The organism is Sphingopyxis sp. (assembly GCF_965279755.1).
GTDB lineage: Bacteria > Pseudomonadota > Alphaproteobacteria > Sphingomonadales > Sphingomonadaceae > Sphingopyxis.
Window position 1 is genome coordinate 843,080 of record NZ_OZ257261.1, and the last position, 56,467, is coordinate 899,546.

55 protein-coding genes (2 of these 55 cut by a window edge) are annotated in these 56,467 nt (G+C 65.4%); 12 read left to right on the top strand and 43 right to left on the bottom strand.

Annotated features, from left to right (window positions below):
* The 20 genes from ACQY80_RS04110 to ACQY80_RS04205 form a co-directional block, all read right to left on the bottom strand.
* Window positions 1-611: the 5' portion of a PepSY-associated TM helix domain-containing protein gene (locus ACQY80_RS04110; RefSeq protein WP_428683911.1), read on the bottom strand. 724 nt of this gene lie to the left of the window's left edge; 611 of the gene's 1,335 nt are visible here — the first part of the coding sequence; it begins with the start codon at window positions 609-611; the stop codon falls past the left edge of the window.
* Window positions 612-623: 12 nt separating this feature from the next.
* A complete protein-coding gene (locus tag ACQY80_RS04115) occupies window positions 624-2,639 on the bottom strand; it encodes a TonB-dependent receptor family protein (RefSeq protein WP_428683913.1) in 2,016 nt (671 codons plus the stop codon).
* 71 nt (window positions 2,640-2,710) lie between these two features.
* Window positions 2,711-3,100 (bottom strand): hypothetical protein, encoded by a 390-nt coding sequence (locus tag ACQY80_RS04120; RefSeq protein ID WP_428683915.1) that lies wholly within the window; start codon window positions 3,098-3,100, stop codon window positions 2,711-2,713.
* A gap of 50 nt (window positions 3,101-3,150) precedes the next feature.
* Window positions 3,151-4,320, bottom strand: a complete 1,170-nt coding sequence (locus ACQY80_RS04125; RefSeq protein WP_428683917.1) for a sterol desaturase family protein — start codon at window positions 4,318-4,320, stop codon at window positions 3,151-3,153.
* A gap of 62 nt (window positions 4,321-4,382) precedes the next feature.
* On the bottom strand, window positions 4,383-6,557 hold the full coding sequence (ligA, locus tag ACQY80_RS04130; protein WP_428683919.1) for an NAD-dependent DNA ligase LigA: 2,175 nt from the start codon (window positions 6,555-6,557) through the stop codon (window positions 4,383-4,385).
* Window positions 6,554-6,949 (bottom strand): putative quinol monooxygenase, encoded by a 396-nt coding sequence (locus tag ACQY80_RS04135; RefSeq protein ID WP_428683921.1) that lies wholly within the window; start codon window positions 6,947-6,949, stop codon window positions 6,554-6,556. Before ACQY80_RS04135 ends, ligA begins: the two co-directional genes overlap by 4 nt.
* Window positions 6,946-7,632: a GNAT family N-acetyltransferase gene (locus ACQY80_RS04140; protein WP_428683923.1), complete on the bottom strand. Its 687-nt coding sequence runs from the start codon at window positions 7,630-7,632 to the stop codon at window positions 6,946-6,948. Before ACQY80_RS04140 ends, ACQY80_RS04135 begins: the two co-directional genes overlap by 4 nt.
* 5 nt (window positions 7,633-7,637) lie before the next feature.
* On the bottom strand, window positions 7,638-8,303 hold the full coding sequence (locus ACQY80_RS04145) for a hypothetical protein (RefSeq protein WP_428683925.1): 666 nt from the start codon (window positions 8,301-8,303) through the stop codon (window positions 7,638-7,640).
* Window positions 8,300-8,959, bottom strand: a complete 660-nt coding sequence (locus tag ACQY80_RS04150; protein WP_428683926.1) for a DUF4240 domain-containing protein — start codon at window positions 8,957-8,959, stop codon at window positions 8,300-8,302. The genes ACQY80_RS04145 and ACQY80_RS04150 overlap by 4 nt, the downstream gene beginning before the upstream one ends.
* Before the next feature lie 17 nt (window positions 8,960-8,976).
* Complete coding sequence (gene recN / locus ACQY80_RS04155; RefSeq protein WP_428683928.1) at window positions 8,977-10,644, bottom strand: DNA repair protein RecN; 1,668 nt, start codon at window positions 10,642-10,644, stop codon at window positions 8,977-8,979.
* 47 nt (window positions 10,645-10,691) lie between these two features.
* Window positions 10,692-11,486, bottom strand: coding sequence for an outer membrane protein assembly factor BamD (locus ACQY80_RS04160; RefSeq protein WP_428683930.1), 795 nt, complete (start codon window positions 11,484-11,486; stop codon window positions 10,692-10,694).
* Between the two features lie 81 nt (window positions 11,487-11,567).
* Entirely contained in the window at window positions 11,568-12,269 is a 702-nt protein-coding gene (locus tag ACQY80_RS04165; RefSeq protein ID WP_428683932.1) for a peptidylprolyl isomerase, read from the bottom strand.
* 112 nt (window positions 12,270-12,381) lie between these two features.
* Window positions 12,382-13,683, bottom strand: a complete 1,302-nt coding sequence (locus ACQY80_RS04170; RefSeq protein WP_428683934.1) for an Hsp70 family protein — start codon at window positions 13,681-13,683, stop codon at window positions 12,382-12,384.
* A gap of 128 nt (window positions 13,684-13,811) precedes the next feature.
* Window positions 13,812-14,705, bottom strand: a complete 894-nt coding sequence (locus ACQY80_RS04175; RefSeq protein WP_428683936.1) for an OmpA family protein — start codon at window positions 14,703-14,705, stop codon at window positions 13,812-13,814.
* A gap of 269 nt (window positions 14,706-14,974) precedes the next feature.
* Window positions 14,975-17,287, bottom strand: coding sequence for a polyribonucleotide nucleotidyltransferase (gene pnp / locus ACQY80_RS04180; RefSeq protein WP_428683938.1), 2,313 nt, complete (start codon window positions 17,285-17,287; stop codon window positions 14,975-14,977).
* Window positions 17,288-17,479: 192 nt separating this feature from the next.
* A complete protein-coding gene (gene rpsO / locus ACQY80_RS04185; protein WP_428683940.1) occupies window positions 17,480-17,749 on the bottom strand; it encodes a 30S ribosomal protein S15 in 270 nt (89 codons plus the stop codon).
* A 24-nt stretch (window positions 17,750-17,773) separates the two neighbouring features.
* Window positions 17,774-18,667, bottom strand: a complete 894-nt coding sequence (truB, locus tag ACQY80_RS04190; RefSeq protein WP_428683942.1) for a tRNA pseudouridine(55) synthase TruB — start codon at window positions 18,665-18,667, stop codon at window positions 17,774-17,776.
* A gap of 32 nt (window positions 18,668-18,699) precedes the next feature.
* Window positions 18,700-19,125, bottom strand: coding sequence for a DUF6491 family protein (locus ACQY80_RS04195; RefSeq protein WP_428683944.1), 426 nt, complete (start codon window positions 19,123-19,125; stop codon window positions 18,700-18,702).
* Window positions 19,126-19,209: 84 nt separating this feature from the next.
* The gene (locus tag ACQY80_RS04200) at window positions 19,210-19,746 is read right to left on the bottom strand and encodes a GNAT family N-acetyltransferase (protein WP_428683946.1); all 537 of its coding nucleotides are present in this window, start codon (window positions 19,744-19,746) and stop codon (window positions 19,210-19,212) included.
* Window positions 19,739-20,341 carry a thymidine kinase gene (locus tag ACQY80_RS04205; protein WP_428683947.1) on the bottom strand — a complete coding sequence of 201 codons (603 nt, stop codon included), beginning with the start codon at window positions 20,339-20,341 and terminating at the stop codon, window positions 19,739-19,741. The genes ACQY80_RS04200 and ACQY80_RS04205 overlap by 8 nt, the downstream gene beginning before the upstream one ends.
* A 125-nt stretch (window positions 20,342-20,466) precedes the next feature.
* On the opposite strand from ACQY80_RS04205, the gene ACQY80_RS04210 reads away from it, so the two are divergent.
* On the top strand, window positions 20,467-21,888 hold the full coding sequence (locus tag ACQY80_RS04210) for a WS/DGAT/MGAT family O-acyltransferase (RefSeq protein ID WP_428683949.1): 1,422 nt from the start codon (window positions 20,467-20,469) through the stop codon (window positions 21,886-21,888).
* 8 nt (window positions 21,889-21,896) lie between these two features.
* Here the strand turns inward: ACQY80_RS04210 and ACQY80_RS04215 are convergent, their stop codons facing one another.
* The 8 genes from ACQY80_RS04215 to chrA form a co-directional block, all read right to left on the bottom strand.
* Complete coding sequence (locus ACQY80_RS04215) at window positions 21,897-22,604, bottom strand: hypothetical protein (RefSeq protein ID WP_428683951.1); 708 nt, start codon at window positions 22,602-22,604, stop codon at window positions 21,897-21,899.
* A complete protein-coding gene (rbfA, locus tag ACQY80_RS04220) occupies window positions 22,601-23,011 on the bottom strand; it encodes a 30S ribosome-binding factor RbfA (protein ID WP_428683953.1) in 411 nt (136 codons plus the stop codon). Before rbfA ends, ACQY80_RS04215 begins: the two co-directional genes overlap by 4 nt.
* Before the next feature lie 3 nt (window positions 23,012-23,014).
* Window positions 23,015-23,566, bottom strand: a complete 552-nt coding sequence (locus ACQY80_RS04225; protein ID WP_428683955.1) for a DUF1697 domain-containing protein — start codon at window positions 23,564-23,566, stop codon at window positions 23,015-23,017.
* A gap of 36 nt (window positions 23,567-23,602) precedes the next feature.
* Window positions 23,603-26,155 carry a translation initiation factor IF-2 gene (gene infB / locus ACQY80_RS04230; protein ID WP_428683957.1) on the bottom strand — a complete coding sequence of 851 codons (2,553 nt, stop codon included), beginning with the start codon at window positions 26,153-26,155 and terminating at the stop codon, window positions 23,603-23,605.
* Window positions 26,156-26,172: 17 nt separating this feature from the next.
* Entirely contained in the window at window positions 26,173-26,967 is a 795-nt protein-coding gene (locus tag ACQY80_RS04235; protein ID WP_428683959.1) for a DUF448 domain-containing protein, read from the bottom strand.
* Window positions 26,948-28,597: a transcription termination factor NusA gene (gene nusA / locus ACQY80_RS04240; RefSeq protein ID WP_428683961.1), complete on the bottom strand. Its 1,650-nt coding sequence runs from the start codon at window positions 28,595-28,597 to the stop codon at window positions 26,948-26,950. Before nusA ends, ACQY80_RS04235 begins: the two co-directional genes overlap by 20 nt.
* Window positions 28,597-29,142: a ribosome maturation protein RimP gene (gene rimP / locus ACQY80_RS04245; RefSeq protein WP_428683963.1), complete on the bottom strand. Its 546-nt coding sequence runs from the start codon at window positions 29,140-29,142 to the stop codon at window positions 28,597-28,599. Before rimP ends, nusA begins: the two co-directional genes overlap by 1 nt.
* A 142-nt stretch (window positions 29,143-29,284) precedes the next feature.
* Window positions 29,285-30,466 (bottom strand): chromate efflux transporter, encoded by a 1,182-nt coding sequence (chrA, locus tag ACQY80_RS04250; RefSeq protein ID WP_428683965.1) that lies wholly within the window; start codon window positions 30,464-30,466, stop codon window positions 29,285-29,287.
* Window positions 30,467-30,694: 228 nt separating this feature from the next.
* Here chrA and ACQY80_RS04255 point away from each other — a divergent pair, with 228 nt between their 5' ends.
* The 3 genes from ACQY80_RS04255 to dmeF are packed head-to-tail and all read left to right on the top strand — an operon-like array spanning window position 30,695 to window position 32,739.
* A complete protein-coding gene (locus ACQY80_RS04255) occupies window positions 30,695-31,489 on the top strand; it encodes an ABC transporter ATP-binding protein (protein ID WP_428683967.1) in 795 nt (264 codons plus the stop codon).
* Window positions 31,490-31,531: 42 nt separating this feature from the next.
* Window positions 31,532-31,807: a metal/formaldehyde-sensitive transcriptional repressor gene (locus ACQY80_RS04260; RefSeq protein WP_428683969.1), complete on the top strand. Its 276-nt coding sequence runs from the start codon at window positions 31,532-31,534 to the stop codon at window positions 31,805-31,807.
* Between the two features lie 8 nt (window positions 31,808-31,815).
* On the top strand, window positions 31,816-32,739 hold the full coding sequence (gene dmeF / locus ACQY80_RS04265) for a CDF family Co(II)/Ni(II) efflux transporter DmeF (RefSeq protein ID WP_428683971.1): 924 nt from the start codon (window positions 31,816-31,818) through the stop codon (window positions 32,737-32,739).
* Here dmeF and ACQY80_RS04270 read toward each other — a convergent pair.
* Window positions 32,736-33,242 (bottom strand): hypothetical protein, encoded by a 507-nt coding sequence (locus ACQY80_RS04270; protein WP_428683973.1) that lies wholly within the window; start codon window positions 33,240-33,242, stop codon window positions 32,736-32,738. The two genes, dmeF and ACQY80_RS04270, sit on opposite strands and share 4 nt — an antisense overlap.
* 199 nt (window positions 33,243-33,441) lie before the next feature.
* On the opposite strand from ACQY80_RS04270, the gene ACQY80_RS04275 reads away from it, so the two are divergent.
* Window positions 33,442-34,557: a cell wall hydrolase gene (locus tag ACQY80_RS04275; RefSeq protein WP_428683975.1), complete on the top strand. Its 1,116-nt coding sequence runs from the start codon at window positions 33,442-33,444 to the stop codon at window positions 34,555-34,557.
* Between the two features lie 44 nt (window positions 34,558-34,601).
* On the top strand, window positions 34,602-34,988 hold the full coding sequence (locus ACQY80_RS04280; RefSeq protein WP_428683977.1) for a VOC family protein: 387 nt from the start codon (window positions 34,602-34,604) through the stop codon (window positions 34,986-34,988).
* Between the two features lie 43 nt (window positions 34,989-35,031).
* On the opposite strand, the gene ACQY80_RS04285 is transcribed toward ACQY80_RS04280, so the two are convergent.
* The 5 genes from ACQY80_RS04285 to ACQY80_RS04305 all read right to left on the bottom strand — a co-directional run bounded on the left by ACQY80_RS04285 (window position 35,032) and on the right by ACQY80_RS04305 (window position 41,187).
* Window positions 35,032-36,744: an ATP-binding protein gene (locus tag ACQY80_RS04285; protein WP_428683979.1), complete on the bottom strand. Its 1,713-nt coding sequence runs from the start codon at window positions 36,742-36,744 to the stop codon at window positions 35,032-35,034.
* 81 nt (window positions 36,745-36,825) lie between these two features.
* A complete protein-coding gene (locus tag ACQY80_RS04290) occupies window positions 36,826-37,596 on the bottom strand; it encodes a TIGR02186 family protein (protein ID WP_428683981.1) in 771 nt (256 codons plus the stop codon).
* Window positions 37,593-38,501, bottom strand: a complete 909-nt coding sequence (locus tag ACQY80_RS04295) for a sulfite exporter TauE/SafE family protein (RefSeq protein WP_428683983.1) — start codon at window positions 38,499-38,501, stop codon at window positions 37,593-37,595. Before ACQY80_RS04295 ends, ACQY80_RS04290 begins: the two co-directional genes overlap by 4 nt.
* 119 nt (window positions 38,502-38,620) lie before the next feature.
* Complete coding sequence (locus ACQY80_RS04300) at window positions 38,621-39,766, bottom strand: hypothetical protein (RefSeq protein ID WP_428683985.1); 1,146 nt, start codon at window positions 39,764-39,766, stop codon at window positions 38,621-38,623.
* Complete coding sequence (locus ACQY80_RS04305) at window positions 39,763-41,187, bottom strand: glycosyl transferase family protein (protein ID WP_428683987.1); 1,425 nt, start codon at window positions 41,185-41,187, stop codon at window positions 39,763-39,765. The genes ACQY80_RS04300 and ACQY80_RS04305 overlap by 4 nt, the downstream gene beginning before the upstream one ends.
* Before the next feature lie 142 nt (window positions 41,188-41,329).
* Between ACQY80_RS04305 and nhaA the strand changes: the two genes are divergently transcribed.
* From nhaA to ACQY80_RS04325, 4 genes are all read left to right on the top strand, one after another.
* On the top strand, window positions 41,330-42,607 hold the full coding sequence (gene nhaA, locus ACQY80_RS04310) for a Na+/H+ antiporter NhaA (RefSeq protein ID WP_428683989.1): 1,278 nt from the start codon (window positions 41,330-41,332) through the stop codon (window positions 42,605-42,607).
* A 7-nt stretch (window positions 42,608-42,614) separates the two neighbouring features.
* On the top strand, window positions 42,615-43,961 hold the full coding sequence (locus tag ACQY80_RS04315; protein WP_428683991.1) for a hypothetical protein: 1,347 nt from the start codon (window positions 42,615-42,617) through the stop codon (window positions 43,959-43,961).
* Between the two features lie 142 nt (window positions 43,962-44,103).
* The gene (locus ACQY80_RS04320) at window positions 44,104-44,871 is read left to right on the top strand and encodes a tryptophan 2,3-dioxygenase family protein (protein ID WP_428683993.1); all 768 of its coding nucleotides are present in this window, start codon (window positions 44,104-44,106) and stop codon (window positions 44,869-44,871) included.
* Complete coding sequence (locus tag ACQY80_RS04325; RefSeq protein WP_428683995.1) at window positions 44,868-45,995, top strand: aminotransferase class V-fold PLP-dependent enzyme; 1,128 nt, start codon at window positions 44,868-44,870, stop codon at window positions 45,993-45,995. The genes ACQY80_RS04320 and ACQY80_RS04325 overlap by 4 nt, the downstream gene beginning before the upstream one ends.
* Here ACQY80_RS04325 and ACQY80_RS04330 read toward each other — a convergent pair.
* The 4 genes from ACQY80_RS04330 to ACQY80_RS04345 are packed head-to-tail and all read right to left on the bottom strand — an operon-like array spanning window position 45,992 to window position 50,343.
* Entirely contained in the window at window positions 45,992-47,416 is a 1,425-nt protein-coding gene (locus ACQY80_RS04330; RefSeq protein WP_428683997.1) for an amidase, read from the bottom strand. The genes ACQY80_RS04325 and ACQY80_RS04330 overlap by 4 nt on opposite strands.
* Before the next feature lie 26 nt (window positions 47,417-47,442).
* On the bottom strand, window positions 47,443-48,450 hold the full coding sequence (locus tag ACQY80_RS04335; protein ID WP_428683999.1) for a zinc-dependent alcohol dehydrogenase family protein: 1,008 nt from the start codon (window positions 48,448-48,450) through the stop codon (window positions 47,443-47,445).
* A complete protein-coding gene (locus ACQY80_RS04340; RefSeq protein WP_428684001.1) occupies window positions 48,450-50,189 on the bottom strand; it encodes an N-acyl-D-amino-acid deacylase family protein in 1,740 nt (579 codons plus the stop codon). The genes ACQY80_RS04335 and ACQY80_RS04340 overlap by 1 nt, the downstream gene beginning before the upstream one ends.
* Window positions 50,182-50,343 carry a hypothetical protein gene (locus ACQY80_RS04345; protein WP_428684003.1) on the bottom strand — a complete coding sequence of 54 codons (162 nt, stop codon included), beginning with the start codon at window positions 50,341-50,343 and terminating at the stop codon, window positions 50,182-50,184. The genes ACQY80_RS04340 and ACQY80_RS04345 overlap by 8 nt, the downstream gene beginning before the upstream one ends.
* Here ACQY80_RS04345 and ACQY80_RS04350 point away from each other — a divergent pair.
* A complete protein-coding gene (locus tag ACQY80_RS04350; protein WP_428684005.1) occupies window positions 50,342-51,091 on the top strand; it encodes a class I SAM-dependent methyltransferase in 750 nt (249 codons plus the stop codon). The genes ACQY80_RS04345 and ACQY80_RS04350 overlap by 2 nt on opposite strands.
* A gap of 17 nt (window positions 51,092-51,108) precedes the next feature.
* Window positions 51,109-51,417, top strand: coding sequence for an alkylphosphonate utilization protein (locus ACQY80_RS04355; protein ID WP_428684007.1), 309 nt, complete (start codon window positions 51,109-51,111; stop codon window positions 51,415-51,417).
* A 7-nt stretch (window positions 51,418-51,424) separates the two neighbouring features.
* On the opposite strand, the gene ACQY80_RS04360 is transcribed toward ACQY80_RS04355, so the two are convergent.
* The 5 genes from ACQY80_RS04360 to ACQY80_RS04380 all read right to left on the bottom strand — a co-directional run.
* The gene (locus ACQY80_RS04360) at window positions 51,425-51,946 is read right to left on the bottom strand and encodes a cupin domain-containing protein (RefSeq protein WP_428684009.1); all 522 of its coding nucleotides are present in this window, start codon (window positions 51,944-51,946) and stop codon (window positions 51,425-51,427) included.
* Window positions 51,947-52,010: 64 nt separating this feature from the next.
* Entirely contained in the window at window positions 52,011-53,306 is a 1,296-nt protein-coding gene (locus ACQY80_RS04365) for an acyl-CoA dehydrogenase family protein (protein WP_428684011.1), read from the bottom strand.
* Between the two features lie 21 nt (window positions 53,307-53,327).
* Window positions 53,328-54,659, bottom strand: coding sequence for a phosphotransferase family protein (locus ACQY80_RS04370; protein WP_428684013.1), 1,332 nt, complete (start codon window positions 54,657-54,659; stop codon window positions 53,328-53,330).
* 116 nt (window positions 54,660-54,775) lie between these two features.
* A complete protein-coding gene (locus tag ACQY80_RS04375) occupies window positions 54,776-55,558 on the bottom strand; it encodes an enoyl-CoA hydratase (protein ID WP_428684015.1) in 783 nt (260 codons plus the stop codon).
* Window positions 55,558-56,467 carry the 3' portion of a cupin-like domain-containing protein gene (locus ACQY80_RS04380; protein WP_428684017.1) on the bottom strand. The gene runs 86 nt beyond the window's last position, so 910 of the gene's 996 nt are visible here — the last part of the coding sequence; the start codon falls outside the window, past its right edge; its stop codon occupies window positions 55,558-55,560. Before ACQY80_RS04380 ends, ACQY80_RS04375 begins: the two co-directional genes overlap by 1 nt.

Genomic DNA, 56,467 nt, shown 5'->3' on the forward strand with positions numbered 1-56,467 from the left:
AGCAGGACGAGCGCGAGACCCGAGACCCAGAAGCCGGTGACCGCGTGCAGGTCGCGCAGTGCCGTCCGTCCGCCGAGCGAAAGCCGCGGCCACACTATCCCCGCCGCCCCGCGCCCGCGCGGCCACCAGAGATAAAGACCGGTCAGGATCATCACGATCGCCCAGCTCGCCGCCAGTTCGACGGCAAGCTTGCCCGCGCGTCCGACGAGCAGGCTGCCATGCAGGCGCGCAAGCCATGCCGACCAACGCGCATCGGGATCGGCCGACCCGATCACCCGCCCCTGCGGCGACACCGCGACGTCGCGCATCGCACCGCCGGGCAGACCGAGATGGACGAGTGCCGCGTCACCCGCAGCTTCGGGGATGCGATAATAGTGGAAACTGGCGCCGGGAAAGGCGGCCATTGCCGCGCGAACCTGCGCATCGGCGTCGACCGCGCCTTGTATCGGCAAATCGCGCCACGCGCGCTCTTCCCACCGGTCGAGCTGCGGCTTGAACAGATAGGCTGCGCCCGTCAGCGACAGCAAAAGCACGAAGGGAATGACGAACAGCCCGGCGTAGAAATGCCAGCGCCAGATCGTTCGATAGAGCGGGATGATACGGTCCGCCATTCCCCCTGCCCCCTAGAAGCGCGCGCGAACGCCGGCCGAGATGGCGCGGCGTTCGACCGGATAATAGATCGCCGAAGCGGCATTGGCGGCAAGGACCGCGCTGATGTCGCCGATCGCCTTCTTGCCCGTGATATTGCGGACATCGACGAAGGCGTCGAACCCATCGGCAACCGTCATGCCGCCGGTTACGCCGAGCAGCGCATAGCCGGGGGTGCGGACCCGATTGGCGTAATCGGCGAACGGTCCCTGCGGCACCCATTCGAGGCTGGGCGCGACATGCAGCGCGTCGGTGCCGACGCGCAGTTCGGCGCGGTACATATGCCGCGGCACCACCGGCAAGCGGTTGTCGCCGAACTGGGCATCGTTCCGGAACCGGAAGTCGCTATAGGCATAGGTCTGACGCAGGCGCAGCCACGGGGCGACGTCAAGATCGAGCCCGGCCTCGATTCCCTGATGCAGCGTGCGGTCGGCGTTGAAGGTCGCGGCGGGAATGCTGGCGTTGGTGGTGAACTGCAGCATCTCGCCCTTCAGCGTCGATCGATAGAAGGCGACATCCCAATGCGCGATACCGGCCGTCCCGCGCGTCCCGATTTCGGCCGTCCAGGCGCGCTGGGGACGAATGTCGGAAACGAGCGAACTCACCGGCAGTGTGCCGATCGTCTGGAACACCTCGCCGAACCCTGGAAATTCAGCCGAGCGGCTATAGTTCGCGAAAATCTGGACCCGGTCGGACGGCTCGAAGAGCAGCCCGAATTTGGGGGAGAAGGCATCAAAGCCGATCCGCCCGTCACCCGCCGGTGAGACGGAAAAATTGACGCGGCGCTCTCGCCAGCCATCGGCATAGACGCCGCCCGCGATCAGCGAAAGCCGCTCGACGGGCCGCACGCGCATCTCGCCATAGAGGCTCGCTGTCTGCGCCTTCTGGTCGGCGTCGAAGGTCAGCGCGCCGCGGCGTCCGGCGATATTGACGAACTGCTTCGCCTTCGTCTTGCCGTTGCGGACTTCCCCGCCGAGCGTCAGTTCGACCGGACCCGCCGCATAATCGAGCCGCGCAAAGCCGCCGACGTCGGTCGATTTCTGGTCGATCACTTGAAAGATCGGATGGAAAAGCGACTTGGCGTTGACGAAGCCGCCGACCTCGAGCGTGGCGGCGCCAAGGTCGATCCGCGTCCGGTTCTGAAGCCGCAGCGAATCGATGTCGCGCTGCTGGTCGCCCGCCGCGCTCGCCGCATTCGCCATCTTCGGCGTTGTCAGCGCTTGCGCACGGGTCAGCGCGCCCGGCAACTGCTGGTTGATATTGTTGAAGCTGGCATAGAAGCGCGTCGAAATATTATCGCTCAGATCCAGCCCCACATTACCCTGAAAGCGGAAGCTGCGGCGCTTGGCATGATCGCGGTCGCCGTCCGACGTATCTGCGCTGATGGCTCCCCATGCATCGACGCGGTCGCCTGCGACGCCTGCCGAGACAAGCGCGCGCAGCATGTCGAAGCTGCCCGCCTCGGCGCGGAGATATACGCCCTTGGCGCTGCGCCCGGTCGGGGTCACCCCGTTGATCGCACCGCCAAGCGTTCCTGACCCGAAACGGAGCGCGTTGGCGCCGCGATAGACCTCGAGATGATCGAAGAAGATCGGCTCCAGCTCCTGGAAATCGCCATTGTCGTCGGCAAGGTTGATCGGCACCCCGTCCTGCAGCAGCGTCAGCCCGCGCATATGGAAGCCGCGCGACAGCCCCGACCCGCGGATCGAGATACGCACCTCCTGCCCGTAACGCGGCTGGAGGTAGACGCCGGGCGAGAAAGCGAGCGTGTCGCGCAAGCTGACGACCGATTTGTCGGCATAGTCTTCGTAAGAGACAACATCGGTGCCGCCGGGAGTCTGCGCCGCGCGCGCTTCGGCGGCGTCGGTTTGCAGCGGCGCTGTGACGATGATCGTCGAATCGGCGTCTTCGGCGTGCGCGGACGCGGGCGCGGCGGCAAGACAGGCAGCGAGCGCCAGCAGGGGCGCCGCGCCATGGAGATGGCTTTTCATGAATAATCCTTCGCGTGAATGCAGGCATAGGCCGCGCCGCGTTGATCACGCGGGCGACCGGTCAGTCTGGATCAGGCGAAGGCAGGTGGTCCGGTACTCGGTGGCAGCGGCGAGGCGATGCCGGGCGCAAAACCGAGCGAGGGCACATCAACCGGCGCGGGTTCGACGAGGGCGAATGCTGCGGGCAGGACCGGTGTGTCGGGGGTAAGCGGGGCGACCGCGAGCGCGCCCCACGGGCAATGCTGCTGCGCACCGCCCTCATGGCTCCCCGCCTTTTCGAGCGGGATGGTCATCGTGCCGCCGGGGTTCGACGGATCCGAACAGACGCGCACGGTGATCGTGCCGCCCGCGCTGCTTTCGATCATCCAGCCCGGCGCGACGAGCATGCGCGCGGCGAGCGCGAGCAGCACCGGAAGCAGCAGCAGGATGCCGGGACGGCGAAAGGCGGCGAGCAGGCTCACGGACGCGGCCTTATGGTGCGACGGCGAAGCTTGCAAGCGGACAGATTGCCCTATTCGGCCGCCTGCTCGTCGATCTTCTTCCCCGTCCGCGTCCAGGGGTAGAGCATCTGGCGCCAATAGCTTTTCGGCACATCCTCGGGGATACCGTAATTTTCGGGCCAGCGCCCCTTCGGCAAATGGAAAGTCCCGAACACTTTGTCGAGGAAAGGAAAGTGGATCGCGAAATTGACGTCGAACGCCTCGCGTTCGAGCCCGTGGTGCCAATGGTGGAACCGCGGCGTCGCGACCCAGTGCCCCAACCGGTTGAAATCGCCGCCGACGTTGGAATGAAGCAACCCCGACCAGACATAGACGAAAGCGATATAGGCCTGCATCACCGAGGGCGCGAAACCGAGCGTGAAGAGCGGCAGCGAGGTTACCGAGCGGAGCAGGATGATTTCGACGAAATGCATCCGCGATCCTGCGAGCCAGTCCATCGATTTGGCGCTGTGGTGGACGGCATGGAACCCCCACAGGAACGGAATCTTGTGGAACAGCCGGTGAAACCAATATTGCGCGAGGTCCGACACGACGAGCACGATCAGGAACTGCGCGAGCCACGGCAGCGACGCCACCCCGGCGCGGAAGGCATCCCAGTTGCTCGTGTGCGCGTTAACGAACTCCTGCGGTGCCAGCGCAAGGAAGCTCAGTATCTGCACGAACATCGAGCTCACGAGATAATAGAAGAGATCTTCGCGCCACTCGGGCCGGAAGAGCCGCTGCGCGCGGCGGTGCGGGAAGGCACGCTCGAGTGGTGCATACATGAAGCCCGCAGCGAGCAGGTTCACGACGAAGAAGTCGAGCCCGAAGAACATGCCCCAGTCGCGCGTCTCCTGCGGCTGGACGTTCGCGCCGCCAAGCAGCGCGGCGCCGAGCCCGATCATCAGCGCGGTCGCCCCCAGCACCTTGCGCGGGCGCAGCAGCAGGCTGAGCAGCGCAAGCGCATAGCTGACCAGCAGCGTCAGATGCACCGCGCCGCGGAAGCCGGGCCAGTCCTTTACCGCGGTCAGCTGCGGCGTCGCGAACCAGTCGGGAAAGCGCAGCGCGACGACCATCAGCAAGCCCGCGATCGCGAACAGCAGCGCGAAGAAGCCCGAAAGCCAGCCACTCCCGAACCGCCGCACCTCGGTGTGCGATTCCAGATCGTGCATCAGCGTCTGAAGATAATCACCCTTTGCCATGCGGTCCCCTCACAGCATTTTGCCCCTGCGGTCTGTGATGATACGCACGGCTTACTATCGCCCTAACCCGCCGCCGCGACGATCGCGGCCCATTCGGCCTCGTCGATCACGCGGATGCCGAGCGCAGACGCCTGCTTGAGCTTCGAACCCGCGCCGGGACCGGCGACGACCAGATCGGTCTTCGCACTTACGCTGCCCGCGGCCTTGGCGCCGAGCGCCTCGGCCTGCGCCTTCGCCTCGTCGCGGCTCATCGTTTCGAGCTTGCCGGTAAAGACGACGGTCATCCCCGACACTTCGCTTTCGCGCGTCTCGACGACGTAGGGTGGTGGCGATACTTCGGAGAGCAGATCGTCCCACAGATCGCGATTGTGCGGTTCGTGGAAGAAATCGCCGAGCGCCTCGGCCACCGCGGGGCCGATCCCGTCGGCGCGGACTTCGAGGATCGCCTTGATCGCCTCCATCTTGCGCGTCTGGAATTTTCCGTCGGATTCGCCCTCGGCCTGCGGATTGGCGTCGAGATAGCCCTGAATCCCTGCCGCTTTCTCCGGCAACAACGCGATATCGCCCAATCCCTTGAGCAGGTCGCGCGCGGTTACCGCGCCGACATGGCGGATGCCGAGTCCGAACAGCAATCGCGCCGCGTCGGGCGCGCGCTTCGCCTCGATCGCGGCGAAGAGATTGTCGACCGACTTTTCCTTCCATCCCTCGCGGCCGAGCAATGCGTCGCGATGGCGTTTCAGGCGGAAGATGTCGGCCGGCCCCTTGTCGAGCCAGCCGAGGTCGAGAAATTCCTGGATGCTCTTCTCGCCGAGCCCCTCGATATCGAGCGCGCCGCGGCTGACGAAGTGGCGCAGGCGTTCGAACTTCTGCGCATTGCAGATCAGGCCGCCGGTGCAGCGCACATCGACCTCGCCGTCCTCGGCGACCGCCTCGCTGCCGCACACCGGGCAATGGTCAGGGAAGAGGAAGGGCGCGCGCACCTCGTCGCGGGTGAGATTCTCGACGACTTGCGGAATGACGTCGCCCGCGCGCTGGATCACGACGCGGTCGCCGGGGCGCACGCCGAGGCGGCCGATCTCGTCGCGATTGTGCAGCGTGACGTTCGACACGACGACGCCGCCGACGGTCACCGGGGTCAGCCGCCCGACCGGCGTCAGCTTGCCGGTACGGCCGACCTGGATATCGATCGATTCGAGTGTCGTCTGGGCGCGTTCGGCGGGGAATTTATGCGCGATCGCCCAGCGCGGCGCCTTGGCGACAAAGCCGAGGCGCGCCTGCCAGTCGAGCCGGTCGACCTTGTAGACGACACCGTCGATATCATAAGGCAGCTCGGCGCGTTCGGCCTCGATCATGCGGTAGTGGGCGAGCACGTCGGCGGCGCTCTCGAACCGCTTCAGCAGCGGCGAAACCGGGACGCCCCAGGCCTCGACCCGCTTCATCATATCGAACTGCGTTGCCGCGGGCACCGCACTTACCTCGCCCCAGCCATGCGCGAGGAAACGCAGCGGGCGCGACGCGGTGACGCTTGCGTCCTTCTGGCGGAGCGAACCCGCCGCGGCGTTGCGGGGGTTGGCGAACTGGCGCACCGTGGCCGGATCGAACGCCTGCCCGCGCTGCGCCGCAAGCGCCCGACCCTCTTCCATCAATCGCTCGTTGAGCGCCGCAAAGTCGGCCTTCGCCATATAGACTTCGCCGCGGATCTCGAAGACGTCGGGGACTTCGCCCTTCAATTCCTGCGGGATGTCCTTGATCGTCGCGACGTTAGGCGTGACGTCCTCGCCAATGCTGCCGTCACCGCGGGTCGCAGCCTGGACAAGCCTGCCCTTCTCGTACCGCAACGAACAGGATAGCCCGTCGATCTTGTCCTCTGCGGTCAGCGCGATGCTTTCGTCCGCGCCGAGGTTGAGGAAGCGCCGCACGCGCGTCGCGAACTCCTCGACATCCTCGTCCGAAAAGGCGTTGTCGAGGCTCATCATCCGCTGCGCATGCGTGACCTTGGCGAGCGGCGAGCTTTCGACCGCGGCGCCGACCAGCCTGTTCGGGCTGTCGGCGCGGATCAGGTGCGGGAAGGCATTTTCAATTTCGGTGTTGCGCCGCACGAGCGCGTCATAGTCGGCGTCCGCAATCTCCGGCGCATCCTCGGCGTGATAGCGCTTGCTGTGATAGGCGATTGTTTTTGCAAGCCGCATCAGTTCGTTGGCGGCATCGGCGGGGGAAAGCGATTCAATCTCGGTCATGCAGCAGTCTTTGCCACCGGCTTGAACTCGGCGCGAGTGCCAAATCCCGCGATCAGCGGGCCGCCCTTCGCTATTGCCGCCTGCACGGCGGGCAATTGCAACGACGCGGCGTGCGCTTCTTTCGTTTCCCAGATTTCGACGATCCAGATCGCGTCGGGGTTCGCGCTATCCTCGCCGATCAGATAGCCCATGTTGCCGGGCATCGCGTCTGTCCCTTCGGACAGGATCGCGATCAGCGCCGCGCGCTGACCGGGCTGCGCCATCATCTGGCCGATCAGGCCATATTCGGGAACCAGTTCTTCCATTCGCGCCTCCAGCGCTTTCAGCTTGCCTGTCGGCAGGATCGCCGCCGCCATCGCCAGCAGCGCGCCAAGATGCTCGCGCCGGTTCATGCCTTTGCGATCATCAGCACATGCACTTCGCGCCGGATGCGAAAGCCGAGCGATTCATACAGGCCGATCGCCCCCGCATTGTCGGCATAGCTGTGCAGGAACGGCGTTTCGCCCCGCGCCACCATCGCGCGCATGACATGGCCGATCAGCGCCCGTGCCAGACCGCGCCCACGGCAATCCTCCCACGTCGACACGCCGCTGACCTCGGCCATACCGGGCACGAGCATACGCTGCCCCGCCATCGCAAGCAGGCGGCCGTTTTCGCGAACACCGAAGAAGGGGCCGTAACGATGCGTTGCGGGGCCCCACGGTCCGGGCTTCGCATGACCGGCAAGCGCGCCCATCTCGGCCGCATCGGCCTCGCCAAGCGCCACGATCGCGGGTTCGCTCGCGCGCGCGGCCGGCGGTGCGCCCTCGGCGACCATCTGCGCCAGTACCACGCGGTTCACCTCGCGCGTTCCGGCGGGCAGCGGCCAAGGCCGGTGCTCGACCAGCCATATCTCGCCGCCGTCGGGAACGAGCGCGGCAAGCGCGGCAAGCGCGTCGGCTCCAGTATCAGCGGCCGCGCCGAAAACGCCATATCCGCGGTCGAGCCGCACCGCGCGTGCGTCTCCCTCGGCCAGATGCGCCTGCCGCCCGGTCAACATGGTCCAGACCGGCCGGTCGAGCGGATGCGCCGCCATCGCGGCTAGGCCCGTTCCATCGCAAGTGCCTCGGTCGGCAGTATCTGGACGCCTTCGAACGCGCTGTCGGCATAGGGGCCCGTCGGATCGACCCAGTGCAGGAACAGATGCGCCGACCAGCGGTTCGGATTGGGCGTCATCCGGCCGTGCAGACGATGGACGCCCTGATAGAGAACGGCATCACCCGGCAGCATCGGCACCGAACCATAGGCCTCGTCGCCGAAATCGGCATCGGCGCGCTGGCGCGGGGTTTCGATATGCTGCGAGCCGACATCGAGCGGCCACGGCTTGCCATCGCTGGCAGCGAGCAGCAGCGACAGGCTATGTTCGCAGGCATAGCGGTCCGAATGGACGCGGCAGATGTCGCCCTGCCGGTACATGCGAAAATAGCAGTAGGTCGGTCGGAGGTCGTGCCCGACCAGCGCGCTGATTGCCGGGGTCATGCCCCAGAGGAACGTCGCGAGCGGCATATATTGCATGCCATAAACCTCGACCGCTTCCGCCGCGAGCAGGTCGTGCTTGCGCTTGAGTTGATCGAACGAGACCCCGCCACGGACAAGGTCGGTCTTGAGCGTGCTGAGCAGCGCATGCGTCACCTCGGTCGGCACGAAGCCGGGGAGCGCCAGATAGCCCTCGGTGCGATAGGAATCGCCAGGCATGCCGCCGGTCATTGCAGTGGCTCCTCGCCGAACCGCAGCCAGAGCTTGGGGTAGCGCGCGGCAAGCTGCTTGGGGTCTTCCGAAAAGGGCGCGCCGACGGGTTCGGGCGGGTAGAGCGCATCCTTGTCCTTGGGCAACGCGGTCAGCGGCTTGCCTGTTCGTTCGGTCCAGATATCTGCGAAGAGGTGAGAAAATTCCTCGAACGTCGCATCACCCTCATGGCCCATGGGAAGGGCGTCGGCGAGGCTGTCGGGATCATGCGAAACCCGTTCGAAATCCGTCCGTCCTTGCGAGATCAACCATTTGCGAAAGTCTTCGAACGCGTCGTCGGACGCCCCGCCCTGCACAACATAGGCCGCGCCCCACAAATCCCAGCTATAGGTCCGCGCCATCAGGCGATCATAAACGCGGATGAACTTCTCCAGATCATCGATCGGCAGTTGCATCAGCCGATCCTTCAATTCGGGCAACTGACTTTCCCCGCCGCGGTTTGCCGGCGTAGTCGCGTCGATGATCTTCCAGAACTCCGCTTCCTGCCCCGCTTGGTCGGCCGGCCACGACGCCGCAGCCATCGCTGCCCGGGCCGGCGGCGTCCGGCCGCCCTGACCGACAAAGAAGAGACCGAACGCGGCGATTGCGACGAGCACCACAAAAAACCCCAGACCCAAGCTCCGCCCCCGCTGCATCATATCGTCTCCAGCAATCTCTCGGCCTGCGCGCGCGCCTCTTCGGTGACTTCGGCGCCCGACAGCATGCGTGCGATTTCCTCGCGGCGGCCGGCATCGTCGAGCGCACGGACGCCAGTGCGCGTGACGGTGCCCTCGCTCGACTTGGCGATGACGAAATGACCCGCACCCTTCGCAGCCACTTGCGGGCTGTGCGTTACCGCGAGAAGCTGCTTGCCGGCGCTTGCAAGCCGCGCCAGCCGTTCGCCGATCGCGCTGGCGACCGCGCCGCCGACGCCGCGATCGATCTCGTCGAAGATGATCGTGTCGGCGCCGCCCTCTTCGGCAAGCGCGACTTTCAGCGCGAGGATGAAGCGCGACAATTCGCCGCCCGACGCGATCTTGGCCAGCGGCGCAAAAGGCGCGCCGGGATTGGTCGAGATCAGGAATTCGATGCGGTCGATGCCGTCGGCACCCCAGCGCTCGGCGGGCAGACGTTCGACGGCAGTCTGGAATCGCGCGGCGTCGAGCTTCAACGGCACGAGTTCGCCGGCGACCGCAACGTCGAGCCGCGACGCCGCCTTGACGCGAAGGTCGGACAGCGCCGTCGCGGCGTGCGTATAGGCGGCAGCGGTTTCGGCGACCGCGGCCTCGAGCTTCGCAAGCCCCGCGCTACCGCCCTCGATCGCGTCGAGCCGCGCGGCGAGTTCGCCCGCCAGTTCGGCAAGCTCGTCCGGCTGAACATTGTGCTTCCGCGCCATCGCGCGCAGTTCGAACAGGCGCGTTTCGGTCGCTTCGAGCCGCTCCGGGTCATATTCCATCGCCCGCGCCGCGTCGTTCAGCTTCGTTTCGGCCTCGTCGGCCTCGATGATGGAACGGTCGAGGCAGGCGAGCGCCTCCGCCAGCAAGGGATGATCGCCCGCTAGCCGGTCGAGCCGCCGCGCGGCGCCACGCAGTAGCGCAGGACCGCCGGCACTGCCGTCGAACGCTTCGAGGATCGCGCCGAGGTCGCCGGCAATCTTCTCACCCTTTTGCATCGCCGCGCGCGCCGCGGCGAGTTCGGCTTCCTCGCCCGGCTGCGGGTTCAGCGCCTGCAGTTCGGCGACGCAATGTTCGAGCCATTCGCGATCGCGCTCGGCTTCGGAGATCGCAGTGCGGGCGGCCAACAGCCTTTCTTCGGCGGCGCGCCATGCGGCATGCTCGCGCGCCACCGCGCCGGTGTCGGCGCGCGCATAGGCATCGAGCAGCGCCCGGTGCCCCGCAGGCGCAAGCAGGCCGCGGTCATCGTGCTGGCCGTGGATTTCGACGAGATAGCTGCCGACCTCGCGCAGCAGCGCCGCCGAACAGGGCTGGTCGTTCAGGAAGGCGCGGCTGCCGCCGTCTGCCTTGAGGGTGCGCCGGATCAGCAGCGGCTCGCCGGGTTCGACCGTCACATCATTGTCGGCGAGCAGGGCGGCGAGCGCAGTCCCGGCTGCGGGCGGCGTAAAACTGGCTGTGACCTGCGCCTTGTCGGTCCCCTGCCGGACGAGCGCGCTGTCCGCACGCATGCCGAGCGCGAGCCCCAGCGCGTCGAGCAGGATCGACTTGCCCGCGCCGGTTTCACCCGTGAGCACGCCCAGCCCGGCCTCGAAATCGAGGTCGAGCCGTTCGATCAGAACGATATTGGCGATGGACAGCGCCGTCAGCATGTCCCGCTCTTAACGCAGAACAAAATGCGAATCTATTCCCCGAACGCTCAGACGCTCGGCGCGTGCTTCTGCATCAGTTTGTAAGCGCGATCGTACCATTTGCTGCCCGGATAGTTTGCACCAAGCACGGCCGCCGACTTCTTCGCTTCGTCGGGAATGCCAAGCGCCAGATAGCATTCGGTCAGGCGATAGAGGGCTTCGGGCGTGTGGCTGGTCGTCTGGAACTTGTCGATAACCTCGCGGAAGCGAATCGACGCTGCGAGCCAGTTCGAGCTGCGTTCATAGAAACGCCCGATCTCCATCTCCTTGCCCGCGAGATGGTCTTCGACCAGGTCGAGCTTGAGCCGCGCGTCGGCCGCATAGCGGCTGTCGGGATAGCGGCGGATCACCTCACCCAGCGCATCCTTCGCCTGCTGCGTGATCTTCTGGTCGCGGGTGACGTCACTGATCTGCTCATAATAGCTGAGGCCGATCAGATAATAGGCATAGGGCGCGTCCTTGTTGCCCGGGTGGATCGCAAGGAAACGCTGCGCGGCCTCGATCGCCGGCGTATATTCGCGGTCCATATAATAGCTGAAGCTGCTCATCAGCTGCGCGCGGCGGGCCCAGGGCGAATAGGGATGCTGGCGTTCGACCTCGTCGAACAGCGCGGCGGCGAGCTTGTACTGCTTGCGGTCGAGCCGGTCCTGCGCCGCGCGATAGAGCGTGTTGACGTCGCGCGCGACGTAACGCGTGTCCTTCTTGACACCCCCACCCCCGGCACAAGCCGCCAGCATCGGCGAAATTACGAGAGCGGCGGCGATAAAGCGCACGGCGGTGCGAGCGGAGGGGCGTTGAGTCATGCGGGCGGTATAGCCACAGCGCGGATGAACGCAAAATAAATGATCATGCGCTTTGCCGAGTTCCTGCACCGGCACGATCGGTCAGGGCGCAGCCTTGACGACGCAACCCTTCGGCGCGTCCGCAGGCGCGGGAATACGCCGGGCAGCGAGGATCTTGAACTCGGGTTCGAGCATCTGGCCGACCATCACCCCCTCGCCCTTCGTCGGCGAAATCGGCGCAGCATAAATTTTCTCGGCGGCATCGAGCCCGCTGATCACCTCGCCAAACACGGCAAAGCCCGCATTGTCGCCGCTACCACCCGGATTGGCATCAAAACCCGGGATGTCGGACAGAAGGATGAAAAAGTCGCTCGTCGCATCGCCCGGCGCCGAGCGCGCCATCGCCACCGCCCCCTTGCAATGAGTCAGCCCCGTGCCATTGGTGGGTTCGTGCGCGATCGGCGGATAATTGAGCCGCGCATCGCCGCGGTTGCCCGCCTGGACCAGCTGGTTCCCCTCGCCCCAGCTGCGCGTGGTGCGATAGAATTTAAAGGTCGTCGCCATCCGCTTGCTGTCGACATAGCGCAGGAAATTCGCCGTAGTCACCGGCGCGCGCCGGGTTTCCAGCCGGATGACGATCTTCCCGGCGTCGGTGGTGATTTCGACATAGGGGCGCGTGTCGACCTCGACCGCGGCGGTTACCGGCGCGGGAACCGCGACAGGCGGCGGCGGAAGCTGGGTTGCTTGCGCGGGAACGGTCTGCGCTGCGGTGGCAAGGGAAAGGGTGAGGAGCTGGAAGATCATCATATCTCTCTGACCGGACAAGGATTTGAGGCGGGGCCTCGATGAGGCTAGCCGCAGTTTTCGGGCTCGCCAAGTCATCGCGCGCAACAAGGCAGCCCCTCGCTGCTTCGGGTCAGACGGCCCACTCGGCCGGGTCGGGTTCGGCGCCGATCAGCGCCAGACCATGCGCGATCGAGGTCAGCTCGCCGCCCGAGGCAATGCGCCCGGCGCCGAAACGGCGGTCGAAGATCGCGCGGATCGCGGGGATCAGCGAGGAGCCGCCGGTCAGGAATACGCGGTCGATCGCGCCCGCCTCGATCGCGGCTTTCGCCAACGCGTCGTCCAGCGCGACTTCGACGCGCACAAGATCGTCGGCGATCCATGCCTCGAAATCGGCGCGGCGCACCGCGGCGGAAATATCAACCCCGCCGCCGCTGAATTGGAACTCGGCTTCTTCCTGCCCGGAAAGCGCGCGCTTGACCCGCCCAACGGCGTCGTAAAGCGGAAAGCCCTGCTCATGTTCGATCAGCGCGATCATCCGGGCGATCGATTCGGGATCGACCGCGTCGCGCTGCAGCCGCCGCAGATCGTCGATGGTGCGGCGATTGCGCATCATCGCGAGCCGCGACCAGTCGGCAAAATCGGCAAAGTAACCGCCCGGAATCTCGAGAATCTTGTCGAACGAGCGATAGCTGCCGCCCTTGCCGAGCAGGGGCAGGACGAGTTTGTCGACAATGCGCTGGTCGAAGCGGTCGCCGGCGATCGCGACGCCCGAAGAGGCGAGCGGCACGCAGCGGCGCGGTTCACCCGGCGCTGCGATGCGGACGATCGAAAAGTCGGTCGTGCCGCCCCCAAAGTCGGCGACGAGGATTGTCGCGGGGTCGGTCAGACGCGCGGCATAGCTATGGGCGGCTCCCAGCGGCTCATAGACATAGTGAAGCTCGACCCCGAACCGGTCGAGCATCTGGTCGTAGCGCTGTCGTGCCAGCACCGGATCGGCGCGGGCGCCCGCATATTCGACCGGCCGGCCTACGATGACACGCTGCGGCCGCTCGTCGAGGCGGCCGCCGGCATGGCCGACGAGACGCTGAAGGAACAGCCTTCCCATATCCTCGAACCGGAACGGCTTGCCCCAGATCATCGCCCGCTCGAACAGCGGGCTGGCAGCAACGCTCTTGAACGATTGCACGAAACGGCTGTCGAGCGGCGACTGCAGATATTCCGAAATCGCCCACGGGCCTGCTTCGGATGCGATGCCCTGCCAGGCGCGCTCTTCTTCCCAGAAACAGAGCGCCGAGCGGAACACCGGCCCCGCCGCATCTTCACCGGCAAAGTCGATCAGCTGCGACCCACCGGCCTCGTCGGCAAGCGCCACGACGGTGTTCGTGGTGCCGAAGTCGAGGCCAAGCGCGATGGCGGCCGTGTTGCTGTCCATATTCTGTCCCGTTCCGGCCGGAGGTGTCGCGAGGGGCGGCGCCTATTGCACGGGTCACGGGACGGGGCAAGAAGAAGGGGGCGAAGGATAGCCTTCGCCCCCGATAAAGGCTGGAGTATGCGACGGTCCTACAGGCCGTCGACAGCCTTGCTGACCATGATATTCACGGCAACACGGCGGTTCTGCCTTTTGCCTTCGGCTGTGCTGTTATCCGCCGCAGGATCGGCCTCGGCCATGCCGGTCGGGGTCAACATGCGATAAGGCTTCCAGCCACAGGACTGCTGCAGATAGTTCACCACGCGGGTTGCGCGCTTTTCGCTCAGTTCCTGATTCAGTTCCTGGCTGCCGGTCGAGTCGGTGTAGCCCACCACAAGCAACAGGGCATTGTCCGTGCTGTTGGCCTGATTTGCCGCAGCGCACAGATCGGCCTTCGCCTGTTCCGACAGCACAGCCTTGCCGGTGTCGAAGTTCACGTTCGTCGTGCCCTTGATATTATATTGATCGATGTCGCCGACGCGGCCGCGCAGCGCCTCGGTCGCCGCCGTCTGCTCGGCGAAGCGCTGGTCGGTACCGTTGCGGATCATGTTCGCGGTACGAAGGTCCTTGTTCTTCAGCACGACCTGGCTAGCCATCAGGCCGCCGTCCCACTGCAAGGTCTCGACGCTTACCGGCAGACCGTTGAGAAGCGAATCGGTGGCAAGCTTGTTGCTGCCGAGGCCGAGGAAGCCGCCGCTTGCCTTGACCTTCGTCGTCTCGCCGACGGTGATGATCTGGTTGTTGCCATCTGCGGTCGTGACCTGAACGCGGTTGCCGCTGCGCGCCGAAATGATGCCCTCGATCTTCGGCCCCTTGGTCATCTGCGAAATGTCAGGCGCGGTGCCGTAAACGGTCGCCATCGGCTCGCTGCCCTGCGCGGTATCGCCGCTCGTGTCCTGCTCCTGCGCGGCGAGGCTGCCGGTGGCGGGCATGGCGAACATGGCGACGGTCAGGAAGAGAGCCGAACCCCTGGAAATGCTACCCATATGCTACTCCTTCTATTGGATCAGCAGGGTCCCGCGTATTCCACCGGCCCTGTCAGCCAGATGGACTCTCGGGAAAGCCGGAAGTTGCGCGGGTCGTCGATGCTCTTGCACGGCGCATCGACAAAATTGTTCCGGAAAAGCGCAGTTTTCCGAGGGTTGGACACGCGCGCGTTACCACTTTCCGCATTTTGTGACAGCGAAGTCATTTGATTCAAAAGAAAAAGGGCCGCCTTTCGGCAGCCCTTTCCCTGTTACCGTATCGGAAGGACTTAGTCCTTCAGAAAGTCGGGCACATGACCCTGATCTTCCGGACCGTCGTTGCGTTCGCGGCGCGGGCCGCGGTCGCCACGACCTTCGCCGCCGCCGTCACGACGCGGGCCGCGGTCACGACCGCCACCACCACGCGGACCGCGGTCGCCACGGTCGCCGCCGTCACGGCGCGGACCACGGTCACTGCGCGGTTCGCGCGGCGGGCGGGTGTCTTCGAGTTCTTCGCCGGTTTCCTGGTTCACGACGCGCATCGACAGGCGAACCTTGCCGCGCTGGTCGATCTCGAGGACCTTGACCTTGACTTCCTGGCCTTCGCTGAGGACGTCCGACACCTTCTCGACGCGCTCGTTGGCGATTTCGCTGACGTGGACGAGACCGTCCTTGCCGCCCATGAAATTCACGAACGCCCCGAAATCGACAAGGTTGACGACCTTGCCGTCATAAATCTTGCCGACTTCGGCTTCCTCAACGATGCCGCTGATCCACTTGCGGGCAGCCTCGATCTGGTCGAGGTCGCTCGACGAGATCTTGATCAGGCCTTCGTCGTCGATGTCGACCTTGGCGCCGGTGGTCGCGACGATCTCGCGGATCACCTTGCCGCCGGTACCGATGATGTCGCGGATCTTCGACTTGTCGATCTGCATCGTCTCGATACGCGGTGCGTGCGCCGACAATTCGCTGCGGGTTTCGCCGAGCGCCTTGTTCATCTCACCAAGGATGTGCGCGCGGCCTTCCTTGGCCTGGTTGAGCGCGGCTTCGAAGATCTCGCGCGTGATGCCCGCGATCTTGATGTCCATCTGCATCGTGGTGATGCCTTCGGACGTGCCCGCGACCTTGAAGTCCATGTCGCCGAGGTGATCCTCGTCGCCCAGGATGTCCGACAGGATCGCATAATCCTTGCCTTCGAGGATCAGGCCCATCGCGATGCCCGAGACGGGACGCTTGATCGGCACGCCGGCGTCCATCATCGCGAGCGAACCGCCGCAGACCGACGCCATCGAGGACGAGCCGTTCGACTCGGTGATGTCGCTGGTGAGGCGGATCGTGTAGGGGAATTCGTCCTTCGTCGGCAGCACGGGGTGCAGCGCACGCCATGCCAGCTTGCCGTGACCGACTTCGCGGCGGCCCGGCGCACCGAAGCGGCCGACTTCGCCGACCGAATAGGGCGGGAAGTTATAGTGCAGCATAAAGTTCTGGTACGACAGGCCGTTCAGGCCATCGACCATCTGTTCGCTTTCCTTGGTGCCCAGCGTCGCAGTCGCGATCGTCTGGGTTTCACCGCGGGTGAACAGCGCCGAACCATGGGCGCGGGGCAGGAAGTGCGTTTCGGCGACGATCTGACGGATTTCCGTCGTCTTGCGGCCGTCGATGCGCTTGCCGTCCTTGAGGATGGCGCCGCGAACGATTTCGGCTTCCAGCTTCTTGACCAGCTTGGATGCGGCCAGCTGATCCTGCGGAGCGGCATCGGCAAAGGCGTCCTTGGCCTTGCTGCGCGCTTCGTTCAGCGCGTTCGAACGCGCCGACTTGTCGGTCAGCTTGTAAGCGGCGGCAATATCCTTGCCGATCAGCTTCTTCAGCTTGTCCTTGGCAGCGGTCAGGTCGGCCTGTTCGGCCATCGCCCAGGGATCCTTGGCAGCCTGTTCGGCGAGCTTGACGATCGCCTTCACGACTTCCTTGCACGCGTCATGCGCGAACAGCACGGCGCCGAGCATGACCTCTTCCGACAGCTCATTGGCTTCGGATTCGACCATCATCACGGCGTCATAGGTCGCGGCAACGACGAGGTCGAGGTCGCCTTCGGCAACCTGCGCATCGGTCGGGTTCAGGATATATTCGCCATCGATATAACCGACGCGCGCGGCGCCGATCGGGCCCATGAAGGGAACGCCCGAAATCGTCATCGCAGCCGACGCGGCGACCAGCGCCAGAATGTCGGGCTCGTTATGGCCGTCATAGCTCAGAACCTGAGCAATGGCGTTGATCTCGTTATAGAAACCTTCGGGGAACAGCGGGCGGATCGGGCGATCGATCAGACGGGAAACCAGCGTTTCCTTTTCGGTCGCGCCGCGCTCACGCTTGAAGAAGCCGCCCGGAATGCGTCCGGCGGCCGAATATTTTTCCTGATAGTGGACGGTGAGCGGGAAGAAATCCTGCCCTTCCTTGACCTTCTTTGCGGCGGTCACGGCGCACAGAACGACCGTTTCGCCCAGCGTCGCCATCACGGCGCCGTCGGCCTGGCGGGCAACCTTGCCCGTTTCGAGAGTGAGCGTTTCACCGCCCCACTCGATCGATACTTTTTTCACGTCAAACATGGTGTTTCCTTCGCCCGCCGGGCCCTATGCCGGGCGGGGCCTCTGTGTCCGGGCAATCCGGCCCGGGGCGGTGTAGGGCGTCTGTCTGCCCTGATGGCGGTCCCGCCGGATGCGGGAGCGGCCCTGTGGCGCCGCCTATTTGCGGACGCCAATATGACAGCGGCCCCGGAAATCCGGGGCCGCCAGAAACTCTTACTTACGCAGACCCAGCTTCGCGATCAGTGCCTGATAGCGGCCCTCGTCCTTCTTGCGGAGGTAATCGAGGAGGCTGCGGCGCTTGTTGACCATCATCAGAAGGCCGCGGCGGCTGTGGTTGTCCTTGTGATGCGCCTTGAAGTGAGCGGTCAGCGTATTGATGCGGTCGGTCAGGATGGCGACCTGCACTTCCGGCGAACCGGTATCGCCCTTTGCGCGGGCATTGTCGGTGATCACTTCGGTTTTGCGCTCGGCGGTAATCGACATAAATTTTTTCCTCGAACATCGTGCTTATAGATTGAAGCCTCGCACGACTTTCAGCGTTCCCGCCAAAGCCTCTATCAGCGCGACGGGTCGCATTTCGCTGTCCCGTCCCCAATAGAGCCCGTCATACGTGCTTTCCCCGGTCCAGACGCGACCCTGACGGATCGCCCCTGCCGCTTCCGGGGAAAGGTTCAGAGCCGGGATGTCGACCAGCCCTGCCTCGAGCGGCAGAATGATTTCTGATTGGGCGGCCCCTTGGCCGAAAGCGTTCAATTTGTCCAGCGAAATCGCCTGAGACAGGTCGAACGGCCCCGCTTTCACGCGGCGAAGCATGGTGACATGCCCGACGCTGCCGACCGCCCGCGCGATGTCGCGCGCGAGGCTCCGGATATAGGTGCCCTTCGAGACATGAGCCGTAAGCGTCGCGCTGGCGAGCGGCCCGTCGGGCGCGGCGTGCAGGTCGAGCGCGTGGATCGTGACGCACCTCGCCTTCATCTCGACCTCTTCGCCCCTGCGAGCGAGATCATAGGCGCGCTTGCCGTCGATCTTGATCGCCGAGTACGCCGGGGGCACCTGCTCGATCGGGCCAGTGAAGCGCGGAAGCACCGCCGCGATATCCGCAGCGGCCGGCCGCACATCGCTGGTGGCGACGACCTCACCCTCGACATCCAGTCCCGCAGTCTCGGTTCCGAACTGCACGGTGAAGTCGTAAATCTTGCTCGCATCGAGCATCCGTCCGCACAGCTTCGTCGCCTCGCCGAGCGCGATCGGCAGCACGCCAGACGCGAGCGGATCGAGCGTCCCGCCGTGGCCAACCTTGACCTTGCCAAGACCCGCCTCGCGGCAAACGCGCTTGACCGCGCCCACCGCTTGCGTCGAGCCAAGCCCCACGGGTTTGTCGAGAATGATCCAGCCGTTCATCCCGCGCGCTTGACCCGCGCGCGGGTCGCTTGTCAATTCGCGTCCGCGGCTTTGCGCGCTGCCTTTTCGGCTTCGCGGGCGGCCTTGATCTCCGCCTTGGTTGGCGGCGGCGCAGAACTGACGAACGAGATCAGCGGGCAGCGTTCGCGTCCCGCGAGGATCGTCGCATAGCGGTCGAGCGTCGAACTGCCGCGATTGTCGATGCCGATCGCCTGCGCGAAATCGACATTACGACAGCGGACAGCAAATTTGCCATAATACCAGTCGCCCTTGCGATCCTGTACCCAGATGCCGTCCTCATCGTCGGCGCGCCACGTCTTGATAGTCGTATCGTTAGGGAAGGTGATGCTCGATTCGACGCCCGTCGCGCGCGGGGCACTTGCGGGCTCGTCGGCCGCCGCAACTGCTGAAAGGGGAAGCAAGGCGGCGGCCAGGGAGAGTGCGAGAGTCTTTTTCATGGGACGAGTCTTTCACATTATCGGCCCTGGCAAGGTGTCCGTAGACCCCCCAACCTGAACCGGTGCTGACCCTAGGCCAGCACCCTAGCCCTGCCAATCGCTGGAAAGCAGCGACCAGAGCCCGGTATCGCGCAGATAGCCGGTCCATGTGATGCGCTCCGACCGCAACACGCCCTCCTTGGTGCAGCCGAGCTTGGTAACCGCAGCCTGACTCCGCTTGTTGCGCTCGTCGATGCGGAATTCGATGCGGCGAACGCCGACGCCAAAGGCATGATCGATCATCAGCCGCTTGACCCGCCCGTTGAACCCCGTGCCGCGCGCATCGGGGTGGATATAGCTGTTGCCGATCTCAATCGTCTGCGCGCTCCAGTCGGGGCGCAGCCAGGCAGTCATCCCGACCAGCCGGTCGCCACCCATGATCGCATAGGGCATGCGGTTTTCGTGCCCGATCAACGCGGCGAAGCTCGTATCGAAATGGTCGGGGCCGAAACTCGACGAGTAGATCGGCCAGATATCCGGATCGGCCGCGCAGGCCGCACGCAGCGCTGCGCGATGCGCCTCGGTCAGCTTGACGAGCCGCAGATCGCCATCGGCGAGTTCGACATAAAGCGCGTCACGCATTGGTCAGCGCTTCTGCCGCCTCACGCCGCTTTGCCATGAAGTGCCGGCGGCACATCGCGACATAGCGGTCGTTGCCGCCGATCTCGGTCTGCGCGCCCTCCACGACAGCCAGGCCGCTTTCATCGACGCGCAGGTTCATCGTCGCCTTGCGGCCGCATTCGCACACCGCCTTCAGCTCGACGAGCGCGTCGGCGATACCGAGCAGCGCGGCCGATCCCGGGAACAGCTCGGCCGAGAAATCGGTGCGAAGGCCATAGCAAAGCACGGGGATGTTCGTCTCGTCGGCAAGCCGCGCGAGTTGCAGCACCTGCGCGCGTGACAGGAACTGGGCTTCGTCGACGAGGACGCAGGCGAGCGGACGCTCACGATTCTCTTCGCCGACCGCGGCGAACAGATCGCTTTCGGGATCGAACTTGTGCGCCTCGGCGAGCAGGCCGATGCGGCTGGTGATCTGGCCCGCGCCATAACGGTCGTCGAGCGAAGCGGTCCACAGCATCGTCTCCATCCCGCGTTCGCGATAGTTGAAGTCCGCCTGCAGCAGCGTGGTCGATTTGCCGGCGTTCATGCTGGCATAATAGAAATAGAGCTTGGCCATATGCCGCTGCTAGCCGCTCGTTTTGGGACAGGCAATGCGCCTCCGCGCGGGTCGCTTGACTCGCCCACCACCCCTGTCATGCTGCGCAGCATAAAGTCGCAACAAAACAGTGGGGAGAGCGACCGATGCGGCTGATGCCGATCAGCGATGCGATGTTCCTGGTGGGCGAAAGCCGCGAGATGCCGATGCATATCGGCGGGATCAATCTCTACACCTTGCCCGACGACGTCGACGAGACCGAATGGCTGAACGAACAGCTCGCGCTGCTCCGCCAGTCGGAGGGCCTTCGCCGCCCGTTCAGCGAGGTTCTGAAACTCACCCCGCTCGGCCAATATGGCCCGATCCGGCTGGAGCCGGACCGCGACATCGACATGCACTATCATGTCCGCGCCGCCGCATTGCCCAAGCCCGGGCGCTATCGCGAGATGTTCGAGCTCGCCTCGCGGCTCCACTCGGGGCTGCTCGACCGCACGCGGCCACTCTGGGAAATCACGCTGATCTCCGGCCTGCCGAACCGGCAGATCGCGACCTTCAAGAAGGTCCATCACGCATTGATGGACGGGGCCGCGAGCATCCATTTCTATAATTCGATGCTGTCGCCCGACCCCAAGGAGCGCCGCGCCTATTCGCCGCTCTCGGTCGAGGCCTATGAGGCGTACAAGCGCCAGTTCCCGACGCCGAAGAAGCCGGCGCGGCCCAGCCTGATGGATATCAAGGCGATCGGCGATTTCCTGAAGGAGCAATGGGGCAACAGCGTCGGCGTGACCAAGGCGATGAACCAGTATCTTGCCGCGATGTTCGGGCTCGGCGGCGACGGGCTCGCGACGCCCTTCTCCGGCGTGCCGCGCACCAGCTTCAACCGCAACATCACCGGCGCGCGCCGCTTCGTCGCGCAAAGCTGGTCGCTCGAACGCGTGCGCGCGGTCGGCAAAGCCTATGACGGCACGATCAACGACGCGGTGCTCGGCATGTGCGCCGGCGCGATGCGCAAATATCTTCAGTCGCTGAACGAACTGCCCGACAAGCCGCTGAAAGCGATGGCGCCGGTCTCGATCCGCCCGAAGGACGATATCGATTCGGGCAATTCGGTCGCATCGGTCACGGCGAACCTTGCGACGCATATCGACGATCCCGCCGAACGGATGGCGGCGATCCAGGAATCGATGAATTCGGCCAAGGCACAGCTCCGCGCGATGACCGCGTCGCAGATCCAGCTCTATACCGCGATCACCAGCTTCCCGATGATGCTGACCGCGCTCACCAGGACCGCCGACAAATTTCCCGCCTATTCGGTAACGATCTCGAACGTCCCCGGCCCGCGCGAGCAGATGTACTGGAACGGCGCGCGATTGGACGGCATGTATCCGGCGAGCATCCCCGTCGACGGCATGGCGATGAACATCACGCAAGTGTCGAACTTCAAGAATATCGACTTCGGCATCACCGCCTGCCGCCGCAGCGTGCCGCACGCGCAGCGGATGATCGACTATCTGGAAGAGGCGTTGGTGGAACTGGAGATGGCGGCGGGGATCAAGAAGGGGAAATAAGACGGCATCTAGGAGACCCAGCTGGACTGGACTGCAATGACGCGCCACTTCCCGTCGATCTTGCGCAACGCATAATTCTCGCCACGCCCGCACTCGCTGCCACAAACGAAGCCCACCTCCACGAAAGCGAGATCGCCTGCAACCCAAGGGGCCGAAAAAATCCAGAGGTGATCGGAAGGCATGTCGCCGCGTAGCGATATACGCCTCCGAACATCGGCAATCGCAAGCCCCGAAGTCGGGATAACGTCGAGCTTTTGCCGCGAAGCAGCCATCTGTAGCCGCGCGATCTCGCCCGCACTCGACGATTGCAAGCGTCTGATGTCGATGGTCTTCGGTAATGGATTTTCGGGTGTGATATCCGCGTAACTTTCGAGATTCACAGCAGCATCGTGCCAAGAGGCTTCCAGCAGCCGCTCCGTTTCTTGGCCTAGCTGTCCATCAAGGACCACACACTCTTCGGATGCCTCCGTCGCTCCACACGGCTTCGTTTCGATGAATTCGATATGGGGCGCTTTCGCGGCCTCAGGCATAGGCGGCGTAACGAAGCCGCCGGCCTCGGCATTTTGCACTGACAGGCTGTAATCCGCCGCGACTCCGATGATGTCGAGTGCGTCGTCGCGCGATGGCCGCAAGAACTGGGGTGGCAGGAAGACAGGCGACAAAGCCACTCCGATCGCCGCCAACGTGGCGATCACGAGCGGAGCGACCTGCCTCATTCGCCCTCGCCGCTCTCCAGATCCCGCACCACCTTCGGGTCGCGCAGTAATTTCTCGATGTGGCTTGCCTCGTCGAAGCTTTCGTCGGCGAGGAACTTCAGCTTTGCGGCATATTTCATGCGAACCTTCGCCGCGACGCTCTTCTGAAGATAGGCGGTGTTGGTGCGCAGCGCCTTGAGCACCGCTTCCTCGTCCTTGCCGAGCAACGGCTTCACGAACACCGTCGCGTGGCGCAGGTCGGGCGACATGCGGACTTCGGTGATGCTCACCGGGTGCGTCGCGAGCACATCGTCATGGACGTCGCCGCGCGCGAGGATTTCGGACAGGAGATGACGCACTTGCTCGCCGACGCGCAGCACGCGGACCGAGGGGCCGTTGTCCTTTTTCCGGTCCTTTTCGGTCTTCATGGCCTAACCCTTTGCCTCTTCGTCCAGTTTCGCGACGATGCGCGCGATCGAGCGCATGTTTCGCGCGGTGCCCTTATGCTCCAACCGGCGTTCGATCATCCGGGCGGTCAATTTGCTGTCGGCGGCGCCATCACCGAAGTCGATATAGATCGACCGGTCGCCGAGCGCGAGGCGCTCGTTCGGCCTGATCCACTTATCGGTGGCGAGCACCTCGAACTGCGCCTGCGTCGGCTGTCCGTCTAGGAACATCGTGTGGATGATGCGATCCTCGTTCGTGCCCGCAAACGGATTGTCGGCGATCGCTGCGGCGAGTTCGTCACGGCTGCGCACCAAAGCGGCGCAGCTCATGTCGAACCGGTCGTGGACCATCAATGTCAGCTTTTCCTCAAGCCCGCGCGTCGGCCGCGCGTCATGGTCGAACAGCACATTGCCGCTCGCCACGACGGTTTCGACGTTACTGAAGCCCTCGGCCTCGAAGGCCGCACGCAGGTCGGCCATCTTCAGCCGGTTGCCTCCGACGTTGATGCTGCCAAACAATGCCACATAGCGAGCCATGCCGGCACCTCCTGATCTGCGCGAAGCGGACGCCTGTTACAGCGTCCGTTCGCGCAGTTCGACTTCGAAGACTTCGAGGTGATCGCCCGCCTTGATGTCGTTGGTATCGGCCAGCACGACACCGCACTCCAGGCCCGCGCGCACTTCGGCGACGTCGTCCTTGAAGCGGCGGAGCGACGCGATGGTCGTTGCCGAGACGATGACGTCGTCGCGGGTAAGACGCGCGTGGAGCCCCTTGCGGATGACGCCTTCGAGCACGAGCAGACCCGCGGCCTTGTCGCGCTTGCCGGCGGGGAAGACATCCTTCACCTCGGCGCGGCCGACGACGTTTTCGATGCGCTCCGGACCCAGCTCGCCCGCCATTTCCTTCCGGACCTCATCGGTCAGGTGATAGATGACGTCGTGATACATGAAGCGCACTTTTTCGCGCTTCGCGATCTCGCGCGCCTTGGCGTTCGGGCGGACGTTGAAGCCGATGATCGGCGCGCCGGTGGCGGCGGCCAGCGTGACGTCGCTCTCGGTGATCGCGCCGGCGCCCGACTGGAGTACGCGGACACGAATCTCGTCGGTCGATATCTTGTTGAGCGCATTGACGATCGCTTCGACCGAGCCCTGCACATCGCCCTTGATGACCACCGGATATTCGATGACCTTCGCCTTGTCGGCGAGCGCCTCGAACATGCCCTCGAGGCTGACCGGTGCCTGCACCGTCCGCTTCTTGAGCGCTTCGCTCTGGCGATAGGCCGCGACTTCGCGGGCGCGCGCCTCATTTTCGACGACGGTGAGCGTGTCGCCCGCCATCGGAACGCCGCCAAGGCCAAGAACCTCGACCGGCATCGACGGGCCCGCTTCCTTGACCTGCTTGCCCTGATCATCGATCAACGCGCGGACACGGCCGCTTTCGGCGCCGCAGACGAAGATGTCGCCGACCTTGAGCGTGCCGCGGCGGACGAGGATCGTCGCCACCGGACCGCGGCCCTTGTCAAGCTTCGCCTCGACCACCGTGCCTTCGGCGGCGCGGTCGGGGTTGGCCTTCAGCTCCATGATCTCGGCCTGCACCGCGATCGCGTCGAGCAGCTTGTCGAGACCGGTCTTCTTGAGCGCCGACACTTCGACATTCTGGACGTCGCCGCCCATTTCCTCGACCACCAGCTCATGTTCGAGCAGGCGTTCGCGGACGCGCTGCGGGTTCGCGCCTTCCTTGTCGACCTTGTTGATCGCGACGATGATCGGCACACCGGCCGCCTTCGCATGGGCGATCGCCTCGATCGACTGCGGCTTGAGACCGTCGTCGGCCGCCACCACCAGGATGACGATGTCGGTGACGTTCGCGCCGCGCTGACGCATCTCGGTAAAGGCTTCGTGGCCCGGCGTATCGAGGAAGGTGACGATCGAACCATCAGGGGTCTTCACCTGATAGGCGCCGATATGCTGGGTGATGCCGCCGGCTTCGCCCGCCTGCACATTGGCGCCGCGAAGCGCGTCAAGCAGGCTGGTCTTGCCGTGATCGACGTGACCCATGATCGTGACCACGGGTGCGCGCGGTTTCAGATGCGCGGCGTCGTCGACGTCCTCGTCATGACGGATGTCGACGTCGGCTTCGCTCACACGCTTGATCTCGTGCCCGAACTCGGTGACGAGCAGTTCGGCAGTGTCCTGATCGATCGTCTGGTTGACGGTGACCGGCATGCCCATCTTGAACAATGCCTTGACCAGATCCGAACCCTTTTCGGCCATGCGATTGGCGAGTTCCTGCACCGTGATGCTGTCGGGAACGACGACGTCGCGGACCTGCTTTTCGCGCGGACCGCTCGACACCATGTGCGAACGCTTTTCCTTTTCGCGGGCGCGCTTCAGCGCCGCGAGGCTGCGTGCCCGTGCGCCTTCGTCATCATTCAGCGCGCGCGTGACGGTCAGCTTGCCCGACTGGCGACGATTGTCGCCGGCGTTACGGCCCGTCTTGGGCTCGGGACGCTTGGGTTCGGGACGCTTCGGCGCTTCGACCGGGGTGAAGCGGCGCGGCGCGGGGGCGGCGCTGGTCGTCGTGCTGCGCGGCGCAGGTGCGGGCGCTGCCTCGGCCTGCGGCTCGGCCGCTGCGGCGGGTGCCTCGACAGCCGGTTCGGCTGCGGGCGCGGCAGGAGCCGGCTCGGCAATTTTGGCGGCGGCCTGTTCGGTCCGTGCCTCGGCGCGGGCCTTTTCTTCCTCGACAGCGCGCTGGCGCGCGGCCTCGTCGCGGCGACGGCTTTCCTCGAGCGCGTTCATGCGCGCTTCCTCGGCCTCGCGCAGCAGCTGCGCCTGACGTTCCTGACGCGACATCAGGCTGTCGGCGGCGGGCTTCGGCGCGGCGGGCTTGGGAGCCGGGGCGGGCGCAGGCGCGGAGACCGGCGCAGGAGCGGCCTGAACCTCTTCGACTTCGGGCGCGGGCGCGGCTTCGCCGGGGCGACCGAGCACACGGCGGCGCTTCACCTCGACCACCACCGTATTACGGCGGCCGTGGCTGAACTGCTGCTGCACCTGGCCGGCCTCGACCGTCCGCTTCAGCCCCAGAGGCTTGCGGGTAAGGGTCGGCTTGTCCTGTTCGTCACTCATCGAAACTTCTTATTCCTTCAATACGCGTCCGAAGCATCGGAATCCGTGTCGGAATCCGTGAACGCCGTCCCATTACCCGCTTTGCGGGAATCCGTGCCCCCCGCGGAGCGGAAATCATTAGTCGAAACGCGGTTGGCCGCGTCCCTACTCCATCCGGTGAAAAACTGCCAGCGGCTCAAATGCGCGAGCACCCGGTCTGCAGCGCGGGGGTCCGTGACCGCCAGATGCACCGCATTTTCACGCCCCAATGCCATAGATAGGGTGTTTCGGTCCACCGGCAAGATCACGCCCTCGCGGCCCGAGCCTTCATCCTCTTCGCCGACACGCCATGCCTGCGCGAGCTTCTTGCGCCCGTCCTCGCCCGCATCGCTGGCGTGGAGGAGCAGGCGCACCTGTCCGCGCCGCGCAGCCTGCTCGATCTTTTCGTTACCCGAAATCAGCGTCCCTGACCGCGATTCAAGGCCGAGCCGGTCCAGCGTCGCGCGCTGAAGCCTTGCCTCGATCGACGCGCCAAGGTCATCGGGAATCGTGAAGCTGCTGTCGTGCAATGCCCGCGCGAGCCCGCCCTTGAGCTTGCCCTTCGCCTGCGCCGTTTCGAGGTCCGCGCGCGAAACGCCGATCCATGCCCCGCGACCCGGCGCCTTGCCGAGGACGTCGGGCGCGATCGTGCCGTCGGGCCCGAGCGCAAGGCGCACGAGCCGTTCGGCCGGCGCAACTTCGCCGGTCACCACACAGCGCCGCTCGGGCACGTGGTCTCCGCGCTTACCCGCGCGGTCGGTTTGGCTTAGCTGATCATTGCGCGGGGTCCGCATCGGCGGCCTCCCCGTTTTGCGGCTCCGCCGCGGGCCCGGCTTGCGACGCTTCGGCAGCCGGTTCGTCGTCGAACCAGTGCGCGCGCGCCGCCATGATGATCTCGTTGCCCTGTTCTTCGCTCAGGCCATATTCGCCCAGAACGCCGCCCTTGTCCTCGGCACGTTCGCCACGCGCCGGACCACGGCGGTTGTCCTGACGCTTTTTGGCGATCAGTTCGTCGGTCGCGAGGTCGGCCAGATCGTCGAGCGTCTTGATGCCGGCCTTGCCGAGCACGACGAGCATCGCTTCGGTCAGGTGCGGAATCTCGGCCAGATCGTCCTCAACGCCCAGTTCGCGGCGCTCGGCGCGCGAGGCTTCTTCGCGGCGTTCGAGCGCTTCGGTCGCACGGCTCTGCAACTCTTCGGCAAGTTCATCGTCGAAGCCCTCGATGCTCGCGAGTTCGTCGAGCGGCACATAGGCGACTTCTTCGAGTTCACCGAAGCCTTCGGCGACGAGGAGCTGTGCAAGCGTTTCGTCGACGTCGAGCTCTTCCTGGAACATCGTCGAGCGTTCGACGAATTCGCGCTGGCGCTTCTCGCTCGCGTCGGCCTCGGTCATGATGTCGATCTGGCTGCCGGTAAGCTGGCTGGCGAGACGGACGTTCTGACCGCGGCGGCCGATGGCAAGCGACAGCTGATCGTCGGGAACGACGACTTCGATGCGGCCGTCATCCTCGTCGATGACGACGCGCTGGACCGTTGCCGGCTGAAGCGCGTTGACGACGAAGGTTGCGGTATCTTCCGACCAGGGAATGATGTCGATCTTCTCGCCCTGCATTTCCTGGACGACCGCCTGAACGCGGCTGCCCTTCATGCCGACGCAGGCGCCAACGGGGTCGATCGAACCGTCATAGCTGATCACGCCGATCTTCGCGCGCGAACCCGGATCGCGGGCGGCGGCCTTGATCTCGATGATGCCGTCATAGATTTCGGGCACTTCCTGCGCGAACAGCTTCTTCATGAACTCGGGGTGTGCGCGGCTCAGGAAAATCTGCGGGCCGCGGTTTTCGCGGCGCACCGACAGGATGATCGCGCGGACGCGGTCGCCGACACGCATCAGTTCGCGCGGGATCTGCTGGTCGCGGCGGATCACGCCCTCGGCGCGGCCGAGGTTGACGACGATGTGGCCGAACTCGACCGACTTGACGACACCGGTGATGATCTCGTTGCCGCGATCCTTGAATTCTTCATACTGGCGCTCGCGATCGGCTTCGCGGACCTTCTGGAAGATCACCTGCTTGGCCGACTGGGCGTCGATGCGGCCCAGATCGACGGCGGGCAGCGGATCGACGATGAAGTCGCCAAGCTTGGCGTCCTTCTGCAGCTTCTGGCCGGCAGCCAGATCGACCTGCTTGAAATAATCCTCGACCTGTTCGACTACTTCGACGACGCGCCACAGGCGCAGGTCGCCGGTCTGGGCGTCGAGCTTTGCACGAATGTCGTTTTCGGCGCCGTAGCGTGCACGCGCGGCGCGCTGGATCGCTTCCTCGATGGCTTCGATGACGATGCCCTTGTCGATCATCTTCTCGCTGGCGACGCTATTGGCGATCGCGAGGAGTTCGGCCTTGTTGGCGGAAATGGCAGTGGCCATCAGTCCTGTCCTTCTTCTTCCATTTCGTCGGCGCCCTCGATCGAGAGCGGGACGGTTGCGGCAATCAATTTGTCGGTGAGAACCAGCTTCGCCGTGTCGATCGCGTCGAACGGCAGCTTGTGCTCCACCTCTTCCTTATCCGTGATGCTGACGACATCGCCGTCGATACCGACGAGCGTGCCGTTGAAACGCTGACGTCCGTTCAGCTTTTCCTTCAGCGCGATCTTCGCCTCGTGCCCCGCCCAGTCGGCGAAGTCAGCGGGGCGCGTCAGCGGCCGGTCGATGCCGGGCGACGAAACCTCGAGCCGATAGGCAAGGTCGATCGGATCCTTGCCCGCTTCCTCGAGCGCGTCGAGCTGCGCCGAAATGCGGCGCGACAGATCGGCGCAATCGTCGATCGTCAGCTGACGCGTGTCGGGCCGCTCGGCCATCACCTGCAGCGTCGGGTCGCTCTCGCCCCCAAAAAAGGCGACGCGCACGAGCGACAGGCCCATCGCCTCGGCTTCGGGCGCGATGATCGCATTGAGGACGTCGAAATCGACCAAGTCTGTTTCCCAAATCGGATGACCGGAAAACCATGCGGGAATTGCCGCCGCGGCCCGCGGCCCCGACGTCCCAACTGGCTAACCATGTCAAGAAGTAGGGCGCATATAGGCTTTGGCAGCAGAGTCGGCAAGGGAAGAATCCCTAAGGGACGAGCAGCGATCCCGCCACACCGGCTGCAACCACCAGCAGCGGCGCGACCCACTTCCCCTTGAGCATCATAACCGCTGCCACAGCGCCCGCGAAGATGGCGATCCCGGCGACGGGATTCGACACACGGAGCGTCGTCACCCAGCCGAGCTGCAGCAGGGTGGCCGCGATAACGCCGACCACCGCCGCCGCCACCCCGGCCAGCACCCGGTGCAGCGCCGGATTCTCGACCACCGCCTCCAGCCGTTCAAAGAAGATCATCGAAAACGCGAAGGCTGGCAGGAACATCCCCGCCGTAATCGCGACCGCACCCGGCAGGCCGCCCGCGACATAGCCGGCGAAGGTCGCAAAGATGACGAGCGGCGCGGGCAGCATCCCCGCCAGCGCGACACCGTCGAGGAAGCTCGCGTCGGAGAGCCATCCGCGCCCGACCGTGTCCGAGCGGACATAGGGAATGGCCGTGTAGGCGCCGCCGAAGGTCAAGAGCCCGCCCTTCAATCCGGCGATGAAGAGCGCAACGATTCCCGTCTCGCTTGCGGCGACGCTTGCTTTCACCGTGGGGTCGACGCCCGAAACGAGCAGGGCCAACACCGCCGCAGCGACGGCGATCGCGCCCGCAACGAGCGGCCGCGCCGCAAAGCTGTAGATCAGCCCGGCCGCGATCAGCGGAATCCAGAACGGCACACCCGCCAGCGTCACACCAAGCGATGCCACGGCGAGCCCCCACAGCAGCCTGTCTTCCAGAATATGCGACCCGATCCGCTGCACCGCACGCAGGATGATCGCGAGCACCGCGATCTGCACACCCAGAAAAATCGGCGCCATCGCCGTATTGCCGACGATCCAGTCCTTGTAGAGCCATGCCGCCGCCAGCATCAGTCCGAAGCCGGGGAGCATGAAGCCAAGCCCCGCAAGCAGACCGCCGATACGCCCGCGCGCGACCATGCCGAGATGGACGCACAGCTCGTGCGCCTCCGGTCCCGGCAAAATCTGCATCACGGCGAGCAGGCGATTGAAGCGTGCGGGGGATATCCAGCGCTCCTCCTCGACGAGCGCCTGTTTCACCATCGCGATCTGCGCGACCGGGCCGCCAAAGGCGAGGAAGCCGAAGCGCAGGAAGCGGAAAAAAAGCTGAAGAAGAGAAAGCCGTGGAGGCGAATAGCTCTCGGTCGTCATTGCAAGCACGCTCCTTACCGCAGACGCGGATTATGGAGCGGAACTTGGACGGCGCCCCGTCTGAACGGGCGTCCGCGTTGCCCGTGCGAGCGGCTCTATCATAACCGCAAAGGCGGGAAAGAAAGATAAGCTTCGCCATTTCAAAACAGAGCTGCGTCCCACGCCTGGCGGCGCAAATGAGCCAATTCCCCCTTCCCTCTCGCGCCCCGCCATGCTCAAGGCGCGACCATGATCGACGACTCTCCCCTGCTCGCCCTTTCGGATGTCCGCGTCATCGCCGACGAGACGTGCATCCTCGATCTGCCGGCGCTCATGATCGGGGCTGGCGAAAGCACCGCGATCCTCGGCGCCAACGGATCGGGCAAGTCGACGCTGGTCAAGCTGATCGCGCGCCAGCTCTATCCGGCATGGGGCGCCGATGTACGCATCTTCGGGCACGACAGCTGGAACGTCTTCGATCTGCGCAAGCTGCTCGGAATCATCTCGACGACGATGCAGCTCGATTTCGACGCCGAGCCGCCGCTCGAGACGCTCGACTGTGTCGTTTCCGGCTTTTTCGCCTCGCGCGGTCTGTGGGCGCATCAGCATTATACGCAGGAGATGGTCGACGCCTCGCGCGCCGCACTTGAAGAGGTCGGGGCGACGCATCTGATCGGACGCAGCATGGCCAGCCTGTCGACCGGCGAGGCGCGCCGCGTCCTGATCGCCCGCGCCCTCGCACACCGGCCGCGCGCGCTGCTGCTCGACGAACCCTGCGCCGGGCTCGACCCCGCCGCACGTCACCATTTCCTCGACATGCTCCGCAGCGTCGCGCGCGGCGGGACGACGCTAATCCTTGTCACCCATCATATCGAGGAGATCCTGCCCGAGATCGGCCGCATCGTAATGCTGCAGGGCGGGCGCGTCCTTCACGACGGTGCCAAGACGGATTTGCTCACCGGCGACGCGTTGACCGGCCTGTTCGGCCTGCCGATCGACGTGGCACGGCGCGGCGACTGGTACGACGCCGCCATCGTCCACTGATGGCTTGCCGAGAAGGCGGCATATAGGATAGGGGGGTATCCTATGTCGCATACGCAAGGCAACAAGGACCGGCTCCTCGCCCGGACGCGCCGTATCGCGGGTCAGATCGCCGCGATCGAACGCGCGATCGGCGAGGATGCGGGCTGCGCGACGATCCTGCATCAGGTGGCGGGTGTGCGCGGCGCCATCGCCGGCCTGACCGACGAGCTGGTTGCCGACCACTTGTTATCGCACGTTGTCGCGCCCGGCCTGTCGGACGCCGAACGTGCGCAAGGTGGCGACGATCTGCTCGCGGCGATCCGCCGCTACGCGAAATAGGGGGACGCATGTCGTTCGACGACGAGATCGACGCATTGACGCACGATCATAATTATCTGGGCAAACGGCACGACGAAAATGCGCGCCGCACCTTGTGGGTTGTCGCACTCACCGCGGTGATGATGGTCGCCGAGATTGCGGCGGGACTCGCCTTCAATTCGATGGCGCTGCTGGCCGACGGCTTTCATATGGCGACCCACGCCGGCGCGCTCGGCATCGCGGCGCTCGCCTATCGCTATGCCAGGCGCCACGCGACGAGCGGCCGCTACAGCTTCGGCACCGGCAAGGTCGGCGACCTCGCAGGCTTTGCCTCGGCGCTGGTGCTCGGCATCGTCGCGATCGGCATCGCGTGGGAATCGGTCGTCCGCCTGTTGGACCCCAGCCCCGTCGAATTCGGCGAAGCGACGATCGTCGCCGTCGTCGGGCTGCTGGTCAACATCGTCAGCGCGCTGTTGCTGGGTCACGGGCATAGCCATGGCCATTCGCACGATCACGGGCATGATCATGGCCATGGCGGCCATCACCGCGAGCATGACAATAATATGCGCTCGGCCTATCTGCACGTCGTCGCCGATGCGCTGACCTCGGTCCTCGCAATCGCGGCGCTGCTTGGCGGTCGCTATCTTGGCTGGGTCTGGCTTGACCCCGCGATGGGCGTCGCCGGCGCGATCGTCATCGCGGTCTGGTCATGGTCGCTGATGCGCGACACCGCCGCCGTGCTGCTCGATGCAACCGATAGCAAACTGGAGGCGGAAATCCGCGCGCTTGTCGAAGGACCGGGCGACGCCAAAATCCTCGATCTTCACGTCTGGCGCGTCGGTCCGGCAGCGCATTCGGCGATCATCAGCGTGACCGGCGCGGCACGCGGCACGATCTGCGAGCGATTGCGTCCGGTGCACGAAATCGAGCATCTGACCGTCGAGATACGCTAGTCCTCGACCACAACCTCGATCTGCGGCGCCATTCGCGCGAGCTTTTTCGCCCAGCTCTCATAAGGCCAGGGGATTACCTCCTGATCGAACCAGAAGAGCCGGTTGCCGTCGCGGTCATAGAGATGAACCTCGTCGTCGCTTTCATCTCCGCGAACGATCCGCAGCTTCCCGATCTTCGATAGATGGATCCGCCCTTCGTCGCCCCCGCCGCTACCGATCCGCGCCTGCCACCAGACGAGTTCCCCGGTTGCCGGATCGAACAGGCTGCCACGCCGCGGATTGGCGAGCATATTGAGCCCCGCCCCCAATGCCACGATCGCACCAAGCCCCTGTGCCAGCGGTACAAGCCAAGGCGCACATTCGCGTCCGTCTTCGCTGCAATTATCTTCGGGACGGACGACCGACCCGGCCCAGAAAAAGAACAGGCCGAAGATCAGCAGCAGCCACATCCGGTAATCGGTTCGTGCGCTGCGACGATAGGTCGGAAGGCCGGGTTCGGTCATGACATGCTTGATAGCGGAAGAGCCTCAACAGGCGCCTAACGCGGGGGCTGGCTGTTAAACGCGCGGCCCGATCCTGTCCTGCTGCGGGACATTGCACATGCGGTGAAACATTTTATTGGCGTTTCGGGGCATAAGGCAGGGTGACGGCGGCCATGCGAATCGGCCGCGGAGGTTGTGACGCGACGCGATGAAGCCCGAATTGACCCTTTCAGCCCGCTCGACGTGGCGCGACCCGGTGCCGGAAAAACCGGCGGGGCCGGGCCGCGAATATTGGGGCATGCTGGTCGCGATCGTGATCGTCGCCTGCCTCGCGCTCACGCTGTCGACGGGACAGTATCGCCCACGCGGCTTCGGCCCCTACAGCGTATCGGTGCCGCTGACCTTCAGGCCCTATGATCCCGCGCGCTGGGCGGTGATGAATGCCGATACCTATGAGGATGCGCTGAAGATCGACCCATCGCTGCCGAGCCCCGACAGCGTGGGCTTTGCCGATGCCACCGCGACCGCGCCGCTGACGGCCGCACAGCTTCAGCAGGAAGCTTTCGTCGGCCCGCCCGCCAAACCCTATGTGTTTCGCGGCCTGACCGCGCTCGACCGCGAGCGCGCGCATTATTGCCTGACGTCGGCGATCTATTACGAGGCCGCCTCGGAAAGCGACGACGGGATGCGCGGCGTCGCACAGGTAATCATCAACCGCACGCGCCATCCGAGCTTCCCGAACACGATCTGCGGGGTCGTCTTTCAGGGATCGCAGCGCGCAGGCGTGTGCCAGTTCACCTTCTCGTGCGACGGTGCGATGGCGCGAGCGCCCGAAAAGCGAAACTGGCTGCGCGCGAGCCGCATCGCCTCGGCAGCGCTCAATGGCTATGTCTTCCCGGGGGTCGGCCTCGCGACCCACTATCACACGACCGCGATCTGGCCGCGCTGGGGCAAGAGTCTGGTGATGACCAATATCGTCGGCGCGCATATCTTTCACCGCTGGCGCGGCCGCTGGGGAATGCCCGATGCGTTCCGCGCCCCCTATCTGGGCCGCGAGCCTGTTCCCGGGCCCTATCTGCCCGTCGCGCAGCAACTCGCGATCCTGAAGGGTCAGGGCATTGCGCCCGGCGCCGGCCCGGTCCCGACGCTTGCAGGCCCGGCCGCCACGCTTCCCGACAGTCCCGCCGCTCCGATGCCGGGCGCGATGAGCACGCCGGCCGCACCGGTTCCTGCCGCGCCCGCTGCGACGGCGCCGCCGGCCTATACCGATCCGCGGCTGAGCCAGTCGGGCCAGGTCAAAGAAGAGTTCAGCAAGAGCGGAGAGTGGATTCGCTGACCGAAGCAGCCTAGTCTCTGCCGATCACCATCAGGGAGATGGCCATGGGACATGTCAAAGGTATCGGCGGGCTCTTCTTTCGCTCGAAAGATCCTGAAAAACTGAGCAGCTGGTATCGCGAAAGGCTAGGTGTTGGCGGCGGCTGCAGCGCCGACGACAGCGTGCCGCCGAACCAGTGGGTTTGGAACGTGACGGCCGGCCCCCTCGTCTTCGCGCCGTTCAAGGCCGACACAGATTATTTCCCCGCCGACAGGCAGCACATGCTCAACCTCCGAGTCGACGATCTCGACGCGGTGCTGGCACCGTTTCACGAGGCGGGCGACGAGGTGATAACCAAACCCGAATGGGACGATCCGAGCGTCGGACGCTTCGCGCGCGTTCACGACCCCGAAGGCAATCCGATCGAGCTTTGGGAGCCGCCGGCGAAATAGAACCCTCGTCATTGCTTCGCTGCGCTCGCAATGACAAAGCTTGTTACCGCCCCTGGCTGCGCCAGCGTTTGACGACGCGCTCGAGGATTTCGGCCTCGCCGCCCGTCTCGCGCCAGAGCTTCGAGAAGAGCGGGTCGCTCGACGCGGGCCGCTTGTCCTCTTCGAGCGTATCGAGATAGACGCGGATCGGGATCGATACACCCTCGCCGCAGACGATGCATTCGCGGTTGCGGAGGGCCGGGATCGAGTCGATGAAACCGCGCGCGCCTTCGGGCATCGCGGCCTTGACGAAATGCTGGTCGCGCTCGTTGTTGAGGCGCATCGAAATGATCGTGCCGCACTGCGACAGCACGCCTTCGGCAAGGTCGGACGGACGCTGGGTGATCAGGCCCAGCGACACGCCATATTTACGGCCTTCCTTGGCGATCCGTTCCAGAATCTTGCGGACCGCCTGCCCTTGGCCGACGTCCTTCGCGGGGATGTAACGATGCGCTTCTTCGCAAACGAGCAGGATCGGGCGCTGCGGTTCGCCGCGCGACCAGATCGCATAGTCGAAGGTCAGGCGCGACAGCACCGCGACGACGACACCCGTAATATCCGACGGCACGCCCGACACGTCGATGATCGAGATCGGCCGGCCGTCAGACGGGAGGCGGAAGATCTTGCCGAGGAAGTTCGCCATCGTGTCAGCAACGAGCATGCCCGAGAACATGAAATTATAGCGCGGATCGGCGCGCATTTCCTCGATCTTGCCCTTGATCCGCATGAAGGGCGCCGACGAGGTTGCCTTGTCGAGCTTGCCCATCTCGTTCTGCAGAATGTTGAGCAGGTCGGAGAGCAGATAGGGAATCGGCGAGTCGACGGTGAGCTTGGTCATGCCCTCGGCCAGACGGTTCTTGGTACGCGCCTGAAGCAGGCAGCGAGCCAGAATGTCACAGTCGGCCTGACGGTCGCGGCCCTGCGCGGTGACGAAGACCTCGCAATGCTCCTCGAAGTTCATCAGCCAATAGGGAAGCGCCAGATTGTCGACGTCGAACAGTGCGCCGGTGCCCTTGAACGCAGCCGAATATTCGCCGTGCGGATCGACCATCACGATGTGACCCTGCGGAGCGAGTTCGCAAATCTTATGCAGGATCAGCGCAGCGCTGGTCGATTTACCGGTACCCGTCGATCCGAGCAGCGCGAAATGCTTGCCGAGCATCGCATCGACATAGAGCGAGCCGCGGATGTCGCGGGTCGGATAGATGGTACCGATCTCGACATGCGCGCGCTCGTCGGCGGCATATATTTGTTTAAGGTCGTGGCTGGTCGCTGCGAAGACCGGGCTGCCCGGGATCGGATAACGCGTCACGCCGCGGCGGAAATTGTGGATGCGGCCCGTGATCTTTTCTTCCTCGCCCTCGCCGAGAAAGTCGATCGTCGCGACGATCAGGCCTTCGCCTTTTTCGTACATTTGCTGGTCGCGAACGCTGGCGACGAGCCAGGTGCTGCCAACCCGGATCTTGACCTGCGCACCCACCTGTCCCGCCATGGCAACCGCGCTGTCGCCCGAGCCCAAAAGCTGGCCGATCGTCGCCGCGTCGAGCAGGATACGCGAGTCCGAGCCGGAAATGTCGATGACTTCGCCGATCAGCAGGTCGTCGCGATGATGGTGCGTCGCGGTCGGCGCGACGGTCGCGGTGCCGCCTCCGGCCAACCTAACGTGCTGAACAGCCGTCGAATCCCCGGCGGGAAACCCGCCACCCTGCATATCCATATTTAGCCCCGCCTTCTCTGTCCCACGCCCCGCTATCGCAGACGAGGGTAAATAGGCCGTGAACTTTGACGGGAAAGCTGCCTAACGGCGCCGGAAAATGGCGGAGGCCGCATAGCCGAGCAACAGCGACAACGCGACTGCGGTGAGGCCGTAAAGAAAGCCGTGACGCTGCGCCGCGAGCGCAACGAAGCGCTCGAAACCCGCCTTGCGGATCTGGACATCGCGCGACGCGACCGCAAGCACGCGGCCGCGGCTGATCAGATAGGTTTCGGCGCGATAGGTGCCGACCGGAACGCGCGCCGGCACGGGAATGCGGGCACGGTAGAGCACGCCCTCGCTGATTTCGACCGCGCGGGGATTTTCATAGAACAGACCCGATCGCCGATAGAGATCGATCAGCCCCGCCTCGAACCGCGCCAGCTTCTTCGCCTCCGAAAAACCGGCCGGCGACATCGACAGATTGTCGAGGCCGAGTTCGAAGATCGCGGCGGTTCGTTCGTCGACCAGCTTGTCGATCGGCCGCGACGATCCGATCGCGTAAAAGCCGGGCGAGGTCCGCAGGCGAATGCTGTTCGCATTCACCCATATCCCCGCGACACGCTTTTTCTCGCGCAGCACGACCGGCCGCACCGGCCCCTTGAGCACGACGACGATATCGGCCCGGTCGTCGGGCAGGCGTTGGCCGGGATAGAGGATCGCACCGAACAGCAGCAGTTCTTCGCCAGTGAAGCTGTACTGGATGTCGATCGCGCGGCTCGACACGTCGGGCACGAGGCGCGGATCGTCGGCGCGCGCAGCCCCTCCGGGCAAAGCGAGCCCCAGCGCGCAGATCAAGGCGCCGATCCGCTTCATTGTACCGTATAGATTTCTTCGGGGCGGATGAAGAGATCGACCGCCATGCGCAGCGCGACGATCAGCACGATCACCGCGAGGGCCATGCGCAGATATTCGGGCTTCACCTTTTGCGCGAAGCGCGCCCCGAACTGCGCGCCGGTCACGCTTCCGAGCAAAAGCAGGCCCGCCAGCACGATATCGACCGCACCGGTGGTCAGCGCATGGACCATCGTCGTTGCGATCGTCACGAACAATATCTGGAACAGCGAGGTGCCGACGACCACCTGCGTTCCCATGCCGAGCAGATAGAGCATCGCGGGAACCATGATGAAACCGCCGCCGACGCCGAGCAGCATCGTCAATATGCCGACCGCCATGCCGAGCAGCAGCGGCGCGAGCGGCGAGATGTAAAGGCCCGACCGATAGAAGCGCCAGCGCAGCGGCAAATTAGCGACCATCGGATGGTGCCGCCGCTTGCGCGCCGGCGCGGGAAGCCCCGCACGCATCCGCCGCAAAGCGCCCCAAGCCTCGCGCGCCATGATCCCGCCGACCGAACCGAGCAACACGACGTACAGGATGTTGATCGTCGTATCGATCTGGCCCCAGGCCGTGAGAAGCTCGAACAAGCCGGCGCCGATCAGCGACCCCAGCAGGCCACCGACGATCAGCACGACACCCATACGCACATCGACGCCGTCGCGCTCGAAATGCGCGAGCGCGCCCGATACGCTGGCCCCCGTCACCTGCGTCGCGGCGGAGGCGGCGGCGACCGTTGGCGGGATGCCGTAGAAGATCAGCAACGGCGTGGTCAGAAACCCGCCGCCGACGCCGAACATGCCCGACAGAAAGCCCACCCCGCCGCCGAGCAGGATGATCACCAGCGCATTGACCGAAAGATTGGCGACTGGAAGGTAGAGATCCACTGGGTCCTGGCCCTATGCCCCGAAGCGTGTTCGCGGCGCAGAACGGCGCCGAGTCCCGCGACCCTAGAGCATTTTTCGGGGGCGGGGAATCGGCAGCGCCATCTAAATTTCGTGCGCGATCAGAAGTCGGTGGCGAGAGTCAGCGCCAGACCGCTTTCTGGGCGAGTATCGCCCGCGACGCGCTGGCGCCAATCGACCGCGATACGGCTGCCCTTGCCGACGTCGGGCAGGCGCATCGTCAGCCGGGGACCGATATCGACCCGCGCCGCGCCTGGCTGAATCGCACCGGCCGCAAGTGCCCCCAGCCGCAGCGGCATGTGCCCTTCATCACCGAGCGGACGATCGACAACGACCGTGCCGTCGGCGAAACCGTCGCGCCGTCGCGCGCCGACGACGCCCGCCTGCACATAAGCGTCGAGCCGGAAACCGCCGGGGAGCGCAACCTCGCTAACCCCGCCCGTCACCATCGCGGCGAATGCGCTGCGCCCCTCGCTGCCGACCGCGACGCGCCGCTCGACCGCGATATCGACGGGCAGGCGCGCAATCGGTGCGAAGGCCGCGCCGAACGCCAGTTCGCGCTGTTCGGGTTGCCGCACCGCCATCGTCGCGCGGCCATAAGCGCGCAGCCGTCCATTGTCTCCGAAGCCATAAGCGAGCCGCAGCCCCGCCTGCGATCCACCAAGCTGCCCGCCCGCCGCGATGCCTTCGGGCGCTCCCGCCGAACCCTCGCGCAGATAAAGCCAGCCGCTGAGCGACCATTGGGCAAGCGGGCGCTGGATCCAGAATGGCTTGCCCTGCCCCGGCACGCCGGCGCTATGCGAAGGCGCTGTTGCCAGCCATGCCGGCGCCCCACCCGGCACCGAGCGAGGTGCACCCGGCAAAAGCCGCGCAGCCAGCGCGAGCCGCAGGCTATGCCGGTCGGCTCCGAATCCGCCTCCTTCGGATGGCCCGGCCGAAGGCCACGCTCCGCCGATTTCGCCAATAGTCGCAGACGCCCGGTTGGTTGCCGGGGTGGCATGTCCGTGTCGGCTTTCGGCACCGAGCCCGGCGACGCCAGAAGCCATGTCGTCGCCGTCCCAAGGGGAGGGCACCGAACGCTCGGGCGGCAAGGTCCAGGGCGGCGAAACAGGCGATGTCGGAAGCGGCAGCGCGGGGTTCCAGTTCATCGCGATACGGAGCAGGATCCAGCCGCCAAGGCACAGCAGCAGAAAGCGCAGCGATGCCGCGCGACCTGCCGCCCGTGGCCCGCCCCCCTGCATCATCATCGCGGCGCCACCCGCACCGCGGGCAATGCATCGCCGTCCCAATGCTCGGTCTTTTCCCACACAATCTCGCCCGACCGCAGCATCCGCCAATAGAGCGTTACGGCGCGGCGCGCGGCGAGGATGGCGATAACATTGGCGATGAAGGCGCGCGGCAGTGCAAACATTGCTTCGCCAAGACCATAGCACCGCGCGGTGAAATGGAATCGCATCGCGAGCCGCCATAGCAGCAGCGCGGCGTTGAGGCCGAACAACAGCCGCATCGCCGCGGCAGTCGGGGCCGTTTGCCAGCCGAAAAGCGCCTCACCCGCCAAAGCGAGGCCGGTCAGCAGCAATCCGCCATAAGCCGCCAGCACGACGAGCGCGGCGAGTGGTGAACGGCGGTCGCGCCACAGCATCCAGCGCGCGAGCCACAATCGCGCGGGCGGTATGTCCCCGCCCGAAACGCGCACCCCGAGCCACCCCAGATGATCCCATCCGGCAAGCGCGATGCCCGTGATCCAGCGCGATTTCTGCCGCACCGCCCGTTCGACCGATCCCGGAAACGCGCCACGCGATACGATCCGTTCGCCATCGGCGGTTATCGCATCGACGAAGCACGACCGGAGGCCATAGGCGCCGATCAGCATCCCGACCTCATAATCCTCGGTCAGGCTGTCGGCGCGGAAGGGATGACCGCCGCGCTCGATCGCAAGCAGTGCGAGCGCGCTTCGCGTCAGCGCACAGCCGACGCCTGCCGACGGCAGCGCAACCCCGAGCCGCGAGCGCAGCGCCAGTTCCTTGCCATGCGCCTCGGCAAATTCGTCGCCATAATGGCCACCGATCCACCGCGAACCGCCGGTCACGAACGGCACGACCGGGATCTGCACCATTGCGTGATCGGCGAGATGCGCGCGATAAAGTGCGAGTTCGGCAGGGTGCACATGATCCTCGGAATCGTGCAGGACGACCCCGGCAAAACGCATTCCCTCGGCACGCTCATCCTCGCCGAGCGCGGCCCATAGCCGGTTAAGATTGTCGCCCTTCGTCGTTGGCCCGTCCGCTGGACCGACAACAAGGCGCAACCGCGGATCGCGCGCAACCAGCGGCGATACCGAGAGCAGCGTCCCGATATCGTTCGGATAGCAACCGACATAGAGGCGGACGTCCTCCCCGTGCCAGGCCGCGAGCATGCGCGTCAGTGTCGTCGCCAGCACGCGTTCCTCGTCCCATGCCGGAATGAAGACCGCAAGCGTGCCGTCGACCGGCTGACAGGCAAAGGGCGCAGTTCCACGGCCACGGTTGCGCCAGCGATCGGAGAGCCAGAGGAGATCGAACAGCAGATCGTCGATTCCGATCAGCAGGATTCCGACCGATGCGAACAGCATCAGTTCATAGCCGGCGCCCTGAACCAGCCATTGCAGTCCTGCGGACGACCATTCCACCCGCTTGCCCCGCTCCCCCGCGCGGCCATGCCGCGATCGGTCGTCGGTAACCCGCTGTTACTTTTTGTAAAGGGTGACGCCCGGCCACCCGCGCGCTAGTGATGCCCCGTCTTTCGCGACAGAAACAGGGTCACTCTCGATTATGTCCAGCAATTCCGCCCCCCGCTCCGCCCTGCGCGACTTTCTCGAGAGCGAAAGCGCCGGAGGCATGCTGCTCATTTTCGCAGCCATTATGGCGATGATTATCGCGAATTCGTCGCTCTCAGGCGCCTACCATCATCTGATTCACGCGGTGACCGGGCCCGTCCTCAGCGACAAGCTCGGCCCGATGACGGTCCATCTGTGGATCAACGACGGACTGATGGCGATTTTCTTCCTGCTCGTCGGACTGGAGATCAAGCGCGAGTTCGTCGACGGCCGCCTTGCAAGCTGGGACCGGCGACTGTTGCCGATGATCGCCGCGGCGGCGGGCATGGCAGTTCCGGCGCTGATCTACATCGCCTTTGCCGGCGGCACCGAAGGGCTCGCAAAAGGATGGGCAATTCCCGCCGCGACCGACATCGCCTTTGCCATGGGCGTCCTTGCCCTGCTCGGCACGCGCGCACCGACCTCGCTCAAGCTGTTCCTCGTCACCGTGGCGATCGTCGACGACATGGGCGCCGTGGCGATCATCGCGCTCTTCTACACCGCGAAGATCAACCTCGTCGCGCTGGCCGCCGCCGCCGCCCTGCTGGCGATCATGTTCGCGATGAACCGCTTGGGCATAAAGAGCCTCGCGCTCTACCTGCTTCTGTTCGCGATCCTCTGGTACGCGATGCTGCTGTCGGGCGTGCACGCAACGATCGCCGGCGTGCTTGCGGCCCTGACGATCCCGCTCGAACGCACACCGGGAACGCCCGACAGCGCGACTTCGCCGCTCCACCGGCTCGAGCACGGCCTGCACCCATGGGTCGCCTTCGCGATCGTCCCGCTGTTCGGCTTCGCCAATGCCGGGGTCGATGTTCGCGCAATGACCGCAGACCAGCTTGTCGCGCCGCTGCCCCTCGGTATCGCGGCGGGCCTGTTCCTCGGCAAACAGCTCGGCATCTTCGGCAGCGTCTGGCTGGCGGTGAAGCTCGGCTTGGCGGGCCGGCTGCGCGGCGCGACCTGGCTGCAGGTTTATGGCGTCGCGATCCTGTGCGGGATCGGTTTCACGATGAGCCTGTTCATCGGCGGCCTTGCGTTTCCGGGCGATCCGATACTGATCGAGGAAGCAAAGATAGGCATATTGATGGGATCGCTCGCGGCTGCGCTCGCCGGTTTTGCACTGCTCCGCTTCGCACCACCGCATCCCGATCACGACCGGATCGAAGGCGAAGCCGATGCAGAGATTGCACGCGACGGCGATGTCCGCGATACGTCGGACAGCAAGACAGCCTGAAACCCCGATGCGCCACCTCAGCCTCCTTCTACTTCCCCTGCTCCTTGCAGGATGCGCGGCGGGTGCGCCGCCGAAGCCCGTCGCCGGCAACGCTGTGCCGACGCTCGACGTGCGTCGCGGTCCCGCATCGACCCAGGCGCTAAGCGACATTGCGAATGATTATGTCCGGCTGAGTCTGGAGATCGGGACGCACGAAGACGGCTATATCGACGCCTATTACGGCCTGGCCGAGGTCAAGGCGGCCGTCGAAGCCGCCCCGCGCGACAAGACCGCCCTGCTCGCTGCAACGCGCGAATTAATAGCGAAGCTCGACCTGACGGCGCGGCGCCTGTCCGATCCGATGGAACGCCGCCGCGCGGCCTCGCTTCGCGCGCAGCTTCGCGCCGCCGAGACGCGCCTGCTGATGATGCAGGGTGTGCGTTTCGCCTTCGCAGACGAGGCCGAACGGCTGTTCGGCGTTCTGCCGCGCCTGAAGCCGCTCGCAAGTTATGACGCCGATCTCGCGAAGATCGAAGCCCTCGTCCCCGGCGACGGCCCGCTGTGGCAGCGCGTCGAAGCGTATCTCGACCGCTTCACCATCCCCAAGGACCGGCTGCAGAAGGTTTTCGACGTCGCGATCGCGCGCTGCCGCGGGCGGAGCGCCGCCTATATCCCGATGCCGGCGGACGAGAGCTTTCGCCTCGAGTTCGTCACGGGCAAAAGCTGGAGCGGCTATAATTATTATCAGGGCGGCTATCACAGCCTGATCCAGGTCAACACAGACCTGCCGATCCGCTTGTCACGCGCACTCGACCTTGGTTGCCACGAAGGCTATCCGGGCCACCATCTGCTCAACATGAAGCTGGAACAACAGCTCACCAAGGGACGCGGTTGGACCGAGTTCGCCGTCTATCCGCTCTACAGCCCGCAAAGCCTGATCGCCGAGGGTAGCGCCAATTACGGCATCGACCTCGCCTTCCCCGGCGAAAGCCGCGCCGACACCGAGCGCGATGTGCTGATGCCGCTGGCGGAAATCGCGGTGCCCTCCGACGATCGTTACTGGGAGCTATTGAAGGCGATCAAACAGGTGTCGGGCGCCCGGCTGACGATCGCGCAGCAATATCTCGACGGTGCGATAGACCGGACGACCGCGGTTGCACTCACCCAGAAATATATGCTCGTCTCGCCCGAACGCGCCGACCAGTCGGTCCGCTTTACCGAACAATATCGCAGCTATGTGATCAATTACGGGCTCGGCGAACAGCTCGTTCAGGCCTATATCGAGCGCGGCAAGCCAAGCCGCGAGGAGATGTGGCGCCGCATGGCAAGGATTTTGAGCGAACCGACGCTGCCCGCGGACCTGCTGCCGCGATGAGCGCCTGTGCGCCCCTTCTCTGGCTCGGTCAGGCAGGCTCGCCGCGACGCCCTCCTGCGGGGGTGATGCCGCACAGCTGATACTCCCGGCGTGCTCGCGCGCCGTCCATCATCCGTGCCATTCATTACCGAAGGAGCAGACCATGCTCGACAAGACCGACCTCCACCGCCGCATCGAGACGCCCGACATGAAGGATTATGGCGTCTACCTTGCGGTCGATCGCCTGCTCGAATGCCAGAAGCCGCTCGCCGAACTTTGCACCGCCGACGAACTCCAGTTCCAGATCGTCCATCAGGTCGAGGAGCTGTGGATGAAGCTGATCGCCTTCACCCTCGGCGAGATCGATGGCCATATGGCCGCGGGCGAGACGATGCGCGTCATCACCCTCTTCGACCGCGTCAACCGCATCATGCGGCTGATGACGAACCAGTTGTCGCTACTCGAGACGATGAGCCCCTTCGACTATCAGTCGATCCGCCTCCAACTCGGCAACGGCTCGGGGCAGGAAAGCCCGGGCTTCCAGCTGCTGCTCACTATGCCGCAGCCGCTATGGGCGCGCTACAAGGCGGTCTATCTGGAGCCGACGGAGCGCACGATCGCCGACATCTATGACACCGGCTACAGGCATGACGATGCCTATATGGTCGCCGAGGCGCTGATCGAATTCGACGAGCAGTTTCAGATCTTCCGCGCGCTCCACATCTACCTCATCCACCGCTCGATCGGCATGGGGTCGAAGTCGCTGAAGGGCCGCCCCGTCGAGCTGCTCAATGCCGGCACGCGGCATCGCTTCTTCCCCGAGCTTTGGGACATTCGTGCGGAGATGACCGACCGCTGGGGAGCCGAATATGGCGTGAAGCGCGACAGCATCAGTGGCGATTCGGCCGCCGGACACGGCAGCGGCCTGTGAGCGGCGCGTTGCTGCCGGAGGCGACCCGCGACCGCTTCCATCTGCCGCCGGACGCGATCTACCTCAAGAGCCATAGCGTCGGCTGCCAGCCGCGCGACGCCGAAGCGCTGCTGCGGGACAAGCTGCTAACGCCGTGGCGCGAGGCGGGCGAGGCCTGGCCGCACTGGCTCGATGCGATCGACGAATGGCGCGTGGCGCTGGCAGGACTGATCGGCGTCGAGGCGCGCGATCTCTGCCCCGCGACCAACGTCACGGCCGCGCTGTCACGCTACATATCGGCGCTCGGCGCGGCGACCGACCGCCGCACGATCCTGCTCGCGCCGAGCGCCTTTCCGACGATCGGCTATCTCGCGAGCGGCCTTGCTGCGGCAGGCTGGAAGACGCGCTACCTGCCTGATGACGCCGATGTTCGCGACGTCGCGAACTGGACCGCAGCGCTCGACGGTGACGTCGCGCTGGTCATCGCGATGCACGTCAGCTCGAACAGCGGCGCGCTGACCGACATCGCGGCGGGCGCGGCGGCGGCCAAGGCGGCGGGCGCACGCTGCATCGCCGATTGTGCGCAGTCGGTCGGGGTCGTGCCCGTTACGCCGGCGGCGTGGGGCGTCGATGCCGTGCTCGGCACCAGCGTCAAATGGCTCTGCGGCGGCCCCGGTGCCGGGTGGCTATGGGTCGCGCCGCACGACCGCACCGCGCTCGATCCGATGGACCGCGGCTGGTGGAGCCACGCCAATCCGTTCGAAATGGATATCCACGACTTTCACTACGCCCCCGACGCGCGGCGCTGGTGGGGCGGCACGCCCGACGTCGCGCCCTTCATCCTGTCGACCGCCGGGATCAACGAGATCGCCGCGATCGGAGTCGGGGCGATCCGGGCGCACAATCAGACGCTGCAGGCAATGCTGCGCGATGCGCTGGAGGCGAGGACGCCACAATGGCGCTGGCCGACGGGTGCAATCGGCGGGACACTCTGCATCGACACCGGCGCCGACCAGCCGCGCGTCGCCGAAGCCCTCGATCGACACAAGCTTAGAGCCGATTTTCGCGGGTCGATCCTGCGCCTGTCGTTCCACGGCTACAACAGCGCCGCCGATGTAGAGGCGACGGCACGGGCGTTCGCTTAGAGCGCCGGGCGGCGGTCGAACCAGGGTTGCGCTCCCTCAAGCTGCGTCGCGAGTTGGAGCAACAGTGCCTCTTCGCCGAAGCGGCCTACGAACTGCGTCCCCATAGGCAGTCCGTCGGGCGTCCACCACAGCGGCACGTTGATTGCGGGCTGGCCGGTCGCATTCTGGATTGCGGTGAAGGGCACATAGTCGGTCATCGATCCGAAGCCCGCCTCGACATCCTCGCCGTCGAGCGCGAAGCTGCCGTTGCGCGGCGGCGGCGCGCCGAGGGTCGGGGTCAGCCAGACGTCATAATCGGCGTGCCATGCGGCAACCGCGCGCGCCATCTGCTGCAGTTGGAAGATTGCGCCCCACAGCTGCGGCGCGCTGATCTGCTTGCCCATCGTGTAGAGCCCACGCGTCAGCCCTTCGAGATTGTCGGGGCCGGGTGTCTGCCCGGTCATCATCGCGATGCCGTCGATCTGCATCGCCGCGCCGCTTGACCAGATCGCCATGAAGGCAGGCACCATCGCCGCGTTATCGACCGCAGGCGAGGCTTCCTCGACAAGATGGCCAAGGCTTTCGCACAGCTTCGCGGCATGTTCGACCGCCGCGACAGCTTGGCTGTCGAGCGAGCCGCCGCCCGGACGCGTCTTCGCAAAGCCGATGCGCAGTTTCGGGCACGCCGCTTCGGCCGCGCGGCGCCAGCTCGGCGGCGCGGGTGGCGCGGCATACGGGTCGCCGGGTTCGGCGCCCGCGGTAACGTCCAGCATCGCTGCGGTGTCACGCACCGTCCGGCTGACGATATGTTCGGCGGCCAGCCCGCCCATGACGTCACCGAGCATCGGCCCCAGCGGGTTGCGCCCGCGGGTCGGCTTCAGACCGACCAGCCCGTTGCAGCTTGCCGGAATGCGGATCGACCCGCCGCCGTCGTTGGCGTGCGCAACAGGCACGATGCCCGCTGCAACCGCCGCACCTGATCCGCCCGACGATCCGCCGGTCGAATGCGCAAGATTCCATGGATTGCAGGCCGGGCCATAGAGCTTGCTCTCGGTCGTAGCGACGACGCCGAATTCGGGAACATTCGTCTTGCCGACCGGCACCAGCCCGCCAGCGAGGAAGCGCTGCACCAGCGTCGCGGTGAACGGCATCGGCACCGGCGGCGAAATGCGCGAGCCGTTACGCGTGGGCCATCCGGCGAGATCGCCGAGAATATCCTTGAGCAGGAAGGGCACGCCTTTGAACGGCCCATCGGGCAGCGGCGCCTTCGCCCGCTCACGCGCGCCGTCGTAATCGGTGAAGATCACCGCGTTCAGCTGCGGGTTCAGCGCCTCGGTCCGTTCGATCGCGCTATCGACCAGTTCGAGCGCCGACACCTCGCCCTTTGCCACAAGTTCGGCGAGACCAAGCGCGTCGTAGCGATCATATTCGGCGAAACCCATCGCGTTTCCTCCGGATAGTTAGCGGCCTAGATATCGACGACGATCTTGCCGAAATGCGCGTTCGCGATCTGGTGGCGGAATGCGTCGGCCAGATTTTCGAGCGGAAAATGGTCGCTGATGACGGGCCGGATGCCGTTCGCCTCGACCCCCGCGATCATCGCCAGCTGCTGCGCGCGGCTGCCCACGGTCAGCCCCTGCACGCGCAGATTCTTGCTCATCAGAAGCGCGGTCTGCACCGGACCGGCGATCCCCGCGAGCACACCGATCAGAGCGACATGGCCGCCCACCCGCGCCGCCCGCATCGACTGGTCGAGCGTTCCCGCGCCGCCGATTTCGACGACAGTATCAACACCGCGTCCGCCGGTCAGTTCGAGTGCCCGCGCGCCCCAGTCGGGCACCGACTTGTAATTGATCAGTTCGTCGGCGCCGAGCGCCTTCAGCCGCTCGAGCTTGGCATCGGACGAGCTGGTGGCGATCACCCGCGCGCCCGCCGCTTTTGCGAACTGCAGCGCAAACACCGACACGCCGCCGCTGCCCTGAACCAGCACGGTCGATCCGGGCTGCGTCGTGCCGTCGACGAACAGCGCGCGCCAGGCGGTCAGCCCGGCGCAGGTCAGCGTCGCCGCCTCAGCCGCCGACCATCCGGCCGGCGCACGCGTGAACCAATGCTGCGGCACGACCACCGCCTCGCGCGCATAGCCGTCGATGCCGTCGCCCGGCACTTGGGTGAAAGCGCTCGCCGGGGGCGCGCCGTCGGCCCATTCGGGGAAGAAGAGCGACACGACAAGGTCGCCGACCTTCAGGTCCGTGACACCCTCGCCCACCGCCTCGACCGTTCCCGCGCCGTCAGACATCGGGATGCGGTTCTCTGCGGTCGGGATCATCCCCGCCACGACGGCAAAGTCGTGGAAGTTCAGCGACGACGCCGCCAGCCGCACGCGGACCTCGCCCGGCCCCGGATCGCCGGGACCGGGCAGGTCAGCGAGCACCAGACTGTCGAGTGACGCGGGTGCCCGCAGCTGGATGGCGCGCATTATTCGGCCGCCATCGCCATTTCGACGCGTTGCGGGCCGCGGATGACGCCGCCGGGCGTCGGCCCCTGCATTTCGCCTTCCTTGAAGGTGACGACGCCCGACTTGATCGTCGCGACATAACCGTCGGCTTTTTGCAGCAGACGCTTGCCGCCCGCCGGCAGGTCGAAGGCGAGCCAGGGCTTGCCGAGCTTCAGCGCGTCCATGTCGATCACATTGAGGTCGGCGAGATAGCCCGGCGCGAGCACGCCGCGATCCTCCAGCCCATAGAGCAGCGCCGTATCGCGGCACTGGCGCTTCACAGCGGTCTCGAGCGCGACGCGCGCGCCCTTGCGGTCGCGGACCCAGTGCTGGAGCATGAAGGTCGGCGACGCAGCGTCGCAGATCGTCCCGCAATGCGCGCCGCCGTCGGACAGGCTGTTCACCGTGTCGTCCGACGCCTGCAGCTCCTCGAGGAAATTGAGGTTGCCGTCGCGGTAGTTGAGGATCGGGAAATAGATGAAGCCCTTGCCGTCGTCCTTCATCAGCAGGTCATAGGCATATTCGGAGGCACTGATGCCCGACGCGGCCGCGCGGTGGGCGATGCTTTCGTCCATTTTCGGCTCGTAATTGAAATCCGGGTCCATCTCGAACTGGACCGGCCAGCCCTCGGCGACGACCTTCAGAAAGTCGAGGATGTCGCTTTCGGGCCAGACATTGGCCTCTTCGATCATGCGCGTCTTGAAGGCGGGATCTTTCAGCTTCGCAAGCTGCTGGTCCCAAGGCAGGTCGATGATCTCGTTCCACGCGGGCTTGAAGCGGAAGGGATGCACGGTGCCCTGCCACGCCATGATGACGCCATTCCCGCGCAGCGCGATTTGCGCGACGATGTTCGCGCCGGTCGCGTTCTGCTTGCGCATCTCCTCGATCTGCTCTTCCAGCGGCAGTTCCTTGGCGATCGACTGGAGCGCGGCGAAGGTCACCGGCAGCCCGGTTTCGCGGCTCAAATCGCCCATCCACTGGAACTCGTTCCACTCGCGCTTCATGTCGCTCGCCATTTCGAACACGCCGTAACCGACGCGGCCCATCGCGCGGCCGATCGCGACCAGTTCCTCGGCCGTCGCGGTGGTGCCGGGAACCAGCTCGCCGTCGATCGACTTGTGGAGCACGGTCCGGCTGGTCGAGAAGCCGAGCGCACCGGCGCGAACGCCTTCCTCGACGATGCGCGACATCTCCGCGATGTCCGCATCGGTCGGGATCGCGCCGGGCTTTTCACGGTCACCCAGCACATAGGCACGCACCGCGCCGTGCGGCACATGGCATGCGACATCGACGGTGCGCGGCAGCTTTTCGAGCGCATCCATATATTCGGGAAAGGTTTCCCAGTCCCACGACATGCCTTCGGCGAGCGCAGTGCCCGGAATGTCCTCGACGCCTTCCATCAGCGAAATCAGCCATTCGTGGCGGTCGGGCTTGGCGGGGGCGAAGCCGACGCCGCAATTGCCCATCACGACCGTGGTGACGCCGTGCCAGCTCGACGGCGCCATTTCGGCGTCCCAGGTGGCCTGCCCGTCATAATGGGTGTGGACGTCGACGAAGCCGGGGGTGACGATCTTGTCGGTCGCGTCGATTTCGGTGGCGCCCGCGCCAAGGTTCGCGCCCACCGCAACGATGCGGTCGCCATCGATTGCGACGTCCGCGACGTAGGGTTTGCTGCCCGAACCGTCGACGACCATGCCGCCGCGAATCACCAGATCATGCATGTCCACTCTCCCAACGCTTTTCGCCCGAATCTTTCGGGTCGATTTTTAGTTTCACCAAAAAACCTATCATCAAAAGCGGCAGATGCAAATAAACGCGCGCGGCGCGCGGCGGATCGCTATGATGCCGCGACAGAACAAAGGGAGTCGATGCCATGATCCGTCCGCTGACCCTCGCCCTGCTGCTCGCCGTCGCCGCGACGCCGGCCGCCGCAAAACAGGCGCCCGCCCCCGATTATAGCGCCGCGCTCGCCGATCCCGGGCGTCCCGCTGCCGACCGCGAACGCGACGCCGCGCGCAAACCCGCTGAGCTTCTGGCTTTCGCGCAAGTAAAGCCGGGACAGAAGGTCGGCGATTATGTGATGGGCGGCGGCTATCTGACCCGCATCCTTGCCGGCGCGGTCGGTGCGTCGGGCAAGGTCTATGCCTTCCAGCCCGCCGAGTTCATTGCCTTCAAGAAACAATATGGCGACGATCAGGCCGCGATCGACGCCGCCTACGCCAATGTCGATGCGGTCGCCGGCCCGTTCGCGGCGCCAGCCTTTCCCGTGCCGCTCGACACGATCATCACCGTGCAGAATTTCCACGACCTGTATCTGAAACCCTTTCCCGAGGGGACCGGTGCCAGGGCAAGCGCGGCGCTGTTCGCCGCGCTGAAGCCCGGCGGGACGCTGGTCGTCGTCGATCATAGCGCCGCCGACGGCAGCGGGACGAGCCTGTCCGACAGCCTCCATCGCATCGACAAGGCGGCAGTTGTCACGGCGCTGACGGCGGCCGGCTTCAAGCTCGAGGCCGAGAGCGATCTTTACCGGCGCCCGGACGATCCGCGCACCGCGAACGTGTTCGACGCCGCGATCCGCGGCAAGACCGACCAGTTCACGCTGCGCTTTCGCAAACCCGGATGAGCCGCTAGGGCGACGCAATGACCAGCGACGACGATTATATCTATGACGAGGCGAGCGGCGAATGGCTGTCCGCCGGTGAAGCGCGAGAGCGTGCCGAAGCGGCCGCGGCCGGTCCCGAGGTGCGTGACTCGGTCGGCAACCTGCTTGCCGACGGCGACAGCGTCGTGCTGGTCAAGGATCTGACCGTGAAGGGTGCGGGTCAGACGCTGAAGGTCGGCACCGTCATCAAATCGATTCGGCTGACCGGCGACGCGCAGGAAATCGACTGCCGTCACGACGGCATCAAGGGACTAGTGCTGCGCGCCGAATTCGTGCGGAAGCGCTGACGCAGTCTCAGTGCTGCGACGGGGGCTTTTCGGCGCTCCAGTTCGGACGCGCCGCATCCATGCCGGCGACGATCTTGTCCCAATAGGCCTCGGTGCGCCCCTGGAATTTCATGTCGAACGCATCGACCGTCCGGAACTCCAGCACCTCGACGCCCTCCGGCCCGGGCTTGTAGGTATAGGGAACATCGCGTCCGACGAAAAAGCCGTCGCCCGCGCCGAGTTCCTCGGTGCCCAGCTTCAGCGATCCGGCGATGATATAATAGAGGCAGTCGGCGTCGTGGCTGTGCAGCGGCAGCGCAAAGCCGCTTTTGAACCAGGCATAGGTCAGGCTCATGTGCGGCAGCGCGAACAGCACCTTGGTGATATTGCCCTCGCCCACACCCGCCTCGACCCAGCGGCCGATCCCGGCCTCGACGATCGGGGTCAATCCCGCGAGCGTCATCTTCTCGGTTTCATTGAGGTCGGGGGCATCGATGCCCCGATAGATGCGGAACGGCGCCGCGTCCTGCTTGCGATCGGCCTCGGCCATGGCTCTCTCCTCTTCCTTCGTTGCGGCGATCATGCCGCAATCGGAAGAGGAGAGTCCAGCCCGGTCAGATTTTACCGAGCGTCTCGCGCCGCGGTCCAAGATAGCCGAACAGATAGGCGCCGACCTTGCGCATCTGGATCTCCTCGGCACCCTCGGTGATGCGATAGCGGCGGTGGTGGCGATAGATATGCTCGAAGGGCTTGTGGCGCGAATAGCCGATGCCGCCATGCACCTGCATCGCGCGGTCTGCGGCTTCGCAGCACAGCCGGTTCGCCCAGTAATTGCACATGCTGACGCGGTCGGAGAGTCGATGCTCGACCTCCTTGTGCGGCATATTGTCCATCTCCCACGCGGTCTTGCGGATCAGCAGGCGCAGCATCTCGGCCTGCGTCGCCAGCTCGACCAGCGGGAACTGGATCCCCTGATTCCTCGCCAGCGCCTCGCCGAACGGCTTGCGCTCGCGGGCGTAGCGCACGCTTTCCTCGATACAGAAGACCGCAGCGCCGAGCGAACTCGCCGCCTGACGGATACGGTTCTGGTGGACGAAGCTCTGCGCGATCGACAACCCGCCGCCCTCGGGCCCGAGCCGGGCATCGTCGGACACCCACACGTCGGTGAAGGTCATGCGCGGGTGGTCGGTCGGCATGTTAAAGGTCCACATATATTCGTCGACCGTCATGCCTTCGGTGCCCGTGGGCACGAGCAGACAGGTGATACCCTTCGCATCGCCGTCATTCCCGCTGGTGCGGCAGAAGGTGGCGCAGTGGCTCGCGACATGCATGCCGGTGATCCACATCTTGCGGCCGTTGATCAGCCAGCCGTCGACCCCATCGCGGGTCTCGCGGACGGCGCGCGTTTCCATGTGGGTGGCGTCCGATCCATGATCGGGCTCGGTCAGGCCGAACGCGGTGCGGCGCTTGCCCTCGAACCCGCCGAGGATGAATTCCTGCTTCTGCTCCTCGCTCGTCGCGAACTGTTCGAACATCTCCACAAAAGGGAAATTGCCGACGATGCTATGCTCGTTCTGCAGATCGTTATGGAGACCGAGGCCCTTGGCAGCAAAATGCTCGCGGATCACCGCCATCCATAGGTTCGAGCCGTCCTTGCCGCCGTACTTCTTCGGCGCCGAGAAACGCCAGTGCCCGGCGGCATCGGCCTTGCGCGTCGCCGCCTTCAGCAGGTCTTCCCAGTCGTGGCGCGGCAGGCCCTGATTGTCCCAGTCGGTGCGCGCATGCTCGCGGCGATGGTCGAAGAAACGGATATTGTCATCCGCCAACTCCAGCGGCTTGATCTCCGTCTCGATAAAGGCGTCGAGTTCGTCCAGATAGGCCTGCAAATCGGCCGGAACCGCAAAATCCATCGTCTCTCTCCCTTGTGATTTCTAGCCGCCCCACTGCTCCCTCGCGCTGGCGAGCGCGGCATATTTGGGGCTGTCGACCGCGCATTTGTCGAGAACTGCGCGGCGCAGTTTCGCAAGCAGGCCGGGTTCGGCGAGCGTCGTCTCGCCCGCCAGCAGCGCCGCCGCCAGCACCTTGTCCTCGGCGCGCGTTCCCGCATCGAGGTCGCGCAGCACGATGCCCAGCGCGTTCATCGCGACCACCGCTTCGAACTTGGCGTGACCCTCGGCCTTGGGTTTGATTGCGCCCTCGATCCAGTCGCGCACCGCCTGCACGATCTCGCGGTTAGTCGGTTCGCCGGTCGGCGCAGCTGCTGCCTCGCCGGTCGCCGGCAGCGCGCGTGCGCGCTCGGCCTCGGGGGCTTCTTCTTCGAGCAGGCGGACCAGATCGAGTTCCTGTTCGGCGGTGCGCCGCCCGACGACGACGCGCTCGACCGTCGTATCGGCGCCGCTCCGCCAGGCCTGCCCCATCTGCAGGCAGCCAAGTGCCCACCACAGGGTGCGATAGACCAGCCAGAAGCGGAAGCGCGCGGGATCGACCTTCGCGCCGCCGGCGGCCTCATAGGCTGCGAAATATTCGTCGAGGCTACCGACCCCGAATGCGGGCTTGTCGAGCTGGCCGAACCGCCAGACGGTCATGCAGCCGAACGCCAGATCCTCGTGCCCGTCACCCAGATGCGCGAGCTCCCAGTCGAGCACCGCGGCCAGACCGTCCGCGTCGACCATCACATTGCCCATGCGATAGTCGCCGTGCACCAGCACCGGCTCGGCGGCTGCGGGCAGATGGTCCTCGCACCATTTGATCGCGAGCGCGATCGCCGGCCGGTCGCCGCCATAGGTCAGGAAACGCGCCTTCAGTTCGGCGAGCGCCGCGGCGGTGTCCATCACCGGAATCTCCGCCGGGATCGCCGTGCGCGGCAGCGCGTGGATCAGAGCCAGTTCGCGGCCCAGATCGGCGACGAGCGACGGCGGCGGTGCGGGCAAGATCTTCGCCGGGCTCACCTCGGCGATCACGCGGCGCATGACATAACCGGTGCCGATGTTGTCGGATTCCGACAGCACGCCGACCACTTCGGGCGCCTTCACCCCTCCGGCGTAGGCCGCCTTGACCAGCGCCGCCTCGACCGGGTGACCATAGGGCCGCCCCTCCATATATTCGGCCGAAGGCGCGCGGCGCAGCACATAGGAGGACCCCGCCCAGTCGAACGCCCAGCTTTCCATATTCGCCCCGCCCGACAGGCGGCCAAGGTCCGCGAGGTCACCGGGACCGGCGACGCGCGTCATGAAGGCAGCGAGCAATTCGGACAGATCAGCCATTACTTCCCCTTGCTAAGTATTTTCGGGTGCCGCAACCCCGTAATCCTGTCAGGGCGATGCGAGCGCAAGAAAGCGCAATTTTCGTCGCAATGGGTCGCCAACCCGAAGAATCCGCATCAGCCCGCGCGTTCGCGACCCCGCTCGATCACCGCCAGCCGCCGCGACTCGACCTCTTCGGCCCTGACGCCGCGGTTCGCCGCGCTCGAGCGTTCCTGTTCGAGCGCGATTCCCTCGACAAAGGGCAGCGCATAGCCATCGTCGATGAGGCGCTTGTATCCGCGAACCATGGCGGGGTCGGCGCTTGCGATGTCCCGGGCGAGCGCTTGCGCGACCGGCAGCAATGCCTCGGGGGCGACAACCCGGTTCACCAGGCCCCAGTCGCGCGCCGCCTCGGCGCCCAGAAAATTGCCGGTCAGCGACAATTCCTTCGCGCGGCCGATACCGATCAGGCGCGACAGTTTCTGCGACAATCCCCAGCCCGGCATAACACCAACCCGCGCATGCGTGTCGGCGAAGCGCGCATTGGTCGACGCGATCAGGATGTCGCACGCCAGCGCGACCTCGAACCCGCCGGTGATCGCGACCCCGTTGATCGCGCCGATCACCGGCTGCGGACAGAGCTCGATCGCTTTCACCGGATTTTCGTCGGCATTGGTCGCATTGGCCGCACCAAGATTGCTCGTGTCGGCGCCCAGCTCCTTCAGGTCGAGCCCGGCGGTAAACGCGCGGCTCCCCGCCCCCGTCAGCACGATCGCACGAACGGTCTCGTCACCCGCCAGCGTACGCATCGCCGCCGCCAGTTCGGCGCGCAGCGCGCGCGACAAGGCATTCATTGCCTCGGGACGATTGAGGGTGACGGTGGCGACGGCGTCGTCGCGGTTAACGAAAACCAGCGGCATTAGGCAATATCTCCCCACGATCGATAATCGTCGACATGGCTATTCGACCGGCGGAAGCTGGTAAAGCTCATGCTCGCCGACAGGTCGAGCGCCTCGACCTGGTGCCACCAGCCGACGGGGAGAAAAATCGCCTCACCCGGCCCGATGATCGTTTCAAGGATCGGCGGCGTGTCGGCGTCGCCCTCGCCCGCCGGAAGCGCTTCGTTGCCCCAGTCAGAGAAACAGTGGCGGCTGTTCCGCATCCGCGCGAAAGCCCACGGCGGCGCCATCCGCACGCGCTTGCGCCCGATCACCTGCACAAGCAGATTGTTGGTGAGATCATGATGCCAGGGGGTGAGAGTGCCGCGCGGTCCCAGCCAGAAAAACCCGTCGCGGTCACCGCGTGCTTCAAGCAGATCGATCGGCGCCATATCGTCCCACAATAGTCCGAGCGCCGCAGCGTTGGTGCCGCTGTTATAGGCGGTCAGATAGACGTCGTTGCTCGCCTCGTCCTTGCGCAGCCAGTCGATGAGCTCGCCGAAGCGGACAAGGCGGCGATGATCGTCCTTGTCGAGTTCATAGTCGGGATCGCGCTCCCGTTCGACCTGCGCCTCGACCGCGGCATCACCCGCAACGCGCCCGAAATGATCGAGCGACCAGCGCGTCAGCGCGGACCAGTGATCGACAATGCCGGTGAGCTTCGCGGGCCGGTTCGCTGCATAATGATGGCGATAGAAAAGATCGGGATCGGGCTTGTCCAGCGTATCGAGCGCGAAGCCGCCCTCGGCCTCGAACGCCAGCCGCTGCTGGTTCGCGAATAGCCAGTCCTGTTTCGCCATCCGGGCCGCCTGCCGTCGCAGCATCGCCGCCATCGGATCCTTGGACAGCCGTTCGATCTCATATTTCGCCGACGCCGCCGATACGCCCGCA

Bases quoted from the DNA above. Each gene is read 5' to 3' on its own strand.
- ACQY80_RS04115 (WP_428683913.1), bottom strand. From the start codon at position 2,639: ATGAAAAGCCATCTCCATGGCGCGGCGCCCCTGCTGGCGCTCGCTGCC.
- ACQY80_RS04125 (WP_428683917.1), bottom strand. From the start codon at position 4,320: ATGGCAAAGGGTGATTATCTTCAGACGCTGATGCACGATCTGGAATCG.
- ligA (WP_428683919.1), bottom strand. From the start codon at position 6,557: ATGACCGAGATTGAATCGCTTTCCCCCGCCGATGCCGCCAACGAACTG.
- ACQY80_RS04135 (WP_428683921.1), bottom strand. From the start codon at position 6,949: ATGAACCGGCGCGAGCATCTTGGCGCGCTGCTGGCGATGGCGGCGGCG.
- ACQY80_RS04140 (WP_428683923.1), bottom strand. From the start codon at position 7,632: ATGGCGGCGCATCCGCTCGACCGGCCGGTCTGGACCATGTTGACCGGG.
- ACQY80_RS04145 (WP_428683925.1), bottom strand. From the start codon at position 8,303: ATGACCGGCGGCATGCCTGGCGATTCCTATCGCACCGAGGGCTATCTG.
- recN (WP_428683928.1), bottom strand. From the start codon at position 10,644: ATGCTGACGGCGCTGTCCATCGCCAATATCGTTCTGATCGAACGGCTC.
- ACQY80_RS04160 (WP_428683930.1), bottom strand. From the start codon at position 11,486: ATGACTCAACGCCCCTCCGCTCGCACCGCCGTGCGCTTTATCGCCGCC.
- ACQY80_RS04165 (WP_428683932.1), bottom strand. From the start codon at position 12,269: ATGATCTTCCAGCTCCTCACCCTTTCCCTTGCCACCGCAGCGCAGACC.
- ACQY80_RS04170 (WP_428683934.1), bottom strand. From the start codon at position 13,683: ATGGACAGCAACACGGCCGCCATCGCGCTTGGCCTCGACTTCGGCACC.
- ACQY80_RS04175 (WP_428683936.1), bottom strand. From the start codon at position 14,705: ATGGGTAGCATTTCCAGGGGTTCGGCTCTCTTCCTGACCGTCGCCATG.
- pnp (WP_428683938.1), bottom strand. From the start codon at position 17,287: ATGTTTGACGTGAAAAAAGTATCGATCGAGTGGGGCGGTGAAACGCTC.
- rpsO (WP_428683940.1), bottom strand. From the start codon at position 17,749: ATGTCGATTACCGCCGAGCGCAAAACCGAAGTGATCACCGACAATGCC.
- truB (WP_428683942.1), bottom strand. From the start codon at position 18,667: ATGAACGGCTGGATCATTCTCGACAAACCCGTGGGGCTTGGCTCGACG.
- ACQY80_RS04195 (WP_428683944.1), bottom strand. From the start codon at position 19,125: ATGAAAAAGACTCTCGCACTCTCCCTGGCCGCCGCCTTGCTTCCCCTT.
- ACQY80_RS04200 (WP_428683946.1), bottom strand. From the start codon at position 19,746: ATGCGTGACGCGCTTTATGTCGAACTCGCCGATGGCGATCTGCGGCTC.
- ACQY80_RS04205 (WP_428683947.1), bottom strand. From the start codon at position 20,341: ATGGCCAAGCTCTATTTCTATTATGCCAGCATGAACGCCGGCAAATCG.
- ACQY80_RS04210 (WP_428683949.1), top strand. From the start codon at position 20,467: ATGCGGCTGATGCCGATCAGCGATGCGATGTTCCTGGTGGGCGAAAGC.
- ACQY80_RS04215 (WP_428683951.1), bottom strand. From the start codon at position 22,604: ATGAGGCAGGTCGCTCCGCTCGTGATCGCCACGTTGGCGGCGATCGGA.
- rbfA (WP_428683953.1), bottom strand. From the start codon at position 23,011: ATGAAGACCGAAAAGGACCGGAAAAAGGACAACGGCCCCTCGGTCCGC.
- ACQY80_RS04225 (WP_428683955.1), bottom strand. From the start codon at position 23,566: ATGGCTCGCTATGTGGCATTGTTTGGCAGCATCAACGTCGGAGGCAAC.
- infB (WP_428683957.1), bottom strand. From the start codon at position 26,155: ATGAGTGACGAACAGGACAAGCCGACCCTTACCCGCAAGCCTCTGGGG.
- ACQY80_RS04235 (WP_428683959.1), bottom strand. From the start codon at position 26,967: ATGCGGACCCCGCGCAATGATCAGCTAAGCCAAACCGACCGCGCGGGT.
- nusA (WP_428683961.1), bottom strand. From the start codon at position 28,597: ATGGCCACTGCCATTTCCGCCAACAAGGCCGAACTCCTCGCGATCGCC.
- chrA (WP_428683965.1), bottom strand. From the start codon at position 30,466: ATGACGACCGAGAGCTATTCGCCTCCACGGCTTTCTCTTCTTCAGCTT.
- ACQY80_RS04255 (WP_428683967.1), top strand. From the start codon at position 30,695: ATGATCGACGACTCTCCCCTGCTCGCCCTTTCGGATGTCCGCGTCATC.
- ACQY80_RS04260 (WP_428683969.1), top strand. From the start codon at position 31,532: ATGTCGCATACGCAAGGCAACAAGGACCGGCTCCTCGCCCGGACGCGC.
- dmeF (WP_428683971.1), top strand. From the start codon at position 31,816: ATGTCGTTCGACGACGAGATCGACGCATTGACGCACGATCATAATTAT.
- ACQY80_RS04270 (WP_428683973.1), bottom strand. From the start codon at position 33,242: ATGACCGAACCCGGCCTTCCGACCTATCGTCGCAGCGCACGAACCGAT.
- ACQY80_RS04280 (WP_428683977.1), top strand. From the start codon at position 34,602: ATGGGACATGTCAAAGGTATCGGCGGGCTCTTCTTTCGCTCGAAAGAT.
- ACQY80_RS04285 (WP_428683979.1), bottom strand. From the start codon at position 36,744: ATGGATATGCAGGGTGGCGGGTTTCCCGCCGGGGATTCGACGGCTGTT.
- ACQY80_RS04290 (WP_428683981.1), bottom strand. From the start codon at position 37,596: ATGAAGCGGATCGGCGCCTTGATCTGCGCGCTGGGGCTCGCTTTGCCC.
- ACQY80_RS04300 (WP_428683985.1), bottom strand. From the start codon at position 39,766: ATGATGATGCAGGGGGGCGGGCCACGGGCGGCAGGTCGCGCGGCATCG.
- nhaA (WP_428683989.1), top strand. From the start codon at position 41,330: ATGTCCAGCAATTCCGCCCCCCGCTCCGCCCTGCGCGACTTTCTCGAG.
- ACQY80_RS04315 (WP_428683991.1), top strand. From the start codon at position 42,615: ATGCGCCACCTCAGCCTCCTTCTACTTCCCCTGCTCCTTGCAGGATGC.
- ACQY80_RS04320 (WP_428683993.1), top strand. From the start codon at position 44,104: ATGCTCGACAAGACCGACCTCCACCGCCGCATCGAGACGCCCGACATG.
- ACQY80_RS04330 (WP_428683997.1), bottom strand. From the start codon at position 47,416: ATGGGTTTCGCCGAATATGATCGCTACGACGCGCTTGGTCTCGCCGAA.
- ACQY80_RS04335 (WP_428683999.1), bottom strand. From the start codon at position 48,450: ATGCGCGCCATCCAGCTGCGGGCACCCGCGTCACTCGACAGTCTGGTG.
- ACQY80_RS04340 (WP_428684001.1), bottom strand. From the start codon at position 50,189: ATGCATGATCTGGTGATTCGCGGCGGCATGGTCGTCGACGGTTCGGGC.
- ACQY80_RS04350 (WP_428684005.1), top strand. From the start codon at position 50,342: ATGATCCGTCCGCTGACCCTCGCCCTGCTGCTCGCCGTCGCCGCGACG.
- ACQY80_RS04345 (WP_428684003.1), bottom strand. From the start codon at position 50,343: ATGGCATCGACTCCCTTTGTTCTGTCGCGGCATCATAGCGATCCGCCG.
- ACQY80_RS04355 (WP_428684007.1), top strand. From the start codon at position 51,109: ATGACCAGCGACGACGATTATATCTATGACGAGGCGAGCGGCGAATGG.
- ACQY80_RS04360 (WP_428684009.1), bottom strand. From the start codon at position 51,946: ATGGCCGAGGCCGATCGCAAGCAGGACGCGGCGCCGTTCCGCATCTAT.
- ACQY80_RS04365 (WP_428684011.1), bottom strand. From the start codon at position 53,306: ATGGATTTTGCGGTTCCGGCCGATTTGCAGGCCTATCTGGACGAACTC.
- ACQY80_RS04370 (WP_428684013.1), bottom strand. From the start codon at position 54,659: ATGGCTGATCTGTCCGAATTGCTCGCTGCCTTCATGACGCGCGTCGCC.
- ACQY80_RS04375 (WP_428684015.1), bottom strand. From the start codon at position 55,558: ATGCCGCTGGTTTTCGTTAACCGCGACGACGCCGTCGCCACCGTCACC.